This is a genomic window from Actinomadura macra NBRC 14102 (assembly GCF_001552215.1).
GTDB classification, from domain to species: Bacteria; Actinomycetota; Actinomycetes; order Streptosporangiales; family Streptosporangiaceae; genus Spirillospora; species Spirillospora macra.
The window spans coordinates 57,672-112,547 of the sequence record NZ_BCQT01000028.1 but is presented as its reverse complement, the minus strand read 5'-3'; the positions used below and the strand labels follow the sequence as shown (position 1 = coordinate 112,547).

56 protein-coding genes and 1 pseudogene (2 of these 57 running past the window's edge) are annotated in these 54,876 nt (G+C 72.1%); 41 read left to right on the top strand and 16 right to left on the bottom strand.

The features are described from left to right. Positions 1–1,292 carry the 5' portion of a M20/M25/M40 family metallo-hydrolase gene (locus AMA02S_RS37170; RefSeq protein WP_067468953.1) on the bottom strand. The gene continues 46 nt to the left of window position 1, outside the view, so only the first 1,292 of its 1,338 coding nucleotides appear in the window; its start codon is at positions 1,290–1,292; the stop codon falls past the left edge of the window. Positions 1,293–1,507: 215 nt separating this feature from the next. Here AMA02S_RS37170 and AMA02S_RS37165 point away from each other — a divergent pair, with 215 nt between their 5' ends. The 7 genes from AMA02S_RS37165 (at position 1,508) to AMA02S_RS37135 (ending at position 10,274) form a co-directional block, all read left to right on the top strand. Further along, the gene (locus tag AMA02S_RS37165) at positions 1,508–3,154 is read left to right on the top strand and encodes a peptide ABC transporter substrate-binding protein (protein ID WP_084265996.1); all 1,647 of its coding nucleotides are present in this window, start codon (positions 1,508–1,510) and stop codon (positions 3,152–3,154) included. 6 nt (positions 3,155–3,160) lie between these two features. Continuing rightward, positions 3,161–4,087, top strand: coding sequence for an ABC transporter permease (locus AMA02S_RS37160; RefSeq protein ID WP_067468846.1), 927 nt, complete (start codon positions 3,161–3,163; stop codon positions 4,085–4,087). Positions 4,088–4,148: 61 nt separating this feature from the next. Then, a complete protein-coding gene (locus tag AMA02S_RS37155; RefSeq protein ID WP_245668000.1) occupies positions 4,149–5,129 on the top strand; it encodes an ABC transporter permease in 981 nt (326 codons plus the stop codon). 8 nt (positions 5,130–5,137) lie between these two features. Further along, on the top strand, positions 5,138–6,172 hold the full coding sequence (locus AMA02S_RS37150) for an ABC transporter ATP-binding protein (RefSeq protein WP_067468944.1): 1,035 nt from the start codon (positions 5,138–5,140) through the stop codon (positions 6,170–6,172). Then, the gene (locus AMA02S_RS37145; RefSeq protein ID WP_067468844.1) at positions 6,156–7,178 is read left to right on the top strand and encodes an ABC transporter ATP-binding protein; all 1,023 of its coding nucleotides are present in this window, start codon (positions 6,156–6,158) and stop codon (positions 7,176–7,178) included. The genes AMA02S_RS37150 and AMA02S_RS37145 overlap by 17 nt, the downstream gene beginning before the upstream one ends. Positions 7,179–7,253: 75 nt before the next feature. Further along, entirely contained in the window at positions 7,254–8,114 is an 861-nt protein-coding gene (locus AMA02S_RS37140) for a spermidine synthase (protein ID WP_067468841.1), read from the top strand. A gap of 195 nt (positions 8,115–8,309) precedes the next feature. Beyond that, the gene (locus tag AMA02S_RS37135; protein WP_084265995.1) at positions 8,310–10,274 is read left to right on the top strand and encodes an ATP-binding SpoIIE family protein phosphatase; all 1,965 of its coding nucleotides are present in this window, start codon (positions 8,310–8,312) and stop codon (positions 10,272–10,274) included. 28 nt (positions 10,275–10,302) lie between these two features. Here the strand turns inward: AMA02S_RS37135 and AMA02S_RS37130 are convergent, their stop codons facing one another. Both AMA02S_RS37130 and AMA02S_RS37125 read right to left on the bottom strand, forming a co-directional pair. After that, positions 10,303–11,439 (bottom strand): VldE C-terminal domain-containing protein, encoded by a 1,137-nt coding sequence (locus tag AMA02S_RS37130; protein WP_245667999.1) that lies wholly within the window; start codon positions 11,437–11,439, stop codon positions 10,303–10,305. Next, the gene (locus AMA02S_RS37125; protein ID WP_067468835.1) at positions 11,430–12,269 is read right to left on the bottom strand and encodes a DUF4253 domain-containing protein; all 840 of its coding nucleotides are present in this window, start codon (positions 12,267–12,269) and stop codon (positions 11,430–11,432) included. Before AMA02S_RS37125 ends, AMA02S_RS37130 begins: the two co-directional genes overlap by 10 nt. A gap of 201 nt (positions 12,270–12,470) precedes the next feature. Between AMA02S_RS37125 and AMA02S_RS37120 the strand changes: the two genes are divergently transcribed. Next, positions 12,471–13,691, top strand: a complete 1,221-nt coding sequence (locus AMA02S_RS37120; protein WP_067468832.1) for a sensor histidine kinase — start codon at positions 12,471–12,473, stop codon at positions 13,689–13,691. After that, positions 13,679–14,317 (top strand): LuxR C-terminal-related transcriptional regulator, encoded by a 639-nt coding sequence (locus tag AMA02S_RS37115; RefSeq protein ID WP_067468829.1) that lies wholly within the window; start codon positions 13,679–13,681, stop codon positions 14,315–14,317. The genes AMA02S_RS37120 and AMA02S_RS37115 overlap by 13 nt, the downstream gene beginning before the upstream one ends. Here AMA02S_RS37115 and AMA02S_RS37110 read toward each other — a convergent pair. Next, positions 14,307–14,711: a TetR/AcrR family transcriptional regulator C-terminal domain-containing protein gene (locus AMA02S_RS37110; RefSeq protein ID WP_157431079.1), complete on the bottom strand. Its 405-nt coding sequence runs from the start codon at positions 14,709–14,711 to the stop codon at positions 14,307–14,309. The genes AMA02S_RS37115 and AMA02S_RS37110 overlap by 11 nt on opposite strands. 2 nt (positions 14,712–14,713) lie before the next feature. Here AMA02S_RS37110 and AMA02S_RS37105 point away from each other — a divergent pair. Beyond that, positions 14,714–15,382 (top strand): annotated as a pseudogene (locus tag AMA02S_RS37105) (ATP-binding cassette domain-containing protein); the annotation flags it as partial. 74 nt (positions 15,383–15,456) lie between these two features. After that, on the top strand, positions 15,457–16,338 hold the full coding sequence (locus AMA02S_RS37100) for an alpha/beta hydrolase (RefSeq protein ID WP_245667998.1): 882 nt from the start codon (positions 15,457–15,459) through the stop codon (positions 16,336–16,338). Here the strand turns inward: AMA02S_RS37100 and AMA02S_RS37095 are convergent, their stop codons facing one another. After that, positions 16,339–17,277 (bottom strand): LysR substrate-binding domain-containing protein, encoded by a 939-nt coding sequence (locus tag AMA02S_RS37095; RefSeq protein WP_067468820.1) that lies wholly within the window; start codon positions 17,275–17,277, stop codon positions 16,339–16,341. A 117-nt stretch (positions 17,278–17,394) separates the two neighbouring features. On the opposite strand from AMA02S_RS37095, the gene AMA02S_RS37090 reads away from it, so the two are divergent. From AMA02S_RS37090 to AMA02S_RS37055, 8 genes are all read left to right on the top strand, one after another. Continuing rightward, a complete protein-coding gene (locus AMA02S_RS37090; protein ID WP_067468817.1) occupies positions 17,395–18,831 on the top strand; it encodes a 2-hydroxymuconic semialdehyde dehydrogenase in 1,437 nt (478 codons plus the stop codon). Positions 18,832–18,841: 10 nt separating this feature from the next. Continuing rightward, on the top strand, positions 18,842–19,648 hold the full coding sequence (locus AMA02S_RS37085) for a 2-keto-4-pentenoate hydratase (RefSeq protein ID WP_067468814.1): 807 nt from the start codon (positions 18,842–18,844) through the stop codon (positions 19,646–19,648). Beyond that, entirely contained in the window at positions 19,648–20,391 is a 744-nt protein-coding gene (locus AMA02S_RS37080; RefSeq protein WP_067468812.1) for a 2-keto-4-pentenoate hydratase, read from the top strand. The genes AMA02S_RS37085 and AMA02S_RS37080 overlap by 1 nt, the downstream gene beginning before the upstream one ends. Beyond that, positions 20,391–20,849, top strand: coding sequence for a RidA family protein (locus AMA02S_RS37075; protein WP_067468810.1), 459 nt, complete (start codon positions 20,391–20,393; stop codon positions 20,847–20,849). Before AMA02S_RS37080 ends, AMA02S_RS37075 begins: the two co-directional genes overlap by 1 nt. Next, complete coding sequence (locus AMA02S_RS37070; RefSeq protein ID WP_067468808.1) at positions 20,846–21,418, top strand: 3-hydroxyanthranilate 3,4-dioxygenase; 573 nt, start codon at positions 20,846–20,848, stop codon at positions 21,416–21,418. The genes AMA02S_RS37075 and AMA02S_RS37070 overlap by 4 nt, the downstream gene beginning before the upstream one ends. 10 nt (positions 21,419–21,428) lie before the next feature. Next, positions 21,429–22,478, top strand: coding sequence for an amidohydrolase family protein (locus AMA02S_RS37065; RefSeq protein ID WP_067468806.1), 1,050 nt, complete (start codon positions 21,429–21,431; stop codon positions 22,476–22,478). Then, on the top strand, positions 22,475–23,758 hold the full coding sequence (gene kynU / locus AMA02S_RS37060; RefSeq protein WP_245667997.1) for a kynureninase: 1,284 nt from the start codon (positions 22,475–22,477) through the stop codon (positions 23,756–23,758). The genes AMA02S_RS37065 and kynU overlap by 4 nt, the downstream gene beginning before the upstream one ends. Positions 23,759–24,004: 246 nt before the next feature. Continuing rightward, complete coding sequence (locus tag AMA02S_RS37055; protein ID WP_067468803.1) at positions 24,005–24,208, top strand: cold-shock protein; 204 nt, start codon at positions 24,005–24,007, stop codon at positions 24,206–24,208. Here the strand turns inward: AMA02S_RS37055 and AMA02S_RS37050 are convergent. Both AMA02S_RS37050 and AMA02S_RS37045 read right to left on the bottom strand, forming a co-directional pair. Beyond that, entirely contained in the window at positions 24,205–24,540 is a 336-nt protein-coding gene (locus AMA02S_RS37050; RefSeq protein ID WP_067468800.1) for a luciferase domain-containing protein, read from the bottom strand. The genes AMA02S_RS37055 and AMA02S_RS37050 overlap by 4 nt on opposite strands. A 250-nt stretch (positions 24,541–24,790) precedes the next feature. Beyond that, positions 24,791–25,972 carry an MFS transporter gene (locus AMA02S_RS37045; RefSeq protein WP_067468797.1) on the bottom strand — a complete coding sequence of 394 codons (1,182 nt, stop codon included), beginning with the start codon at positions 25,970–25,972 and terminating at the stop codon, positions 24,791–24,793. Positions 25,973–26,046: 74 nt separating this feature from the next. Here AMA02S_RS37045 and AMA02S_RS37040 point away from each other — a divergent pair, with 74 nt between their 5' ends. Continuing rightward, positions 26,047–27,078: an ROK family transcriptional regulator gene (locus AMA02S_RS37040; RefSeq protein WP_218005248.1), complete on the top strand. Its 1,032-nt coding sequence runs from the start codon at positions 26,047–26,049 to the stop codon at positions 27,076–27,078. Between the two features lie 16 nt (positions 27,079–27,094). On the opposite strand, the gene AMA02S_RS37035 is transcribed toward AMA02S_RS37040, so the two are convergent. Next, positions 27,095–27,748 carry a TetR/AcrR family transcriptional regulator gene (locus AMA02S_RS37035; protein ID WP_245667995.1) on the bottom strand — a complete coding sequence of 218 codons (654 nt, stop codon included), beginning with the start codon at positions 27,746–27,748 and terminating at the stop codon, positions 27,095–27,097. Positions 27,749–27,756: 8 nt separating this feature from the next. Then, positions 27,757–28,980, bottom strand: coding sequence for an acyl-CoA dehydrogenase family protein (locus AMA02S_RS37030; RefSeq protein WP_067468791.1), 1,224 nt, complete (start codon positions 28,978–28,980; stop codon positions 27,757–27,759). 46 nt (positions 28,981–29,026) lie between these two features. Between AMA02S_RS37030 and AMA02S_RS37025 the strand changes: the two genes are divergently transcribed. Next, complete coding sequence (locus AMA02S_RS37025; protein ID WP_067468788.1) at positions 29,027–29,773, top strand: SDR family oxidoreductase; 747 nt, start codon at positions 29,027–29,029, stop codon at positions 29,771–29,773. A 26-nt stretch (positions 29,774–29,799) separates the two neighbouring features. Continuing rightward, the gene (locus AMA02S_RS37020; protein ID WP_067468785.1) at positions 29,800–30,756 is read left to right on the top strand and encodes a quinone oxidoreductase family protein; all 957 of its coding nucleotides are present in this window, start codon (positions 29,800–29,802) and stop codon (positions 30,754–30,756) included. 22 nt (positions 30,757–30,778) lie between these two features. On the opposite strand, the gene AMA02S_RS37015 is transcribed toward AMA02S_RS37020, so the two are convergent. Both AMA02S_RS37015 and AMA02S_RS37010 read right to left on the bottom strand, forming a co-directional pair. Next, entirely contained in the window at positions 30,779–31,453 is a 675-nt protein-coding gene (locus tag AMA02S_RS37015; protein WP_084265993.1) for a response regulator, read from the bottom strand. A gap of 25 nt (positions 31,454–31,478) precedes the next feature. Further along, complete coding sequence (locus AMA02S_RS37010; RefSeq protein WP_067468782.1) at positions 31,479–32,732, bottom strand: sensor histidine kinase; 1,254 nt, start codon at positions 32,730–32,732, stop codon at positions 31,479–31,481. A 136-nt stretch (positions 32,733–32,868) separates the two neighbouring features. On the opposite strand from AMA02S_RS37010, the gene AMA02S_RS45215 reads away from it, so the two are divergent. The 6 genes from AMA02S_RS45215 to AMA02S_RS36985 all read left to right on the top strand — a co-directional run bounded on the left by AMA02S_RS45215 (position 32,869) and on the right by AMA02S_RS36985 (position 38,590). Further along, positions 32,869–32,970 (top strand): putative leader peptide, encoded by a 102-nt coding sequence (locus AMA02S_RS45215; protein ID WP_369688429.1) that lies wholly within the window; start codon positions 32,869–32,871, stop codon positions 32,968–32,970. 40 nt (positions 32,971–33,010) lie between these two features. Beyond that, a complete protein-coding gene (locus AMA02S_RS37005) occupies positions 33,011–33,499 on the top strand; it encodes a cysteine dioxygenase (RefSeq protein ID WP_067468777.1) in 489 nt (162 codons plus the stop codon). 102 nt (positions 33,500–33,601) lie between these two features. After that, positions 33,602–34,234 carry a class I SAM-dependent methyltransferase gene (locus tag AMA02S_RS37000; protein WP_067468774.1) on the top strand — a complete coding sequence of 211 codons (633 nt, stop codon included), beginning with the start codon at positions 33,602–33,604 and terminating at the stop codon, positions 34,232–34,234. A gap of 87 nt (positions 34,235–34,321) precedes the next feature. Continuing rightward, positions 34,322–35,776: a sugar porter family MFS transporter gene (locus AMA02S_RS36995; RefSeq protein WP_067468771.1), complete on the top strand. Its 1,455-nt coding sequence runs from the start codon at positions 34,322–34,324 to the stop codon at positions 35,774–35,776. Between the two features lie 178 nt (positions 35,777–35,954). After that, on the top strand, positions 35,955–37,940 hold the full coding sequence (thrS, locus tag AMA02S_RS36990) for a threonine--tRNA ligase (protein ID WP_067468763.1): 1,986 nt from the start codon (positions 35,955–35,957) through the stop codon (positions 37,938–37,940). A 50-nt stretch (positions 37,941–37,990) separates the two neighbouring features. Further along, a complete protein-coding gene (locus AMA02S_RS36985; protein WP_067468760.1) occupies positions 37,991–38,590 on the top strand; it encodes a hypothetical protein in 600 nt (199 codons plus the stop codon). Here AMA02S_RS36985 and AMA02S_RS36980 read toward each other — a convergent pair. After that, entirely contained in the window at positions 38,569–39,336 is a 768-nt protein-coding gene (locus tag AMA02S_RS36980) for an Asp23/Gls24 family envelope stress response protein (RefSeq protein WP_067468757.1), read from the bottom strand. The genes AMA02S_RS36985 and AMA02S_RS36980 overlap by 22 nt on opposite strands. 174 nt (positions 39,337–39,510) lie before the next feature. On the opposite strand from AMA02S_RS36980, the gene AMA02S_RS36975 reads away from it, so the two are divergent. Together AMA02S_RS36975 and AMA02S_RS36970 are read left to right on the top strand one after the other, a co-directional pair. Further along, positions 39,511–40,101 carry an HIT family protein gene (locus tag AMA02S_RS36975; RefSeq protein ID WP_067468754.1) on the top strand — a complete coding sequence of 197 codons (591 nt, stop codon included), beginning with the start codon at positions 39,511–39,513 and terminating at the stop codon, positions 40,099–40,101. Positions 40,102–40,179: 78 nt separating this feature from the next. Beyond that, positions 40,180–40,581, top strand: a complete 402-nt coding sequence (locus tag AMA02S_RS36970) for a thiol-disulfide oxidoreductase DCC family protein (protein ID WP_067468751.1) — start codon at positions 40,180–40,182, stop codon at positions 40,579–40,581. A gap of 27 nt (positions 40,582–40,608) precedes the next feature. Here AMA02S_RS36970 and AMA02S_RS36965 read toward each other — a convergent pair whose 3' ends face one another. The 4 genes from AMA02S_RS36965 to AMA02S_RS36950 all read right to left on the bottom strand — a co-directional run bounded on the left by AMA02S_RS36965 (position 40,609) and on the right by AMA02S_RS36950 (position 45,225). Then, positions 40,609–41,565 carry an HTTM domain-containing protein gene (locus AMA02S_RS36965; protein ID WP_067468748.1) on the bottom strand — a complete coding sequence of 319 codons (957 nt, stop codon included), beginning with the start codon at positions 41,563–41,565 and terminating at the stop codon, positions 40,609–40,611. Beyond that, on the bottom strand, positions 41,562–42,017 hold the full coding sequence (locus AMA02S_RS36960; RefSeq protein ID WP_084265992.1) for a hypothetical protein: 456 nt from the start codon (positions 42,015–42,017) through the stop codon (positions 41,562–41,564). Before AMA02S_RS36960 ends, AMA02S_RS36965 begins: the two co-directional genes overlap by 4 nt. Positions 42,018–42,026: 9 nt before the next feature. Next, positions 42,027–42,890 (bottom strand): polysaccharide deacetylase family protein, encoded by an 864-nt coding sequence (locus AMA02S_RS36955; RefSeq protein ID WP_067468745.1) that lies wholly within the window; start codon positions 42,888–42,890, stop codon positions 42,027–42,029. A gap of 169 nt (positions 42,891–43,059) precedes the next feature. Then, a complete protein-coding gene (locus AMA02S_RS36950; RefSeq protein WP_067468743.1) occupies positions 43,060–45,225 on the bottom strand; it encodes an elongation factor G-like protein EF-G2 in 2,166 nt (721 codons plus the stop codon). 313 nt (positions 45,226–45,538) lie between these two features. On the opposite strand from AMA02S_RS36950, the gene pgsA reads away from it, so the two are divergent. The 11 genes from pgsA to ruvC all read left to right on the top strand — a co-directional run. Next, positions 45,539–46,183 carry a phosphatidylinositol phosphate synthase gene (gene pgsA / locus AMA02S_RS36945; protein WP_067468741.1) on the top strand — a complete coding sequence of 215 codons (645 nt, stop codon included), beginning with the start codon at positions 45,539–45,541 and terminating at the stop codon, positions 46,181–46,183. Beyond that, positions 46,180–47,124 (top strand): phosphatidylinositol mannoside acyltransferase, encoded by a 945-nt coding sequence (locus AMA02S_RS36940; protein ID WP_439951624.1) that lies wholly within the window; start codon positions 46,180–46,182, stop codon positions 47,122–47,124. Before pgsA ends, AMA02S_RS36940 begins: the two co-directional genes overlap by 4 nt. Beyond that, a complete protein-coding gene (locus tag AMA02S_RS36935) occupies positions 47,121–48,323 on the top strand; it encodes a glycosyltransferase family 4 protein (protein WP_067468738.1) in 1,203 nt (400 codons plus the stop codon). The genes AMA02S_RS36940 and AMA02S_RS36935 overlap by 4 nt, the downstream gene beginning before the upstream one ends. 10 nt (positions 48,324–48,333) lie before the next feature. Beyond that, positions 48,334–48,876: a LemA family protein gene (locus AMA02S_RS36930; protein ID WP_067468734.1), complete on the top strand. Its 543-nt coding sequence runs from the start codon at positions 48,334–48,336 to the stop codon at positions 48,874–48,876. A 46-nt stretch (positions 48,877–48,922) separates the two neighbouring features. After that, positions 48,923–49,957, top strand: coding sequence for a DUF3048 domain-containing protein (locus tag AMA02S_RS36925; RefSeq protein WP_067468731.1), 1,035 nt, complete (start codon positions 48,923–48,925; stop codon positions 49,955–49,957). A gap of 115 nt (positions 49,958–50,072) precedes the next feature. Beyond that, complete coding sequence (gene pdxS, locus AMA02S_RS36920) at positions 50,073–50,996, top strand: pyridoxal 5'-phosphate synthase lyase subunit PdxS (protein ID WP_067468728.1); 924 nt, start codon at positions 50,073–50,075, stop codon at positions 50,994–50,996. A gap of 232 nt (positions 50,997–51,228) precedes the next feature. Further along, a complete protein-coding gene (locus AMA02S_RS36915; RefSeq protein WP_067468725.1) occupies positions 51,229–51,843 on the top strand; it encodes a DUF6928 family protein in 615 nt (204 codons plus the stop codon). 94 nt (positions 51,844–51,937) lie between these two features. Beyond that, on the top strand, positions 51,938–52,555 hold the full coding sequence (gene pdxT, locus AMA02S_RS36910) for a pyridoxal 5'-phosphate synthase glutaminase subunit PdxT (RefSeq protein ID WP_067468722.1): 618 nt from the start codon (positions 51,938–51,940) through the stop codon (positions 52,553–52,555). Positions 52,556–52,558: 3 nt separating this feature from the next. Beyond that, entirely contained in the window at positions 52,559–53,314 is a 756-nt protein-coding gene (locus AMA02S_RS36905) for a YebC/PmpR family DNA-binding transcriptional regulator (protein WP_067468719.1), read from the top strand. 37 nt (positions 53,315–53,351) lie between these two features. Then, entirely contained in the window at positions 53,352–54,503 is a 1,152-nt protein-coding gene (locus AMA02S_RS36900) for a GNAT family N-acetyltransferase (protein ID WP_067468716.1), read from the top strand. 119 nt (positions 54,504–54,622) lie between these two features. Further along, positions 54,623–54,876, top strand: partial view of a crossover junction endodeoxyribonuclease RuvC gene (ruvC, locus tag AMA02S_RS36895; RefSeq protein WP_067468713.1) — the start only. 322 nt of this gene lie beyond the right edge of the window; 254 of the gene's 576 nt are visible here — the first part of the coding sequence; it begins with the start codon at positions 54,623–54,625; its stop codon lies off the right edge, out of view.

Here is a 54,876-nt window from a genome sequence, read left to right as displayed (position 1 = left end):
AGGCCCTCCAGGGGGACGCGCTCGTCCACGCCGTGGAACATGCCGAAGTAGTCCAGATCGGGACCGAGGAGGAGGGGGGCGAAGCCGAAGCTCGCGATGCCGAGCCGGTGGAAGGACTTCGCGTCGGTGCCGCCCGCCATCACGTAGGGGACGGGACGCGCCGCCGGGTCCTCGGCGCGCAGCGCGGCACCCAGGGCGGCGAAGGTCCCGCCCGCCGGGTCCGCCGCCGGGGCCTCCTCGTAGTTGAGGAACTCGCGGGTGACCCTCGGCCCGAGCAGCCGGTCGATCGTGGCCAGGAACTCCTCGCCGGTACCGGGCAGGTAGCGGCCGTCGACCTGCGCGGTGGCGACACCCGGCACCACGTTGATCTTGTACCCGGCGTCCAGGCGGGTCGGGTTCGCCGAGTTGCGGATCGTCCCGGAGAACAGCTGTCCGACGCCGCCGAGGCGGCGGGCCTCCGCGTCGAGGCGGTCGTGGTCGATGGTGGTGTCGAGCGCGTCCGCCAGGCCGTCCAACAGGGCATGGACGCCCGGTGTCAGCCGGACGGGCCACTCGTACGAGGCGATCCGCGACACGGCATGCGCGATCTCGGCGACCGCGTTGTCGGGCGCCGGCTTGGAGCCGTGCCCGGCCGTGCCGCGGGCCGTCAGCCGCATCCACGTGGTGCCGCGCTCGCCGGTCGCGATCGGGTACACCCGGCGCCCGCCCGCGTGCACGCTGAAGCCGCCCGACTCGCTGATCGCCTCGGTGCAGCCCGCGAAGAACTCCGGATGCTCGCGCGCCACGTACCGGGACCCGTGGTCGCCGGTGCACTCCTCGTCGGCGAGGAAGGCCAGCACCAGGTCGCCGCGCGTGCGGCGGCCCTCGCGCAGCCGCCGCCGGACGGTCGCCAGGGTCATCGCGAGGGTGCCTTTCATGTCGACCGCGCCGCGGCCCCACACGCACCCGTCCCGCACCTCGCCCGAGAACGGGGGAACACTCCACTCGGACGGATCGGCGGGCACCACGTCCAGGTGCCCGTGGACGAGGAACGCTGGATGCGCCGGATCGCTCCCCGGGATGCGGGCCAGCACGCTGGCCCGGCCCGGCGCGGACTCGACGATCGTGGCAGCGACACCGGCCTCGTCCAGCAGCGCGGCGACGTGTTCGGCCGCGGGTCGCTCCGGGTGGGCCACGCCCTCGCCTCGGTTGACGGTGTCAAAACGGATGAGGTCGGCACAGATCGCCGCCGCGTCCACCCCCGTCGCTTCGTCCTGTAGGTCTCGCGCGCCCTCGTCCGTTGTTTCGCGCACCCTCGGTTCCGCCACTCCCGTTGCCGCCTTTCGTAACAAGTCTTCATTTTCTTCCCTCGCTGACCTCTGTCAACGAGTGATCAAAAACGTATCGATCCGGTTTCGAATCGTTCAGCGGCGTACCCAAACCGTTCTTGCGGTACGACGCTGCCACCAGTCTGAAGTGCGGCGGGCGGGCCGCCCGGCCGCACACGCGAGAGGGCACGAGGAGGAGCATGACCAGCCTCAGGGGTGCGAGCCGGGGCGACCGCCGGCTGACAGGCGCCGGCCGCCGAACCACCGGGCTGACCACCGGGCTGACCACGGTGCTGCTCGCGGCCTCGCTCGGGCTGTCGGCCTGCGGTGGCGGCGACAAGGCGGGGGACGGCACGTTCACCGCCGGCCATCCCGAGCCCGATCACCTGGTGCCCGGCAACACCACCAGCAGCTACGCGTTCGACGTGCTCAGCGGCCTGTTCGACAACCTGGTGGGTCTCAGCAAGGACGGCAAGGCCGTCAACCTCGCGGCCGAGTCGGTCACCAGCGACGACCAGAAGGTCTGGATGATCAAGATCCGGCCGGGGCAGAAGTTCCACAACGGCGAGCCGGTCACCGCGGGCAGCTTCGCCGACGGCTGGAACAACGCGGCCTACGGTCCGAACGCCTACAGCGCCAACGACTACTTCTCGCACATCAAGGGGTACGCGGAGATGAACCCCGCGGACGGGAAGGCCAAGCCCGAGGTCGACCGGCTCTCGGGCGTCGAGGTCGTGGACGAGAGCACGCTCAGGGTCACGCTGACCGACCCGTTCAACCAGTTCCCGCTGCTGCTGACCTACCCCGCGTTCGCGCCGATGCCGAAGGCGGGCCTCCAGGACCTGACGTCCTTCGAGGAGCACCCGATCGGCAACGGCCCATACATGATGAGCGGCGACTGGGAGCGCAACAAGCAGATCAAGCTCGTCGCCTACCCCGGCTATACCGGCCCCCGCAAGCCCAAGAACAAGGGCATCACCTGGAAGAGCTACTCCAGCGCCGAGACCGCCTACACCGACCTGCGGGCCGGGCGGATCGACGTGCTCCAGACGATTCCGTCCGCCAAGGTGCCCGAGGCCAGGCGTCTGCTGGGCGACCGGTTCCTGTCGCGCGAGATGGGAACGATCGACTACCTGGGCTTCCCGCTGTTCGACAAGCGCTTCGCGAACCCCGACCTGCGCAAGGCGATCTCGATGTCCATCGACCGGCAGGGCATCAACAAGGCGGTCTACAACGGCGACTACCTGCCCGCCGACTCGCTCCTCCCGGCGATCATCACCGGGCACCGGCCGAACGCGTGCGGTGAGCTGTGCGGCTACGACCCGGTCAAGGCGAAGGCGCTGTACGCCAGGTCGGGCGGGTTCAAGGGGACGCTGGAGCTGTACTTTTCCAACGCGCAGCCGACCTACTACCAATGGATGCAGATCGTCGCCAACTCCCTGCGGCAGAACCTCGGCATCCAGGACATCCAGTTCCGCCAAGTGCCCGCGTCCGACTACTTCGGGATGCTGAACAAGCGCACCGAGAAAGGCCCTTACCGGCAGAACTGGGAGGCCGACTACCCGAGCGCCCAGAACTACCTGGAGAACATGTGGAGCTCGGGCAGCAACCGCATGGGCTGGAAGAGCGCGGAGTTCGACGGCCTCATCGCCAAGGCGAACCGCTCCTCTGACCCGCAGGAGGCGCTGCGGCTCTACAACCAGGCCGAGGACGTCGCCATCCGCGAGATGCCGATGATCCCGTTGTGGACGTGGGCGGGCCAGGGCGGCCGGTCCGACAAGGTCGACAACGTCACGATCACGGCCTACGCGACGGGGCTGCTCGCCAACGAAGTGACAGTGAAGTAACCGGCGATGTGGCGCTACGTCCTCCGGCGGCTTCTCCAGGCGATCCCCGTGTTCATCGGCACGACGCTGCTCATCTACGCGATGGTGTTCGCGCTGCCGGGCGATCCGATCCAGGCGCTCGCCGGGGACAAGCCCGTCCCCGAGAACGTGCTGCAGACGTTGCGGGAGCGGTACAACCTGAACGACCCGCTGCTGGTGCAGTACGGCAAGTACATGTGGGGGCTGCTCCAGGGGGACCTGGGAGAGAACTACACCGGCCAGAAGGTGTCGGAGATGCTCGGCGGGCGCTGGACGGTGACCGCGCAGCTCGCCGTCACCGCCTGGATGTTCGAGCTGTTCGTCGGCATCCTGCTCGGGGTCTGGGCGGGACTGCGGCGCGGGCGGCTGGCCGACACACTGGTCCTCGGCGGGACGACCCTGCTCATCGCGGTGCCGGTGTTCGTGCTGGGCTACACCGCGCAGATCTTGTTCGGGCTGCACTGGGAGGTCTTCCCCACCGCCGGGATGGACGAGGGCTGGCCGACGAGCTACCTACTGCCCGGAATGGTGCTCGGCTCACTCGGACTGTCCTACGTCGCGAGGCTCACCCGGACGAGCCTCGCGGAGAACCTGCGGGCCGACTACGTGCGCACCGCCAACGCCAAGGGGCTGTCGAGGCTGCGGGTGGTGGGCCGGCACGCGCTGCGCAACTCGCTGATACCCGTCGTGACGTACCTCGGCGTGGACTTCGGATCCCTGATGGGCGGCGCGATCGTGACCGAGGGGATCTTCAACCTGCCGGGCATCGGCCAGCAGGTGTTCCAGTCGATCCAGTTGAAGGAGGGGCCCGTCGTGGTCGGCGCGGTCACCGTGCTGGTGCTCATCTTTCTGCTGGTCAACCTGCTGGTGGATCTGCTGTACGGGCTGCTGGACCCCCGGATCAGGTACGCGTGAGCCACGGGATGGGCACGGTGGGGGAGTCGTCGGGTGACGCGAGCGCAGTGAGGCGTGGGCGATGAAGATCGAGGATATGGGCACGCCCGGCCCCGGCCCGGCCGGCGGCGGGATCGGCGACGCACCCGCGGCCGCCGGTGCGGGCGCCCCGGGCACGGCCGCCGCGGCCGTCGCGGTTGCGGGCAGCGGGATCGGCCGCGCGTCGCTGTGGGACGACGCATGGCGCGACCTGCGGCGCCGCTGGGTGTTCTGGGGATCGGCGGTGATCCTGGCACTGGTCGGGCTGATGGCCGCGGTGCCACGGCTGTTCACCGGCACGGGTGTCAACGAGGGGTGCGACGCCAACGACGCCAAGCTCGGCCCGTCCGGGGACCACTGGTTCGGCACCGACCTCGCCGGCTGCGACTACTACGCGCACATCGTGCACGGCGCCCGCCCGACGCTGCTGATCGGCACGGCGGTCACGCTCTTCGCGCTGGCCATCGCGCTGGTGTTCGGGATGCTGGCCGGCTACTACGGCGGACTCCTGGACGCGCTGATCGCCCGGCTCACCGATGTGTTCTTCGGGCTGCCGTTCGTGCTCGGTGCCACCGTCATCCTCGTCGCGTTCCCGAGCCACGGCGTCGGCGCGATGACGCTCGTGCTGGTGCTGCTCGGCTGGACGACCATGATCCGCATCATGCGCGGCCAGGTCATCTCCGTCAGGGACGCCGACTACGTGCAGGCCGCACGGCTGCTCGGCGCCTCCGACGCCCGGATCATGACCCGGCACATCCTGCCGAACACGCTCGCCCCGGTGATCGTGGTCGCCACCCTCAACGTCGGCCACGTGATCGCGGGAGAGGCGACGCTGGACTTTCTCGGTGTCGGCCTGCAGTACCCGAAGGTCTCCTGGGGCCTCCAGCTCAACCAGGCCAAGGACGCCTTCGTGGACCATCCCCACCTGCTGGTCTTCCCCGCCGTGTTCCTGTCGGCCACGGTGCTGAGCTTCCTGATGCTCGGCGACGCCGTCCGCGACGCCCTCGACCCGAAGCTGCGGTGACGACGACGATGACAACGGACCTGAAGGACACGGCGGCCGGCGAGCCGCTCCCTGCCCGACCGCTCCTCGCAGTGGACGATCTGCATGTGCGGTTCGACGTCCGGGGCCAGGACGTGCGGGCGGTGAACGGACTGTCCTACACCCTCGCCGAGGCCGAGACGGTCGCGATCCTCGGCGAGTCCGGGTCGGGTAAGAGCGTCGCGGCGCAGGCCGTCATGGGCATCCTGGACACCCCGCCCGCACGGGTCACCGGCGGGTCGGTACGGCTACGCGGCGAGGAACTGCTCGGCCTGCCCGAGCGGCGCCGCCGCCAGTACCGCGGCGACCACGTCGCGATGGTCTTCCAGGACGCGTTGAGCGCGCTCAATCCAGTGTTCACGGTCGGGGACCAGATCCGCGAGATGTACCAGGTGCACCGCGGGATGCGGCGAAGGGCGGCCACGGCCAAGGCGGTGGAGTTGATGGAGCGGGTGCACATCCCGTCCGCCGCGCGACGGCTCGGCGACTACCCGCACCAGTTCTCCGGCGGCATGCGCCAGCGCATCATGATCGCGATGGCGCTGGCGCTGGAGCCGGACGTGCTGATCGCCGACGAGCCCACCACCGCCCTCGACGTGACCGTCCAGGCCCAGATCATGCGGCTGCTCGCCGGGCTCCAGGAGGAGCTGCGCATGGGCATGGTGCTGATCACCCACGACCTCGGCGTCGTCGCCGGCGTCGCGGACCGGATCGTCGTCATGTACGCGGGCTCGGTCGCCGAACAGGCGCCCGCCCGCGAGCTGTACGCCCGGCCCGCGCACCCCTACACCCGGGGCCTGCTGGCCTCGGTGCCGCGCCTCGACCGGCGCGGCGCGCCGCTCGTCCCGATCAGGGGGACGCCCCCCGATCCCGCGGCGCTCCCGCCCGGCTGTCCTTTCCACCCTCGCTGCCCCCGAGCCGAGGCGGTCTGCGCGGTGGTGCGGCCGGCGCCGGTCGCCGTCGCGCCCGGACACGACGCCGCCTGCCACTTCGCCGAGGAGGTGCACCGTGCCGGAGACGGCTGAGGATCCGATCCTGCGGGTGGAGGGCCTGGTCAAGCACTACCCGGTGACCCGCGGCGTGGTGGTCAAGCGTACGGTCGGCCGGGTCCGGGCGGTGGACGGCGTGGACCTGGAGCTGCGGCGCGGCGAGACCCTCGGCGTCGTCGGCGAGTCCGGCTGCGGCAAGTCCACGCTGGCGAAGTTGCTGCTGGCGGCCGAACGGCCCACCGCCGGGACCGTCCGGTTCGAGGGCCGCGACATCTTCGCGCTGCCCAAGGCCGAGCTGCGCGCGCTTCGCCGCCGCGTTCAGATGGTGTTGCAGGACCCGTACTCGTCCCTGAACCCCCGGATGACCGTAGGCGACATCGTGGGTGAGCCGTTCGCGATCCATCCGGAGGTGGCACCCCGGACGGAGCGGCGTGCGCGCGTCCGCGAACTGCTCGAACTCGTCGGTCTCGACCCAGGGCATGTCAACCGGTACCCGCACCAGTTCTCCGGCGGGCAGCGCCAGCGCGTCGGGATCGCCCGGGCCCTCGCGCTGCGCCCCGACGTGATCGTCTGCGATGAGCCGGTGTCGGCGCTGGACGTCTCCGTCCAGGCCCAGGTGATGAACCTGCTCGCCGAGCTCCAGCGGGAACTCGGCCTGGCCTACGTGTTCATCGCGCACGACCTCGCCGCGGTGCGCCATATCTCCGACCGCGTCGCCGTCATGTATCTCGGCAAGGTCGTGGAGACCGGCGACCAGACGCGGATCTACGACCATCCGACCCACCCGTACACGCAGGCCCTGCTGTCCGCCGTCCCGGTGCCCGATCCGGACGCGCCCGGCCTGTCGGGGCAGATCCGGCTGGTGGGGGAGCCGCCGTCGCCGCTGGACCCGCCGTCCGGCTGCCGGTTCCGTACCCGCTGCTGGAAGGCACAGGACGTGTGCGCAGGAGAGGAGCCGCCCCTGCGGCCGCGGGACGGCTCCGCCCACCCGAGCGCCTGTCACTTCGCCGCCGAGGAGGAGGCCCTCACCGAGCTGGGCTGAGCGCGGCCGGTACCGCTCAGCCGTGGCGGGGCACGCGCCGGCCCTGATGCGGAGGGGGGTCCGTAGGGTGGGGGGATGGCGCGCAAGGGCAGGCGGGACCCCCAGCCGGACCGGTACCGGATCGCCGGAGGGGAGGCCGAGCTCCTGCGGGACGCCGACCGGGACGGCGGGTGGATGCTGCTCGTCGGCGGGGTCCCCCAGTCGTACGTGGACCTCACCGACCCCACCTACCTCGATTTCGAGTACATGCGGCTGATGGGCGATGTCGTGGACGAGCTCGGCCTGGTCGGCGAGGCGTTCGACGCCGTGCACGTCGGCGGCGCCGGATGCACGCTGCCGCGCTACATCGCCGCGACCCGTCCGGGCTCCCGGCAAGTGGTGCTGGAGCCGGACGGAGACCTGGTGCAACTCGTGCGAGAGCAGTTGCCGGTCAAGAACGTCCCCGGCCTGAAGATCCGCATCACCGACGGCCGCACCGGCGTCGCCGCGGTCGCAGACGAGGCGGACGACCTGGTCGTGATGGACGCGTTCGCCGAGGCGTCCATGCCGGTCGAGCTGGCCACCCGTGAGTTCGTCCAGGACGTCGCGCGAGTGCTGCGCCCCCGCGGCACCTACCTGGTCAACGTCGCCGACGGGTTCCGCCTTCCGTTCGCGCGGCGGGTCGCGGCGACCGTGCGGTCGGTGTTCCCGCACACGCTGCTGATGGGCGACCCGGGCGTGCTGCGCGGCCGCCGGTTCGGCAACCTCATCGTCGCGGCGTCGCGCGAGCCACTGCCGGCCTCCGAGCTGACCCGGCGCGCGGCGGGCGGCCTCACGCGGGCCCGGCTGGTGGACGGCCACGACCTGACCGCGTTCTGCGCCGGCGCGGCGCCGTTGCACGACGGTGAGGAGATCACCGCACCCGTGCCGCCGCCGCAGGTGTTCGGGAAACCCTGACAGTATGATCTGGAATGATTTCCCCGTGCCGAGGGTGAGGAATTCCGCTTACCTGGCCCGATATCGGCCGGCCCCCTACAGCCCCCACGGGATCGGGGTTGCGGATGGGTTTCCCCCGCCGTATCGACCTCATGGAGACGCTCCATGTCCCATAATCGAGCGATGGAGTCGTCCACCCGAATTCTTATTCTCGGCATGGATTCGTCGGGGAGAATACTCCAGTTCGACCGTAACGCCGCCGCCGTTCTGTCTCCGAAACCGGACGGGCTGCACGGCGCCCACCTCGACGAGGTGATCGCCGGTGCGCGCAAGCCGCTGCTGGAGGCGCTGACGGCCGGGCGGGAGCGCACCGCCATGCTCGCCGTGGAGACCCCGGCGGGCGCGACGCTGGACGCCGTCGTCACCGTGCACCCGATGAGCGGCGGCTCGCCCGGTCTCGCGGCGCTCGCCGTCGTGCGCGTCCCGGTGCCGCTCGCCGACCGGTTCGTCGACCCGGCGGTGATCCGCCGCGCTCTCCTGGACGACGCGCTGCCCCGCATCGGCTCCACGCTCGATCTGGATCTGCTCGCGCGCGGCCTGATGGACGTGCTCATCCCGCACTTCTGCAACTCCGGAGCGCTGCTGTTGCTGGAGAGCCTGGTGGACGCCGACGAGCCGCCCGTCGGACCCGAGGGGGCGCTGCTCCTGCGCCGGATGGCCCTCGGCTTCGACGACGGTGATCCCGCCTGGGACGCGACGTTCCCCACCGGTGAGGCGCTCGTCTATCCGGCCGGCACCCCGTACGCGCGGTGCATGGAGACGGGGGAGCCGGTGCTGGTGGGCCTCGGCGGCGACGGCGCGGCCCGGATCGCCGCCGCCTGGCGCCGCCCGCCGGTCGCCGACCTGCTCAAGGGCGCCTCGATGCTGCTGCTGCCGATCACCTCCGCCGCGGCCGTGCTCGGCTTCTTCGTGTGCACCCGCAGCGTCGCGCACCGCCCGTTCGACGCCTACGACGTCGAGATCGGAATGGAGTTCGCCAGCCGCGCGTCCATCTTCGTCGAGAGCGCCCGGCAGTACTCGCGGGAGCGGGCGACCGCGCTCACCCTCCAGCGCAGCCTGCTGCCGACCGGGCTGTCGGCGCCGTCGCCGGTCGAGGTGCACCACCGTTACCTGCCGGGCAGCCGGCTCATCGAGGTCGGCGGCGACTGGTACGAGTCGATCGCCCTGCCCGGCGCGCGGGTCGCCCTCGTCGTCGGGGACGTGGCCGGGCACGGCGTCAAGGCCGCGGTCACCATGGGGCGGCTCCGCACCGCCATCCACACCCTCGCCGGACTGGAGTTGCCGCCCGCGGAGGCGCTGGAGCGGCTGGACTCGCTGATGCGGACGCTCGGCGAGCGCGAGCCGCACTTCGCCACCTGCGCGTACGTGGTCTACGACGCGGTCAGCGGCCGCTGCGAGGTCGCCAGCGCCGGGCACCTGCCACCGCTGATCGCGCCGCCCGGGGCCGACTCGGACTACCTGGACGTGCCGCCCGCGCCGCCGCTCGGGGTCGGCGACGGGCCCATCGTCAGCCGCGAGTTCACCGTCGAGGACGGGACACTGCTGTTCCTGTACACCGACGGGCTGGTGGAGAACCGGGCCCGCGACATCGACGACGGTCTCGCCCGCCTCCAGCAGACGTTCGGGCTCAACGCCGCCGCCCGTCCGCTGGAGGAGCTGTGCCAGGCCGCCCTGGACGGCGTCTATGACGACCAGCACCGCGACGACATCGCGATGCTGGTGGCGCGGCTGCGGCGCATCCCGTCCGACCACCATGCGTCCTGGGACCTGCCCGCCGAGCCGGCGGCCGTGCGGCGGGCGCGCGGGCTCGTGCGCGACCGGCTCGGCCGCTGGGGTCTGGGGGAGATGGCCGACACCACGGTCCTGCTGGTCTCCGAGCTGGTCACCAACGCGATCCGGCACGCGGGCGGCCGTATCACGCTCCGGCTCGTCCGAGAGGGCGGGCTGGTGTGCGAGGTGTTCGACCGCTCCGACGGCCGCCCCCGGATCCGCCACCAGGAGGAGCACGACATGCTGGAGACGGGCCGCGGCCTGCACGTGGTCGGCAGGCTCGCGGAGCGGTGGGGCGTCCGCCGCACCAGCGGCGGCAAGGTCGTCTGGTGCCAGCTGGCCACGCCCTGAGCGGGCGCCGGCGCGGCATCGGCGGACCTCAGCGCAGCACCGAGATGTGCACGTGGTCGTAGTGGTTGGCGGTGATGCCGCCGCGGTCGGCCATCGGGCGCCAACCGCCGCCGCGCACGTTCCAGATGTGCTGCTTCCAGATGACGTAGGAGATCCCGAGCCGCCGCGCGTTGGTGATCGTGTACTGGGCGACCTGGTCGCCGTGCCGCTGCGCGCCCGCACTCGGCATAAGGCCCCCGGTGCCCTCCATGAAGTCGCAGGCCCGGCCCTCGCCGTGGTCCTGCGCATCGGCGTCCGAGCGGTGGCAGCCGATCGCCGGAAACGGCCCGAACATTCCGTTGATCTCCAGCAGGACGGTCCGCATCGTCGGCGTCATCGTGTTCCCGGTGATCGGCGAGCGGATGCCCTGTGCGCCGTCCGGGCGGCCCGTCACCTGGGGACCGCCCCCGGTCTCAAGCGGGGGTGACCGCCTGTTCAGCTGCGCCACCTTCGTGCCGCGCGGCAGGATCCGCCTGAGCTGCCCGGTCAGCCGTCCGACGTCGGTCCTCGGGGCACTGAGGACGAGCCCGTTGCCGTCCGGCAGGCCGAGCGTGCGGGCCTGCGCGCGCGAGACCACCGCGTCGACGTCGCCGATGCCCATCGAGGCATAGGCGCCGACCCGCAACCGTCCCGGATGCGCGCTGGAGCCCGCCTGCACGACCCCTCCGAGGGGCAGCGCCCCGTCCTCGCCGAGGTCGAAGGAGACGGCGAGCCCGCCGGTGGCGATCGTCTGCCACAGTCCGTCCGACTCGGCGGTCCGCGGCGGCGCGAACGCCCGGAACGTGGACGGGTCGACGCCGAGCAGCCCGACCCGCCGCCCGCCGACCCGGGCGAGGGCCGCGTCGACGACCGTCGCCCCCGCGACGCCCTTCAGCCGCCGGGCGCGCTCGACGGCCGAAGACGGCAGCGGCGCGGTACCGGCGATCAGCAGGTGCGGGGTGTAGCGGCGGGTCAGCGGCGCGACGGCGGGCGGCGCGGGCGCCGCACCGTCCGGCACCGACACGAGGTTCCGGGCGCGCTCCGCCGGACGCCGCGCGAAGATCACGGCGACGTCGGTGCCGAGGGTGACGGTGAGGGCCGCCGCGACGATCGCGGGCAGGGCCCGCCCCGGCCTGGTCAGTCCCACCAGAACGACCACCAGGTCTTGCCGCGGATCTCCTCGGCGTAACCGGCGAGGGTACCTGGTCCCTGAAAGAGGATGTCGGGGCAGAACGCCCAGTGCTCGGCCGCGACGTGGACGGCGTGCCGGGTCGTCACCGGCGGCGCGGAGACGCTGAGCTCCAGGGTGTTGAAGCCGAGCCCGACCACGCGCGCACCGAAGCGCTCCTCCCAGCTGCGGACGACGGCCGCGAGCGGCGCCGTCCACTCGTTGTGGTTGAGGGCGCCCTGCCAGCCGACGGCGGCGAGCGCGTCCGCGCCGCGCTCCACGGCGGCGAGCCCGAGCGAGGGTCTACGCGCGCCGAGCGTGCGGGCGTGGCGGTCGGCCATCGCGTCCGGGTCGTCCACCGGGTGGCCAGGTGCGGCGGGCCCGGGGCAGTGCCGACCGAAGGGGGCCAGGTCGCGGTGGTCCTCGGCCGCGGCCTGCTCCGCCCAGTCGGCCCACACCTCGTACATGAACGCGTGGGGGGCGTAGTTGCCGACCTCGGCCACCGGCTCGGGGGCGATCTGCCCGGCCGCCCACGGCTGGTCGGTCTCGTCCATCAGCAGCGGCCACAGCCCGGACCGGGGGTGCTCGGCGCGCAGCCGTCCCCACAGCTCGCCGTGGACCGGCTCATCGCTCAGCCAGAACGCAGGGCGCAGCAGCAGCTGGCGCTGGGGGTAACCGGGGTCGGGCCACACCACGTCCCCCTCGGGCAGCGGCACCGACAGCGTCCGCCCGGCGGGGTCGTCCCCGTCGCCGGCGAACAGCTGCGGCAGATTGTCCGGCAGGTGCCGCCGGACCTCTAGGTCATCCATTTCACGCCGTTCCGGTACAGAGCATGCCAACGGGATCTTGGCACTCCGAGATGGTAACGGCGCCCGGCGTTCCCTGGGGGCGAGCCGCCGCCTTCGGTCACGCACCGTTGCAAAGCGGGTGTAGTCCGCTCCACCGACGTCCTGGGGGCGGGCCCCGGTGCGCGGCGCCACGGCTTCCCCTACCGTGTGGTTCGAGGAGACATGACCAGGGCATTGAGACGCAGCGCAGAGGCGACCCGCTACCTTCTGACCGGGTTGCTCACCGCCGTGCCCGCCCTGCTGGGGATCGGCCCCGTGCTGGTATTCCTGGCGCTGCTGGTGATCACGCTGCCGTGGCTGCCGTACGCGGTGAAGCCGCTGCGCGCGCTCGCGAACCTTGAGCGGCGTCGCGCGGCCCGTCTGCTGGGGCATGAGATCCCCGTGCCGTACCGGGAGCTGGGGGACGCGAAGTCGGACGAGGCGCGCCGGCTGATGTGGTCCCCGGCGCTGTGGCGGGACGTGGCGTGGATCGGGGTGCACGGGGTCCTGGGGCTGGTGGCGGGGGTCTTCGCGGTCGGGCTGTGGCCGGCGATCCCGTTCTCGTTCTCGCAGCCGCTGTGGTGGTGGGCTGCGCCGGAGGGGTCCCAGTCGGCGTTCGTGACCCTGGACAGCTGGCCCAAGGCGCTGACCCTGCCTTTCCTTCAGGTTGCCCTGGACGTGTTCCTCCTGCTGTGGCTGGTGCCGCGGCTCGCGCGCTGGCAGGCGAGGCTGGCCGAGGTGCTGCTGGGCCCCACCCGCCGCTCCAGCCTGACCGAGCGGGTCGAGCAGCTGACCGAGACCCGGGCAGAGGCCCTGGAGGCGCACGGCGCCGAGCTGCGCCGCATCGAGCGGGATCTGCACGACGGGACGCAGGCGCAGCTCGTCGCGGCGGCGCTGCGGCTCGGACTCGCCGACCGTCGCTTCGACGCCGAACCGGACGCCGCACGGACCCTGTTCCTGGAGGCCAGGGAGGGTGTGGAGGAGGCCCTCACCCAGCTGCGCACGGTGATCCGCGGGATCTACCCGCCGATCCTGTCCGACCGGGGCCTCGCCGGGGCGCTCCGCGCGCTGGCGGCGGGGCGGCCGATCCCGGTCGAGATGGACCTCACGGACGCCCGGGCGCCCGCCGCCGTCGAGGCCGCCGCCTACTTCGTCGTCGCCGAGGCCCTCACCAACGTCGCCAAGCACAGCGGTGCGGCCCGCGCGTGGGTCACCGTCCGCCGAGACGGGGCCCTGCTGAGCATCGTGGTGCGAGATGATGGGAAGGGCGGGGCCGACGCCGGCCGCGGCAGCGGGCTCGCGGGCATCCGCCGCCGGGTGGCGGCGCTCGACGGCGTCACCCGCATCGACAGCCCCGACGGGGGAGGCACGACGCTTGAGGTGGCCCTGCCGTGCGGATCGTGATCGCCGAGGACAACGTTCTGCTGCGCGAGGGTCTGGTCCTGCTGCTGTCCTCGGACGGGCATGAGGTCGTGGCCGTGGCCGACACCGGGCCGGCCGTGCTGCCCGCGCTGCTGGAGCACCGTCCCGACGCCGCCGTGCTCGACGTCCGGCTCCCGCCCGGCTTCCGCGACGAGGGGCTGCGCGCCGCCGTCGAGGCCCGCAAGCGGCTGCCGGGGCTGCCGCTGCTCGTGCTGTCGCAGTACGTCGAGGAGACCTACGCCGCCGAACTGCTCGCCGGGGGCGCCGAAGGCGTCGGCTACCTGCTCAAGGACCGGGTGAGCCGGGTCGATGAGTTCCTGGACGCCCTCACGCGCGTCGCCGCCGGCGGCACCGCGCTGGACCCCGAGGTCGTCTCCCAGCTGATGACCGCCCGCCGCGACCCCCTCCAGGCGCTCACACCCCGCGAGCGGGAGGTGCTCGCGCTCATGGCGCAGGGCCTGGACAACGCCACCATCGCCACCACACTGGTGATCACCGAACGCTCGGTCAGCAAGCACATCGGCGCGGTGTTCGCCAAGCTCGGCCTGCCGCCCAGCGACAGCGGGCACCGCCGCGTCCTCGCCGTCCTGGCCTACCTCAACTCCTGACCGTCTCCCCGGATCGCGGCAGCGTTCCGGCGATCCCGTCCAGCAGGTGCCCGAGGCCCTGGACGAACGCCGCATCCCAGTCGAGCCCGTCGAGATGGCCGTGCTCGGCGAGGCTCGGATACCGGTCCCGGTTGCGCTCCAGGTAGCCCGCCGCGGGCTCCTGCGCGGTCGCCTCGCCGCCGCGTGCGCCGACCTCCATCAGCGCCGATCCGATGACGTAGTTGGCCAGCGCGTACGCGGTGGCGGCGAGTCGCGGGCCGCTCAGGCCCAGCGTGGCGAGGGACGCGAACAGGAATTCGGTGCGGGCGAGGACGTTCGGGCCGAGGAGGGGCCGCCCGCCGAGGACGGACGCCGACCACGGATGGCGGAGCATCGCGGCGCGCCAGCCCGACACCAGTGCGGTTGCGCCTGCGCGGTGGCAGGACGGGCAAGCGTGCTCTGACCTGCGACTCGCTGGAGCTGACCGGCCTTACGCGCCCCTTCGGCACCGAGGTCTGGTTCGGGGAGCGCGTCGGGGTGCTGGGTTCGAACGGCTCGGGCGAGTCGACGTTTCTGCGCCTGCTGGCCGGTGACGACGTCCTGCACGGCGGAGCCTTCCACCTGGGGGCGAGGGTCGTCCCGGGCCACTTCGTCCAGACCCATGCACGCCCGGACCTGCACGGCCGTTCCCCCGTCGAGATCGTGATGTCGGAGTACGCGCTGTCCCGCAACGACGCCATGGCCGCCCTCGCGCGCTACGAACTGGCTCCCGCCGGATCCCGCCCGTTCGAGACGCTCTCGGGCGGTCAGCAGGCCCGGCTCCAGATCCTCCTGTTGGAGCTCTCGGGCGCGACGCTCCTGCTGCTCGACGAGCCCACCGACAACCTCGACCTGGCGAGCGCCGAGGCGCTGCAGGAGGTTCTGGCGTCCTACTCTGGGACGGTCCTGGCCGTCACCCACGATCGCTGGTTCGCCGCCGACCTCGACCGCTATCTGGTCTTCGGCGCGGACGGCCGCGTCCACCAGGCGGACGAGCCGCTATGGGACGAGGCTCCGCGGAAGCGCGGGGGCATAGCCCGGCTGTGATAGCGGCCGGCCGGATCGGTATTTGATCGTGGCGCCCGGTGGCGGGAGGCTGGTCACCGACCGGAAGGATGCGCGTGGAGACCGTCGATCTTGATGACTGGCCGGGCAGGGAGTGGGGCGACGAGCAGTTGGACGTCGCCTACAACGTGCGCCGCAAGGCCGGGCCCGAGCTGTTCGACCGGCACATGCAGCGGTACCGCGCGGAGTCCGCGCGGGCCGTCGACGGGCTGCCCGGACGTCCCGGGATCGTCTACGACGAGGCGAGCGGGGAACGCCTGGACGTGTGGGGCGTGGAGGGGACCGCTCTCCGGCCCGCGTTCGTCTACCTTCACGGCGGCTACTGGGTCGCGCTGTCGCGGCACGAGTCGTCCTTCATGGCCCGGGCCCTGCACGAGCGGGGTGTGGCCACCGTCGTGCCCGACTACACCCTCGCGCCCGGGGCCACGCTGGAGGAGATCGTCCGGCAGGTCCGGGCGTCGATCGCGTGGGTCCACCGCCACGGCCGCGAGCACGGCCTCGACCCGGACCGCATCGTCGTCGGCGGCAGCTCGGCGGGCGGCCACCTGACGGGGATGACGATGGTCGGCGGATGGCAGGGGCCGCTCGGCCTGCCCGAGGACGTGGTTAAGGCGGCCATGCCGTTCAGCGGGCTGTTCGATATCCGTCCGCTGACCCGCGTGTACGTCAACCAGTGGGTGGGACTGGACGTCGGCCGTGCGGCCGCGCTGAGCCCGGCGCTGCTTCCCGCGCGGCGCCGGTGCCCCGCCGTGATCGCTGTCGCCGAGCACGACGGCGCCGGGTTCCTGGAACAGTCGCGGCGATTCCAGCCGCACTGGAACGCGGGCGACCTGATGGTGGTGCCGGACCGCGACCATTTCGATGTCGTCCTCGATCTCGCCGATCCGGGGTCGGCCGCCTTCCGGGCGCTGCTCGCGCTGATCGGCCGGTCCCGCTGATCAGCCCGCCACCAGATCGCTGATCTCGGCCGCCTCGCCGCGCAGGTGGTCGAGCATCAACCGGGCGGACGGGGTCGGCGACCGGTGCGCCGGCAGGGTGACGCCCACCTGGCGGCGGACGGTCTCCAGCGGAACCGGAAGGGGCGCGATGCCGGTGTCGGTCCGCGCCACCAGCTCGGGCAGTGCGGCGATCATGTCAGTGTCGCGGACCAGGGTGCGGACGGTCAGGACCGAGGTGCACTCCACCAGGTTCCCCGGCGGCACGAGACCCTCGGCGCGGAAGAGCTGCTCCAACTCCGTGCGCAACGCCGTCTGCTCCAGGGGCAGCACCCACGGGTAGTCGAGCAGGTCGGCCAGGCTCAAGCCCGGCCGCGTCCGCGCCGGGTGGTCGTGGCGGGCGACGAGGCGGACGGGCTCGCCGTAGAGGGTGATCTGGCGCAGGCCCCGCAGGTCGCCGATCGGGTTGAGGCGCCCGAGGATCAGGTCGATCTCCCCGTCCAGCAGTCGCGGGACCTGCGCGTCGAACGTGGCCTCCTGGACGATCACGGTGATGCCGGGGCGGTCCTTCTTCAGCGCGGCGATGGCGCGGGGGAGCAGCACGTTGGATCCCGCGAGGAGCGTGCCGATCGTGACCGTGCCGACCTCGCCGTCGGCGAGCCCGGAGATCCGTTCGCCCGCACGGCGCAGCTCGGCGAGGACGGCGCGGGCGTGTTCGAGGAACGCGTCCCCGAACAACGTCGGCGTCACGCCGCGGGGGCCGCGGGTGAACAGCTCCACGCCGAGGAGCGCCTCCACCTCGCGCAGGCTGCGCGTCACCGCGGGCTGGGCCAGATGGAGATGCTCGGCCGCCCGCAGGACGCTGCCCTGGTCGGCGATGGCCGCGACCAGGACGAGGTGTCGCAGCTTCAGCCGCCCGTTGAGCAGGTCGATCGCGCGCATGCCCCCTTCCTATCACAGTCTGGTGATAGCAACAGGGGGATTTGGTATTTGCCAGGCATAGCTGGGGTGGCGCAGGATCGCAGGTGTCCGGGCAGATCACGGGGTGGAGGAAACGGGATGAAGGCTGAGCACTACGTCGGCGGGGTCTTCCGTTCGGACGGTCCGGCCTTCCCTCTCGTCGCGCCGGCCGACGGCACCGAGATGGGCGCCGTCCCCGAGGCCACCCGCGAGGTCGTCGACGACGCCGTGACGGCCGCCCAGGCCGCGCTCGTCGGCCCCTGGGGCGCGACGGGCGTCGAGGAGCGCGCAGCCACCCTGCGCCGGATCGCCGACGGCATCCAGGCGCGGTTCGAGGAGTTCGTCGACGCGGAGGTCGCCGACACCGGCAAGCCCCGCGAGCTGGCCTCCACCGTCGACATTCCCCGCGCCATCGGCAACTTCCGCGCCTATGCCGAGCTGCTGTACGGGCGGCCCGAACGGGCCTACACGACGCAGATCCCGGGCTGGAGCGCCGGGGCCGGGCAGGCGCTCAACTACACCGTCCGCCGCCCCCTCGGGGTGGTCGCGGTCATCTCGCCCTGGAACCTCCCGCTGCTGCTGCTGACCTGGAAGGTCGCCCCGGCCCTCGCGGCCGGGAACGCCGTCGTGGCCAAGCCGTCGGAGGAGACGCCCTTGACCGCGACGCTGCTCGCCCAGGTGATCGACCAGGCCGGGCTGCCGTCCGGCGCGTTCAACCTCGTGCACGGGCACGGCGCGGGCGCGGCGGGCGAGTTCCTGACCGGGCACCCGGGCGTGGACGCCATCGCCTTCACCGGCGAGTCGGCCACCGGCGCGGCCATCATGCGTAATGCCGCCGACCACGTCACCCCCGTCTCGTTCGAGCTCGGCGGCAAGAACCCCGCGCTGGTCTTCGCCGACGCCGACCTCGACGCGGCCGTCGACGGCACCGTCCGCTCCTCGTTCACCCACTCCGGGCAGATCTGCCTGTGCACCGAACGCGTCTACGTCGAACGGCCGGTCTTCGAGGAGTTCGTCGCCAGGCTCGCCGAGCGTGCGCGGGCGCTGGACGGCTACGGCCCGATGATCTCGGCCGAGCACCGTGACAAGGTCCTGTCCTACTACCGGCTCGCTCGCGAGGAGGGCGCCGAGGTCGTGGCCGGAGGCGGCGTCCCCTCCTTCGGGGACGCGCGGGACGGCGGCTTCTACGTCGAGCCCACCGTGCTCACCGGGCTGCCCGAGACGGCCCGGACCGTCCGCGAGGAGATCTTCGGGCCCGTCTGCCACGTGGCCCCCTTCGACACCGAGGACGAGGCACTCCGGCTCGCCAACGACAGCCCCTACGGCCTGGCGTCCACCGTCTGGACCCGCGACCTGTCCCGGGCGCACCGGGTCGCGCCGCGCGTGCAGACCGGGATCGTCTGGGTGAACTGCTGGAACCTGCGCGATCTGCGGACACCGTTCGGCGGCGTCAAGGCGTCCGGCATCGGGCGCGAGGGGGGAGAGTACTCCCTGGACTTCTTCTCCGAACCCGTCAACGTGTGCATCCAGATCTGAGAGCGGACCCGTGACCGATCCTTCCAGCAGCGACCCCACCGGCATCGACGCCGCCGCCGAACGCCTTCTCGGCGCCCACGCCTCGGGCGTGCCGTGCGCGCCCGTCCGTGACCTGATCACCTCCGCGGACGACGCCTACGCCGTCCAGGACCGGCTGACCGAGCGCTGGCTGCGCGACGGCCGCCGCCTCACCGGCCGCAAGATCGGCCTGACGTCGCCGGCCGTGCAGGACCAGCTCGGTGTCACCAGCCCCGACTTCGGGATGCTGTTCGCCGACATGGCCGTCCCGGACGGGGCGGAGATCCCGCCGGGCGCCGTCCTGCAGCCGCGCGCGGAGGCCGAGGTCGCGCTCGTCCTGGACGGTGATCTGCCGCACGAGCGGCACACCGTCGCCGACCTGATCCGCGCGACCGCGTTCGCGCTGCCCGCCATCGAGGTCGTCGGCAGCCGCGTCCGCGACTGGGACATCACCCTTGCCGACACGGTCGCCGACAACGCCTCCTCGGGCATGTACGTCCTCGGCACCAGGCCCGTCCGGCTCGCGGACGTGGACCTGCGGCTGTGCGGGATGGTCTTGGAGCGCCGCGGCGAGCAACTGTCCACCGGTAACGGCGCCGCGTGCCTCGGCCATCCGCTGAACGCGGCGCTGTGGCTCGCCGACACGCTCGCCCGGCTCGGCCGCCCGCTGCGGGCGGGTGACACCGTGCTCACGGGCGCGCTCGGCCCGGTGGTGCCCGCGGCCCCCGGCGACGTGTTCGAGGCGCGCATCGACGGCCTCGGCGACGTCCGCGTCGCGTTCGGCAAGGAGGAGTCCTGATGGTGGACGTGCGGGACCTGGCGACGAGGCTGGACGAGGCCGCCCGGGACGTGCGGGCGATCCCCCCGCTCACCGACGCGTCCCCCTTCGACGTGTCCACCGCCTATGCGGTGCAGCGCGCGGTCATCGAGCGACGGCGCCGCCGGGGGGAGCGGCTCGCGGGCGTCAAGATGGGCTTCACCAGCCGCGCCAAGATGATCCAGATGGGTGTGGACGACGTCATCTGGGGCCTGCTCACCGACGCGATGCTCGCCGAGTCGTCGGTCGACCTCTCGGCCCTCATCCACCCGCGGATCGAGCCGGAGATCGCCTACCTCATCGGGCGGGAGGTCCGTTCGGTCGCCGAGGTGGAGTCGGCCGTGACGGGCGTCGCGGTCGGGTTCGAGGTGCTCGACTCCCGCTACCGGGACTTCAGGTTCACGCTGCCGGACGTGATCGCCGACAACGCCTCCGCCGCGCGGTTCGGCTTCGGCGCCTGGCACGCGCCCCGCGACCTGTCCAATGTCGGGTTGCTGATGGAGATCGACGGCCGTCCCGCGCAGACCGGGTCGTCCGCCGCGATCCTCGGCGATCCGGCCCGGTCACTGCGCGCGGCGGCACGGCTGGCGCTCGGCGCCGGGATGCGGCTCGAACCCGGCTGGATCGTGCTGGCGGGCGCCGCGACCGCCGCCGTCCCGCTGCCCAAGGACGCGCATGTGCGTGTCATCGGCGCGGGGCTCGGCGCCGTGGAGGTGACCACCTGATGGGACGGGATCTGACGAACGAGGCGATCACCGTCACCGGGAAGGCCCGGCCGCGCGGCCGGTTCCCGCACGTCAGGCGTGCCGGGGACCTGGTGTTCGTGTCCGGGACGAGCTCGCGCCGCCCCGACGGGACGTTCGCCGGAGCCGACGCCGACGCGATGGGCGTCACCGACCTCGACATCCGCGCGCAGACCCGCGCCGTCATCGAGAACATCGGGGACCTGCTCGAAGCCGCCGGGGGAGGGCTGGCCGACCTCGTCAACGTCACCACCTACCTGGTGAACATGAACGACTTCGGCGGGTACAACGAGGTCTACGGCGAGTACTTCGATGCGACCGGGCCCGCCCGGACCACCGTCGCCGTCCACCAACTCCCGCACCCGCACCTGCTCATCGAGATCGCGTGCGTGGCCCACATCCCCGGCGCCCGCACCACCGGAAAGGAGGCCGGGGCATGACCCTGCCGCAGCTGTCGTTCGGGCGGCCGTTCAACTTCGACGCGTGGATCGAGGAGCATCGCGACCTTCTCAAACCGCCGGTCGGCAACGTTCAGGTGTACGACGACGCGGGGCTGATCGTCATGGTGGTCGGGGGGCCGAACCAGCGCACCGACTTCCACGACGACCCGAAGGAGGAGTTCTTCTACCAGCTCAAGGGCAACATGGTCCTGCGCGTCATGGAGGAGGAGGGCCGTCCGCCGGTCGACCTCCAGATCAACGAGGGCGATGTGTTCCTGCTGCCGCCGCACGTCCGGCACTCACCGCAGCGGCCCGAGATCGGATCGATCGGTCTCGTGGTGGAGATCCCGCGCCCGGAGGGCCAGCGGGAGGCGTTCGAGTGGTACTGCCCCGAGTGCCACCACCTCGTGCACCGCGTGGACCTCCAGGTCCGCTCGATCGTCGATGACCTGCCGCCGGTCTTCCAGAGCTTCTACGACGGCGACCGCAAGTGCCCGGACTGCGGCGCCGTCCACCCGGGCAAGCAGTGGCCGACGTCCATGGTCCCCGCGACGGCACCCCGTGCCTGACCTCGGATCCATGCCCGCAGCCGGCCCCGGGCCCGTCGTCGACGTTCACTCCCACGTCTTTCCCCGGTTCACGCGCGCCGAAGGCCGCGTCCTCGCCGGCGCGGGAGAGCCGTGGCTGCGCGTCGGCGCGGGCGGCGCCGGGATGATGATGAGCGGGGACGAGGAATACCGGCCCGTCGAGGAAGGGCTGTGGGACCCGGCGCGGCGGCTGGCCGACATGGACGCCGCCGGCGTCGGTGTGCAGGCCGTCTCGTCGACCCCGCTGATGTTCGGGTACGCAGCCGAGCCGGTCCGCGCCGCCGACTGGTGCGACCTGGTGAACGAGCGCATCCTGGCCTTCTGCGCGGACGTGCCGGACCGGCTGCTCCCGCTCTGCCAGGTCCCCCTCCAGGACCCGGCCCTCGCCTGCGAGGTCGCGACGAGGGCCGCGGCGGCCGGGCACCGCGGCGTCCACATCGGCAACCACGTCGGCGACCGCAACCTCGACGACCCGGGGATCACCGGCTTCCTCGCGCACTGCGCCGACCTCGGCCTGCCCGTCCTGGCCCACCCGTGGGACATGCTCGGCGCCGACCGGATGCGCGGGCACATGCTGCCGTGGCTGTCCGGGATGCCCGCCGAGACGCAGCTCAGCATCCTCGGGCTGATGCTGTCCGGCGCTTTCGAGCGCCTCCCCGAATCGCTGCGGCTGTGCTTCTGCCACGGCGGCGGCAGCTTCGCGTTCCTGCTCGGACGGGCCGACAACGCCTGGCGCAACCGTGACATCGTCCGCGCCGACTCGCCGCGTCCGCCATCGCAGTACACCGACCGGTTCTTCGTGGACTCCGCCGTGTTCGACCCGCGCGCGCTCCGGCTGCTCGTCGATGTGATGGGCAGCGATCGCGTGATGCTGGGCACCGACTACCCGTTCCCCCTGGGGGAGAAGGAGCCCGGCGAGACCATCCGGGCCTGCCCGGGGCTGGACGACGCCGAACGCGCCCAGATGCTCGGTGGCAACGCGCAGGCGTTCTTCGCAGCCGTCCCCGCCGGACTGGTCGCCTCCGAAGGAAGTATGCAGTGAGCTCCGAAAACACGGTGACCTTCGCGGACGAGGCGCGGCGCCTCGACGAGACCGACCCGCTGCCGACGCTGCGCGGGGAGTTCCTCGTCCCACCGGCGCCGGGTGGGCCGCACCCCGAAGCGGCCTACTTCGCGGGCAACTCGCTCGGCCTCCAGCCGGCCACGGTCGCGGGGCTCCTGCGCGAGGAACTTGACGACTGGGCGCGGCTGGCGGTCGAGGGCCACACCCGGGCGCGCCGTCCCTGGGTGGCCTACCACGAGCTGCTGCGCGAGCCCGCCGCCCGCCTTGTCGGCGCCCTGCCGCACGAGGTCGTCGCGATGAACTCGCTGACGGTCAACCTGCACCTGATGATGGCGACCTTCTACCGGCCCGCCGGGAGCCGCACCCGCATCGTCATCGAGGACTCGGCCTTCCCGTCCGACTCCTACGCGGTCGCCAGCCAGGCCGTCCACCACGGGCTGGACCCGGCGCGGACCGTCGTGCGGCTGCGACCCCGGCCGGGCGAGGAGCACCTGCGCACGGAGGACATCCTCAGCTTCCTCGAACGTGAGGGGGCGACGGTGGCGCTGCTCATGCTCGGCGGCGTCAACTACCTGACCGGCCAGCTCATGGACATGCCCGCGATCACCAAGGCGGGCCGCGCCGCCGGCGCCGCCGTCGGCTGGGACCTCGCGCACGCCGCCGGGAACGTCCCGCTGCGCCTGCACGACTGGGACGTGGACTTCGCCGCCTGGTGCACCTACAAGTACCTCAACAGCGGGCCCGGGGCCGTCGCCGGGTGCTTCATCCACGAGCGGCACGTCCGGGACGCCTCGCTGCCGCGGCTGGCGGGTTGGTGGGGCACCGACCCCTCCGTCCGGTTCCGGATGGAGCCCGACATCGCGCCGCCCGCCTCGGCCGACGCCTGGCAGCTGTCCAACCCGCCGATCATGGCGCTCGCTCCCGTGCTGGCCTCCCTGGAGATCTTCGACCGAGTCGGGATGGAGGCGCTGCGCGCCAGGAGCGAGCGTCTCACCGGCTACCTCGCGTCCCGGCTGGCCGCCGTCCGGGGCGCGGAGCCGCTCACCCCGGCCGATCCGGCGGCGCGTGGCTGCCAGCTGTCGCTGCGGGTCAGCGACGCGGGCGGCCTGGTCGCGCGGCTCGCCGAGCGGCACGGCGTGATCGCCGACGCCCGCGAGCCCGACGTCGTCCGGCTCGCGCCCGTCCCGCTGTACTGCACGTTCCACGACTGCCACCGCGCCGCCGAGGCTATCGCGGACCTTGCCTCCGTTTCGGCGTGAGGGACGCGGCGAGAACCGGTGTGTCGGTGTCCGGACGCCCCCCGTATGAGGTAAGTTCGATGCGTTGCAGTCAGGCAGGCAGTTGGCCAGCAGTCTCGAACGTTTGCTCAAGAAACGCCCGCAGAAGTTCTAGACATCGGGCGTTCTCCGTTTCCCCCGGGTGATCCGGCGGACGCGAGATGAGTCCGCTATGCAGCCCGGCCGTCGCCCGGCGGCCGGTGAAGCGTCACCCAGAGGAGAAGGAAAGTGGCAGAAGGCACCGTGAAGTGGTTCAACGCCGAGAAGGGCTTCGGGTTCATCGCGCCTGACGGCGGGGGCCCGGACGTGTTCGTGCACTACTCGGCGATCACCACCAGCGGCTACCGCAGCCTGGACGAGAACCAGCGCGTTGGATTCGAGATCACCCAGGGACAGAAGGGCCCGCAGGCCGAGGGCGTCTACCCGCTCTAAGGCCCCGGGCTCATCCGGACCTGAGCCCCGGTCACCGCATCGTGGTGATCGGGGCTTTCGGCTCTCCCGGCTGTTCCCCGCCGCGGCATCGCGGCGCCGCACGGCGTGAGCCGCCTTCCGCCGCCGGTGGGCGGGCGGGTGTGCGCCTTGATCGCGACGCTGGCCAGCGACACCACCATCGCCATGTCCGAGTCCGTGTCGAGCCGGACGCAGATCCAGTCGCCGCCCGGCCGGATCAGCACCCGCCCCGAGTCGGTGAGCGCGCCGCCGAGCCGCTCCACGACCGGCCGGGTCAGGCACAGCTCCGCCTCGTCGCCGGTGTGCAGATGCATGAACTGGCCGTGTCCCGCGCACAGCGCGACGCCCGTCCCGCAGTCGGCCCGTCCTACCGAGACTCCGTGCCAAGTCCTGAGCCGCGCGACGATGCGCCCGGCATTGGCATCCGTGCCACTCCCGCCAGTAGCCACACGGCAATCGTTACGCCCGGGCGGCATCCGGGGGAACCTGCCGTGCCGAGATCGTTACGGCTCAGAATCCACGCGGGGCCTGATGTCCGTTGTGGCTCGTCCGTATCGACCGTTTTTACCGGTCGGTGTGGACGACCTCGGTGTGGACGGCGTCGGAGGCCGCTACAGCGGATCCCGCCCTCGGGCGCAGGGCGCCCGCCGCGAGGGCCATCAGCGACACCACCCCGGTGATCATGGCGAACGCGGCGGGGTAGGACACGGCGCCGGCGGCCCAGCCGGTGATGGCCGGCGCCGTCAGGCCCGACAGATAGGTGATCGTCGCCACACCCGCCACGCCTTCGCCGGCACTCGGCCCGGCGTTGCTCGCCGCCGCGAAGACCAACGGCACGATCGTCGCGGTGCCCACACCGATCAGCGCGAACCCGGCGATGCCGGGCGCCGGCGTGCGGGCGGCCACGACCAGCACGCCGCCCGCGACGGCGAGCACCCCGCCCGCTCGTACGATCACCACCGGCCCGAACCGGCGGATGAGCCGGTCGCCGGCGAGGCGCGTCGCCGCCATGCAGGACATGAAGATCGTGAAGGTGGCGGCGGCGAGGCCGGGGCCCGCGCCCGCGACCTGGGTGAGGTAGACCGCGGCCCAGTCGGCACTGGCGCCCTCGGCGAAGGTCGCGCAGAACCCGACCGCGCCGATGGCGAGGATGGGCCGGCCCGGGAGGGCGAAACGGCGCGGGGCGGGCGCGCCGGGGGCGGTCCTGTCCGGGAGCAGGCCGCGCCCAGCGACGATCCCCGTCGCGAGGAGCACCACCGCGAGCGTGCCGAGATGCAGCCGGGCGTCGATCCCGGCGTGCGCGGCGAGGATGCCCACACCGCCCGCGGCGAGGCTGCCGACGCACCACAGGCCGTGCAGGCCGGAGATGATCGGTCGCCGCAGGCGCCGCTCCAGCGTCAGCGCGTGCGCGTTCATCACGACGTCGCACATGCCGGAGGTGACGCCGTAGAATAGCATCGCCGCGAACAGCCAGGCGGGCGCCGGTGCCAGCGCGGGCAGCGCGAGCACCGCACACCATGCCGCGAGCAGGATGCGGGTCGCGGTGCGCCCGCCGAGCCGGTGTGCCAGCCGGCCGGCCATCGGCATCCCGATGAAGGCGCCGACCGACGGGCACAGCAAGGCCATCCCGAGGATGGTGGGGCCAAGGCCCAGATGGTCCTGGATCCACGGGACGCGGGTCGCCAGGGTTCCGGCCACGGCCCCGTGAACGGCGAAGGCGATGCTGATGGCGCTGCGGTTGCTCATGATCCCGCAAACTAACAGGAAGGCTTCCTGATGAAAAGAGATAACAAGCAGGAACCCTGACTAATATGTCCGGTGTGAAGACCGCCACTCCGACGATGGCCCGCGCCATCAACGACCGGCTCGCCCTCGACCTGCTGCTCGACCGCGGCCCGCTGACCGCCCCGCAGCTGCGAACGCTCACCGGGCTGTCGCGGCCGACGGTCTCCGACCTGATCGAGCGGCTCCGCGCCGACGGGCTCATCGAGGTGACAGGCGAGGCCGGCGCCGACCGGCGCGGCCCGAACGCACGGCTCTACGGGCTCGTGACCGCTCGCGCCCACGTGGCGGGCGTGGACCTGCGCCGCGACGCCGTGCACGTGTCCATCGCCGACATCGCCGGGAATGCGGAGGGCTCGGTCACGGTCCCGATGCCGCCCGATCCGGAACCCGACCTCGCCGCGCTCGTCGCCGGGGCGGTCCGGGCCGCGGCGGGCCCGCTCGTCCCGCACACGGTCGTGCTCGGCGCCCCCGGAATGGTCCACCCCCGCACCGGGCTGGCCTCCTGTGGTGGGCTCAGGGGCGCGCGACCCGACCTACAGACGGCGATCGCGGACCGCCTCGGCGTGCCGGTCGTCCTGGAGAACGAGGTCAACCTGGCGGCCCTCGCCGAGCACCGCGACGGCGCCGCCGCCGGCCACGACGACTTCGCGCTGCTGTGGCTGGACGACGGGATCGGTGCGGCGGTCGTCCTGGACGGGCGGCTGCGACGCGGCGCGTCCGGCGGCGCGGGCGAGGTCGGGCTGCTCAGGTTCGCCGGCACCGACTTCTGTCACCTGATGGAGGCCGGAGTCGCCGCGGGACGCCGGGTCGAGGACCTCGCCGGCCCGATCGTCGAGGGCGTGTTCGCGCTCGTCGCCGTCCTGGACCCGGGCCTCGTCGTCCTCGGCGGCACGCTCGGACGCCAGGGCGGGGAGCGGCTCGCCGACCTGGTCGCCGAGCGGCTCGGCGGGCTCTCGCCCGCCGACACCGAGGTGCGGCCCAGCCTGGTCGAGGGCGACGCCATCCTGCGCGGCGCGGTCCTGAGCGCCCTCGACCTCGTCCGCGACGACGTGTTCGGGCGGGTCTGATCCGAGCGGGCCGGGCTCACGCTCGTGGGAGGCGTTCGCCTGTGCGCAGGCGGTCCAAGCCGAGCCAGATGAACTCCACGGCCATCTGCTCGGCGCGGTCGCGTTCGGTGTCGGGATGCTCCAGCCACCACGAGACCATCGACAGCATCGACCCGTACATCAGCGGGACGAGGAGCCGCGCCCGGCGCTCGTTCACCTCCAGCGCCGCCGCCGACAGGCCCGGGTCGGCGCGCCGGCGCCGCAGCAGCAGGCCGGCGAACGCGGCGCCGAGCCGGTCGCGCAGCTCACGCAGCTCCAGGCCGACCTCGGGTTTGTCGAGATGCCGGATCACCAGGGCCCATGCGTCCGGCTCCGCGGTGGCGTAGTCGAACAGCACCCGGATCATCGCCCGGACGCCCTCCACCGAGCCCTGCTCAGCCAGGACGGCGAGGTTCAGCCGTACGGTGAGCTCGGCGACGATCGACTCGGTCACCTCGGCGAACAGCACCTCCTTGGAGTCGAAGTGCTGGTAGAGCAGTGCCTTGGACACCTGCGCGGCCTCCGCGACATGGTCCATCTGTGTCAGGTGGTATCCGCGCCGGCCGAACTCGGCGAGCGCCGCCGCGAGCAGGTGCTCGCGGCGCTGCGCGTGCGGCATCCGCCGCCGGGCGCCGGGCTCCGCGTCCCCCATCGGGCCGGTCATGCGCCGGGGTACCGGCCGAGCTCGGCGCGGGCGACGGAGCGGACGTGCACCTCGTCCGGTCCGTCGGCGAGCCGCAGCGTGCGCAGCCCCGCCCACATCTCGGCGAGCGGGGTGTCGTCGCTGACGCCGGCGCCGCCGTGCAGCTGGATGGCCCTGTCGACGACGTCCAGCGCGATCCGGGGCGCGATCACCTTGATCGCCGCGACCTCGGACCGGGCGGCCTGGACTCCGTGCTCGTCGATCAGCCACGCGGTCTTCAGGGTGAGCAGCCGGGCCTGCTCGATCGCCATCCGCGACTCGGCGATCTGCGCCCGCACCACGCCCTGCTTGGCCAGCGGCCCGCCGAACGCCGTGCGCGACAGCGCCCGCCTGCACATGAGCTCCAGCGCCCGCTCGGCCATCCCGACCGCGCGCATGCAATGGTGGATGCGCCCGGGCCCGAGCCGCGCCTGCGCGATGGCGAAGCCGCCGCCCTCCGTGCCGACGAGGTTGTCCATCGGGACGCGGACGTCGGTGAAGGTGATCTCGCAGTGGCCGTGCTGGTCCTGATACCCGAAAACGGGCAACGGCCGGACGATCTCGACCCCCGGCGCGTCCAGCGGCACCAGCACCATCGACTGCTGCCGGTACGGGTGGCCCTCGGGGTCGGTCTTGCCCATCACGATCATGATCTTGCAGCGCGGGTCCGCGGTCCCGGTGATCCACCACTTGCGCCCGTTGAGAACGTAGTGGTCGCCGTCGCGCTCGATCCGGGTGGAGATGTTGGTGGCGTCCGAGCTGGCCACGTCCGGTTCGGTCATCGCGAACGCGCTGCGGATCTCGCCGTCCAGCAGCGGCCGGAGCCAGCGCGCCTTCTGCTCGGGTGTGCCGAAGAGGTGGAGCACTTCCATGTTCCCGGTGTCGGGCGCCGCGCAGTTGGTGGCCTCGGGCGCGAGGAGGGGGGAGCGGCCGGTCACCTCGGCGAGGGAGGCGTAGTCGGTGACGCTCAGCCCGTGTGCGGGATCCTCGATGCCGGGTAGGAACAGGTTCCAGAGCCCGCGCCTGCGCGCCTCCACCTTGAGCTCCTCGACGACCGGCGGGACGTGGTGTTCGCGGCCCTCGGCCCGCAGGTCGCGCCGCTGGTCCGCGTAGACCCGCTCGGCGGGATAGACATGGGAGTCCATGAAGTCCTGGAGGCGGCCGAGATGGTCCCGGGCCCGCTCGCTCAAAGCGAAGTCCATTCCGTTAGGGTAACTGACGGGTCAGTTACTTTGAGAGGAGGTCCCCATGGCGGCCTTCGAGGGCGCGGGGAAGGTCGCGCTGATCACGGGCGGGGCCCGCGGGATCGGGGCGGCGACGGCGCGACGGCTGGCCGGCGCCGGCGCGCGGGTCGTCCTCGCCGACATCGACGCCGGGGCCGGCGAGGCCCTCGCGGCGGCGCTCGGCGGCTCCTTCGTCCGCTGTGACGTGCGCGAACCCGCCGACAGTGAGGCCGCGGTCGCCGCTGCCGTCGAGCGGTTCGGCGGGCTCGATCTGGCCTTCCTCAACGCCGGCGTCGCCCATGGCGGCGGTCTCGGCGACGACTTCGACCTCGCCGCCTATCGCGACGCGATGGGCGTCAACCTCGACGGCGTCTGCTTCGGCGTGCACGCCGTGCTGCCCGCGCTGCGCGCCCGCGGCGGCGGCGACATCATCGTCACCGCCAGTATGGCCGCGCTCACTCCCACCCCCTTCGCCCCGGTCTACGGCGCGAACAAGGCGGCCGTGGTCGGGCTCGTCCGCGCCCTCGGCCCCGCCCACGCGGCGGAGGGCATCCGGGTGAACGCGCTGTGCCCCTCCTTCGCCGACACCGACATCCTCGTCCCCCTGAAGGCGCAACTGGAGGAGACCGGCTTCCCGATCCTGGACGTGGGCGACGTCGTCGAGGCGTTCATGGCGATCCTGGACGCCGCCGGCACCGGGGACGCCTGGTACGCCGTGCCCGGCCGCCCACCCGAGCCGTTCCGGTTTCGCGGCGTCCCCGGGCCCCGCTGAACAGCCGTCCATCCGACAGGAGAGTCATGCGCGCGATCCAGATCACCGAGTTCGGCGGTCCCGAGGTGCTGGCCGTCACCGAACTGCCCGACCCGGTCGCCGGGCCCGGGCACCTGCTCATCGACGTGGCCCGGGCCGGGATCAACTACGCCGACACCCACCAGGCCGAGAACAGCTATCTGGCGGAGGCGGTGCTCCCGCTCGTCCCCGGCGGAGAGGTCGTCGGTACCGCTCCCGACGGCCGCCGGGTGGTCGCCCTCGTCGGCTCGGGCGGCTACGCCGAGCGGGTCGTCGCGCCCATCCCGCTCGTCTGGGGCGTGCCGGACGCCATCGACGACGTCACCGCGCTCGGCATGATCGTCCAGGGGGCGTCCGCGTGGCTCCTGCTGCGGCGCAGCGTCCACCTGGCGCCAGGCGAGTCGGTCGTCGTGCACGCCGCCGCGGGCGGCGTCGGGACCCTCGCCGTCCAGCTCGCCCGGGCCTGGGGCGCGGGACGGATCATCGCCACCGCCTCCTCCGAGGACAAACGCGCCCTCGCCCTGGAACTCGGAGCGGACGTCGCCGTCGATTCGGGTGAGCCCGACCTGAAGGACGCGCTGATCGAGGCCAACGGCGGGCGGCGCGTCGACGTCGTCCTGGAGATGACGGGCGGCACGGTCACTGACCAGAGCCTGCGAGCGCTGGCGCCGTTCGGCCGCCTGGCCTTCTACGGCATGGCGTCGCGGCAGGAGCCGGAGCCCGTGCGGCCCGCCGCGCTGATGGCGCACTCCACCACGATCGCGGGCATGTGGCTCGCGCACGTCTTCCAGCTTCCCGGCGACGTGATGCGCGCCGCGTTGGACGAGCTGTTCGGCCTCGCCGCCGAGGGCCGGTTGCGGGTGGTGGGAGGAGGTGAGTACGGGTTGACCGAGGCCAGGCAGGCCCACGAGGACCTGCGCGCGCGCCGTACCACGGGCAAGCTCGTCCTCGACCCGTCCCGCTAGCCCGCGTGCCGGTGTGGACGTACTACCCGACGAGGCCGTTCTCGTAGGCGTAGACGACGGCCTGGGTGCGGTCGCGTAGCGTGAGCTTGGTCAGCACGTGCCCGACATGCGTCTTGACCGTCTGCTCAGCCAGCACCAGCTCACCGGCGATCTCGGCGTTGGACAGCCCACGCGCGATCAGCCGCAGCACGTCCAGCTCCCGCGGGGTCAACCCGGCGGTCGCCTTCGGGCTCGGCCGCTGGTGCCGGCGCCGCCGCGCGAAGTCACCGATCAGCCGCCGGGTGATGGAGGGCGCCAGCAACGCATCGCCCGCCGCCACGACCCGCACGCCGTTCACCAGATCGGCCGCCGAGGCGTCCTTCAGCAGGAACCCGCTGGCGCCGGAGCCCAGCGCCTCGTAGACGTACTCGTCCAGGTCGAACGTCGTGAGGACGAGCACCTTGGGTCGCGTCCCGGCGGGGTCGGCGTCGGCGGCGGGCTCGCCGATCAGCTCGGCGGTGGCGGCCAGCCCGTCCATCTCCGGCATCCGGATGTCCATCACGATCACGTCCGGGTCGAGCTCGCGGGCCATCGTCACCGCCTCCCGGCCGTTGCCCGCCTGCCCGATCACCTCGATCTCGGGGTCGGAGGACAGCAGCGCCGCGAGCCCGTCGCGGATCATCACCTGGTCGTCGGCGATCAGCACCCGAATCGTCACGACAGCACCCTACGGGCACCGGGGATCAGCTCGCGTCACCGTAGGGCAGCTCAGCGACCACCGCCCAACCTCCCGCATCGCGCGCGCCCGCCGACAAGGTGCCGCCGAGCATCGTCACGCGCTCGCGCATCCCGACGAGCCCGTGGCCGCCGCCGTGCGACTCCTCCGGCGTGCTGCGGGCCCCGTCGTCGGTCACCGACACCGTCAGCGTGGCCGCCCCGTACTTGATCTCGACGTGCACGCGCGAACCCGGCGCGTACCGGGCGGCGTTGCTCAGCGACTCCTGGACGATGCGGAACGCCGACAGGTCCACTCCGGCGTCCAGCGGTTGCGGCATCCCGACGATCACGGTGGCGACCGACAGGCCGTACCGGCGGGCGGTCGCGGCCAGGTCGTCCAGCCGGTCGAGGCCGGGCTGCGGGGCGCGTTCGGCGCCCTCGTCGTCGGAGCGCAGCAGCCCGACGACACGGCGGGTCTCGGTGAGCGCCTCGCGGGCGGCGTCGCGGACCACCCCGAACGTCTGGCGCGCCGCGTCCGGCAAATCCGGGATCTTGTACGGGGCGGCCTCGGCCTGCATCGCGATCACCGACATGTGGTGCGCCACCACGTCGTGCAGTTCGCGTGCGATCCGGGCGCGCTCCTCCAGCACCGCCTGCCGGGCCAGGTCCTCGCGGTGCTGTTCCTCGCGCCTGCGCAGTTCCTCGATGGCCGAGTGACGGCCACCGACCGCGTCGCCGAAGGTGAGGGCGACCACGACGATGCCGGCGAGGATCATCCCGAACCAGCCCGGCATCCCGAACAGGACGGCGGGCACCAGCGTCCCGACGATGGTGACCGCGCCCACGCCGAGGGTGGTCTGGCGGTCGCAGCCGACACCCGCGAAGAACAGGATGACGATCAGCGCCAGGATCGCGGTGACCGGCCACGGCATGAATCCGACGCCGTGCCGGACCACGACCGTCAGCAGCAGGCCCACCGCCGCGACCCGCCAGGCCGCGAGCGGCCACCGGGACGCGAAGACCAGCGGGGCCGCCTGCAACACGCCGAGCGGCCAGGCCAGCCCGGTGTCGACGTGGTACGCCTGGGTCGCGATGGCGATGGATCCGGCGGTGAAGCCGATGGTCATGGCGAGCAGGAACAGCAGGATGGGGACCCGCAGCAGCATCCGCCCCGGCAGCAGGGTGACGGCGGGGTCGTCGTGGCCCGGCACGAGGGCGGCGCGGATGCCCTTGACCAGCCTGGCCCGCCCGCTGGACTCGGAGCGCGATGGTTCGTTCATTTGAGTGTGAGCCTAGGACGCGCGGCACCGGAACGGACTGCCTCCGGGGAGTGAGATCCGATCCGCTCCCTGGGTATCAGCCCTGACCGGCGCCTTCGAGGCCATCCGACCAATCCCGATTGACTTTGTAGGGAATATGAGTCAGGCTCGGAGTGTGACGTTCACCAGTCTCCATGAGCGCCTGCATGTCGACCTGCGCCGTCAGGCCAGCGCGCTGTGTCGCCGGCCGTCCCGCTGAGCCCGCCAGGACGCCGACCACATCGCAAGGAGCCGATCGCATGACCGTCACCACCGAATCGAGCACGCCCGCGAAACCGCCGGGCGGCGCGCCGTTCGCGCCGCCACGGCTGGCCGAGCGCGCCCGCGACCTCGCCCGTGACGCGGGGCAGTGGCTGCACCGCGTCCGGCTCGACCCCGAGGAGCGCTGGTACGAGCGGCTCCACCAGGACGCCGACCACGAGGTCTGGGTGATCAGCTGGCTGCCCGGCCAGTCCACCGGGTTCCATGACCACGGGGACTCGTCCGGAGCCTTCGCGGTCGTCCTCGGGACGCTGCGCGAACACCGCGTCCGCACCGCGCGTGACGTCGGTGCGGGCGAGGCCCGCTCCTTCGGCCCCGACTACGTGCACGACGTGCGCAACACCTCCGACGCACCGGCGGTGAGCGTCCACGTGTACTCTCCGCCGCTGTCGTCCATGCGACGCTACGACCTGGACGCCACAGGCGGGCTCGTCCAACTGGCGGACGAGTCCGCCGAGGACTGGTGAGCTGATCCGGGGCCCGTTCCGCGCCCGTCGCCTGAGGGCCGCGGGCTGCCGGAGCCGTCGGGCGATCTTGCAGCGATCGGCGGGGAGACGGACACTGCGGGGATGACCGATCTCAGGCATCCGATCTTCGCTCGGCTCTATCCGCGCCTGGACGCCGCCTCCGCCAAAGCGGGTGGCGACGCCTACCGCGCCGAGCTGCTCGACGGGACGTCCGGCCGGGTGCTGGAGGTCGGCGCCGGGTACGGGGCGAACTTCCCGCACTATCCCGCCACGGTGACCGAGGTGGTCGCGCTCGAACCCGAGCCGCGGCTGCGCGCGATGGCCACACACGCGGCCGGCCGCGTGTCCGTTCCGGTGTCGGTGCGTCCTGGGCTCGCCGAGTCCCTCGACCTCGACGACGCGTCGTTCGACGTCGCCGTGGCGTCGCTGGTGCTGTGCTCGGTGAGCGATCCGGTCCGCGCGCTTTCGGAGATGCGGCGCGTCCTGCGGCCCGGTGGCGAGTTGCGCTACTACGAGCATGTCCGCGGGCGGACGGCCCGCAAGATCCGGTTCCAGCGTTGCGCCGACCTCGCCTGGCCCCTCATCGCCGGGGGCTGCCACGTGTCCCGTCGCACGGACGAGTGGATCGCCGGCAGCGGCTTCACCGTCCGCGCCGAACGCCGGTTCGAGTTCCCGCCCGGCCGGCTGCCCAATCCCGCCTCCCCCCACGTGATCGGCGTCGCCGTCCGGGACTGACCGCGCCCGGGCCTCCTAGGGAAAGGGTTCGGGCCCTCCGGGTGGCTTGCTCGCAAATGCTCCTCCCACCTGCGAGTATCTGCCAGCATGACTACAGCGAGTAGCGGACGCCGTCACTCTCCGGAGCGTCCCCAGCCGTCGCGCCCGGCCGCCACCGCCGTCATGCTGGCGAGCGGGGCGGCGTTCGGTGGATTCCTGTTCGGCTACGACACCTCGGTGATCAACGGGACGGTGGGCGCGCTCAAGGATGAGTTCCACCTCGGCTCGTTCGTGCTGGGCCTCGTGGTGTCGGCCGCGCTGCCGGGCTGCGCGGTCGGAGCCTGGTTCGCCGGTCCTCTGAGCGACCGTATCGGCCGTGTGCGGGTCATGCAGATCGCCTCGGCGCTGTTCGTGGTGAGCTCGCTCGGCTCGGCGCTGGCCTTCAGCGCGGCCGACCTCACCTTCTTCCGGCTGGCCGCCGGCGTCGCGATCGGCGCGGCCTCCGTCATCGCCCCCGCCTACATCGCCGAGATCGCGCCCGCCGAACTACGCGGCCGGCTCGGCTCGCTCCAGCAGATGGCGATCGTGCTCGGCATCTTCGCCGCCCTGGTGGTCGACTACCTCATCGCCCGCGCGTCCAACGGCGGTGCGACTGGAACGTTCCCCTGGGGTGGCGACGCATGGCGGTGGATGTTCGCGAGCACCATCGTGCCCGCCCTCACCTACGGCGTGATCGCCAAGGCGCTCCCCGAGTCGCCGCGCTACCTGGTCAAAAAGCACGAAGTGGCCCGGGCGCGGCAGGTGCTCGAGAGGGTCATGGGAGGCGACGTCGAGGTGAAACTCGGCGAGATCGTCCGGTCTATCGCGGGGGACCGCCCCATCCGGCCGAGGGACCTGCGCGGCCCCCGGTTCGGGCTGCTGCCGATCGTGTGGATCGGCATCCTGCTGTCGGTGTTCCAGCAGTTCGTGGGCATCAACGTGATCTTCTACTACTCGTTCTCCCTGTGGCAGGCCGCGGGGCTGAGCGAGAGCGACGCCATGCTCACATCCGTGATCAACTCGGTGGTGAACGTGGTGTCCACGCTGGTGGCCATCGCGCTGGTCGACCGGATCGGGCGCCGCCCGTTGCTGCTCGCCGGCGCCGCCGGGATGGCGCTCACCCTCGCGACGCTCACCGTCTGCTTCGCCACCGCCCCTGTCGTGGACGGCGATCCGCACCTTGGTAACGTCGCCGGACCGGTCGCGCTGGTGGCCGCAAACCTCTACGTGTTCGCGTTCGCCGCGACGTGGGGCCCGGTCGTCTGGGTGATGCTCGGGGAGATGTTCAACAACGTCATCCGGGGCTCGGCACTGGCGGTCGCGGCGGCGGCGCAGTGGATCGCCAACTGGGTGATCACCACGACCTTCCCCGCTGTCTCGGGGCTTTCCCTCGGCCTCGCCTACGGCGTCTACGCCCTGTTCTCCTCGCTCGCGCTCCTGTTCGTCTTCCGGGCCGTCCCGGAGACCAAGGGGCGGGAGCTGGAGGACATGGACGACATCGCGGCGCCCGGCACCCCCTCGTAAGGGACTGCGCGTGCGCGCGGACGTCGGCTAGAGTGGCACCATGCGAGCCGTACCGGAGACGACGACGCCGGGCACACCCCGGCGCGATGGCCGCATGTCCTGACATTGCACGCGGTTGAGGCCCCGGGAGCGATCCCGGGGCCTCACGGCTTTCCGACCACCAGCACAAGGAGTTCCCGTGTCCACCGTGTCCGATCTGCGCATCACCCTCGGAGGAAGCGAGCGAGTGGTGCCCGCCGGCACGACCGCGGGGCAGGCGCTGGACGCCGACGGCCGCTCCGTGATCGCCGCCCGGGTCAACGGCGAGCTGCGCGACCTCGCCGGACCGCTGCGCGACGGCGACGCCGTGGAGCCGGTGGAGATCGGCTCGGACGACGGCCGGGCCATCATGCGGCACTCCGCGGCGCACGTGATGGCGCAGGCCGTCCAGGAACTGTTCCCGGAGGCCCGGCTCGGCATCGGCCCTCCGGTGGAGAACGGCTTCTACTACGACTTCGACGTCGCCGAGCCGTTCACCCCCGAGGACCTCAAGCGCATCGAGAAGCGGATGCGGGAGATCGTCAAGCAGGGGCAGCGGTTCTCCCGGCGCCCCGTCTCCGACGCGGAGGCCCGCGCCGAACTGGCCGCCGAGCCGTACAAACTCGAACTCATCGGCCTCAAGGGCGCGGGGCCCGTCCAGGACGCGGCGGACGGCGCGGACGTCGAGGTCGGCGGCGGCGAGCTGACCATCTACGACAACCTCGACGCCAAGTCCGGCGAACTGCGCTGGAAGGACCTGTGCCGGGGCCCGCACCTGCCGACCACCCGGGTCATCCCGGCGTTCAAGCTGATGCGGACCGGCGGCGCCTACTGGCGCGGCAGTGAGAAGAACCCGCAGCTCCAGCGGGTCTACGGCACCGCCTGGGAGTCCCGCGAGAAGCAGGACGAATACCTCAGGCTCCTGGAGGAGGCCGAGAAGCGCGACCACCGCAGGATCGGCGCCGAGCTCGACCTGTTCTCCTTCCCCACCGAGATCGGGAGCGGCCTCGCGGTCTTCCATCCCAAGGGCGGCGTCGTCCGCCGCGTCATGGAGGACTACTCGCGCCGCCGGCACGAGGCGGGGGGCTATGAGTTCGTCAACACCCCCCACATCACCAAGGGAGACCTGTTCGAGGTCTCCGGCCACCTCGGCTGGTACAAGGACGACATGTTCCCGCCCATGGAGGTGGACGGCGGCGACTACTACCTCAAGCCGATGAACTGCCCGATGCACAACCTGATCTTCCGGGCGCGCGGGCGGTCCTACCGGGAGCTGCCGCTGCGGCTGTTCGAGTTCGGCTCGGTGTACCGGTTCGAGAAGTCGGGCGTCGTCCACGGCCTCACCCGCGTCCGCGGGATGACCCAGGACGACGCGCACATCTACTGCACCAAGGAGCAGATGGGCGCCGAGCTCAAGAACCTGCTCACCTTCGTCCTGGACCTCCTGCGCGACTATGGGCTGGACGAGTTCTACCTGGAGCTGTCCACCCGCGACGACTCGCCCAAGTTCATCGGTGAGGCCGCCGACTGGGAGGAGGCGACCGAGGCGCTCCGCAAGGCCGCCGACGAGTCGGGGCTCGACCTCGTGGCCGACCCGGGCGGCGCCGCGTTCTACGGACCGAAGATCTCCGTCCAGGCCAAGGACGCCATCGGCCGGACCTGGCAGCTGTCCACCATCCAGGTCGACTTCAACCAGCCCAAGCGATTCGGCCTGGAGTACCAGGCGGCGGACGGTACCCGCCGGCAGCCCGTCATGATCCACCGGGCGCTGTTCGGGTCGATCGAGCGGTTCTTCGGGGTGCTGCTGGAGCACTACGCGGGCGCGATGCCGCCGTGGCTGTCGCCGGTGCAGGCCGTCGGCATCCCGATCGGCGACGCGCACGTCCCGCACCTGGAGAAGGTCGCCGAGCGGCTGCGCGAGCGCGGGATCCGGATCGAGGTGGACGCCTCGTCCGACCGGATGCAGAAGAAGATCCGCAACGCGCAGAAGCAGAAGGTCCCCTACATGCTGCTCGCGGGCGATGACGACGTCGCCAAGGACGCGGTGTCGTTCCGCTATCGCAACGGTGAGCAGAAGAACGCCGTCCCGATCGGTGAGGCGGTCGAGGAGATCGTGAAGGCCGTCGAGGCGCGCGTCCAGATATGACCGGCTGGTAACCTCGGCGGTCACCTGCCACGACCGGGGAGACGGTGCCGATGAAGTCCGCGAGGCGGGGACGCGGTGCCCCGCCGGTCCTCGTCCGGGTCGCCGGGTACGGCGCCGCCCTGCTGCTCGTGGCGGCGGCCGTCGTGGTCCTCCTCCTGCCGCTGATCCGTGCGGGCGGTGACGGCGCGGACGCCACCGGGGTGCAGGGCGCCTCGGGTTCCGGCGCGACGTCCGCCACCGGGCGGGCGGTCGCGCCGGGCGTGCCGTCCGGTGCCTCCGACCCCGTCGCGCCGACCACCTCCGTGCCCCGGCAGAGCGGAGCCCCGCCCGGCACGGACGGTGGGCCCCGCCTGCCGGGCCAGAACGGCTCCGGCACCGGGCTCACGTGGTGCCCCCAGGGGACGGCCTTCTACCGTGAGGCCGCCGGCGCCGTGGACGTCGTGATCACCGTTTCCGCCAGCGGTGCGGTGCGCGCCGAGCTCACGCTCCGCGGCTACGCGCCGCAGTCCCAGCAGGCGGCCGTCCGAGGCGGGGCCCCGCACACCTTCCACTTCGGGGGCGTCCCGGCGCGGCTCGTCCAGCGGGTCAAGGTCACCACGGTCTCGGTCGGGGTGGCCATGCAGACCTGCTACGCCCGCGCCGCCGTCTGAGCCGGGGGCTGGTACGCGCTCGTACCAGGAGGGGGAGCGGCCTCGGCGGTCACGCGGACGTCCTCGACCGCGACGTTGACCGCCGCGACCCGCATCCCGAGCATCAGCCCTGCGACCCGTCCGACGTTGGCCTGCACGACACGCGCCACCTCCATGATCACACTGCCGTATCCCACCGCGATGCCGAGGTCGAGCGTCACCTCGTCCCCGTGCAGCCGGACGCGGACGCCCCCCGCGCCGCGCCGCTCGTCGGCCCCCGGAGGCCCGGCGAGGCCGACCACCCCGTGCACTTCCAACGCGGCCAGCGCGGCGATCTTCTCGATCACCTCGTCCTCGATCGTGATGCGGCCGTCCGTCGGCGCCCCGCCCTCGCCGTCGGAGGGCGCCTCCGGCCCTGGTCCCTCGGCGTGCGGGCCGCCGCCGTGGAGCGGCATGGCGGGTGACACGGGCGTGTGCGCGGACGGGGCGGCGGGCGGACCGTGGAGGGAGGCCGTGTGCGGGGACGTCGTGTGCGGGGACGTCAGGTAGGGGGACGTGGCGTACGAGGAGGCGCTGTGCGTGGACGTGTCGTGGGAGGGCGTCGAGGGGGGCGCGGGTGCCGGGGAGGCCGGGGGAGGGGCGGAGAGCGGTGCGGCCGGCGGCAGCGGCCCGGACAGCCCGGGCGGGCCAGGGAAGAACGGCAGCGGCCCGGCCTCGGTCTGTGGCTCCCCACCGGTTCCGGCGTGGCCCTTGTCGAGGTCCGTCATGATCGCTCCCTGCGGTCGGTGAGGTGAACCATGGTGTCGGAGCGAGCCGTGAGACGTCACGGAAGTGGGGATTTGCGGGCGCGTCCCCGTCCTCGCGGGGGATCCCGGCTACAGGACAGCGGGTGTCCCTCTCTATGCTGCTGGTCAGGCCGTGAACAAAAGGAGACCGCTGCCTTGAGCGCAGAGCCGGAGAAGCCCGTCGGGACCGAACGCAACCCCCGCTTCGAGGAGGAGAGGGGCGGCGCGGGTGCGCCCGACAACTTCCAGCGGCTGTGGACCCCTCATCGGATGGCCTACATCAAGGGTGAGAACAAGCCGACCGGGATGGGCGCGGACGAGGGTTGCCCGTTCTGCGAGATCCCGAGGATGACCGACGCGGAGGGCCTCGTCGTGGCGCGCGGCACGTCGGTGTTCGCGGTTCTGAACCTCTACCCCTACAACTCCGGCCACCTCATGGTCGTCCCTTACCGGCACGTCGCCGACTACGCCGACCTGGACGAGCCGGAATACCGTGAGCTGGCCATGTTCACACAGCGAGCTCTCTCGGCGCTCCGCAAGGCCAGTGGCGCGCAGGGGTTCAACGTCGGCATGAACCTCGGGCTGGTGGCGGGCGCGGGCATCGCCGCGCACCTGCACCAGCATGTGGTGCCGCGCTGGGGCGGCGACACCAACTTCATGCCTGTCGTCGGGCACACCAAAGTCCTCCCGCAGCTGCTCCGCGACACCCGCCAACTGCTCGCGGACGCGTGGCCCCAGGACGTATGACACAGGACGTATGACAGGACCTATGACGCAGGAACGCATTAAGCAGCGACGTGTGAGGGACGGCGGGGAGGGGACGTCATGACCACGCGAGAGCGGCCCGTGCTGGTGTACGACGGGGACTGCGGGTTCTGCACGTCCTCGGTGCGGTTCCTTGAGCGCCGGGTGCCCGTGGACGCCACGGTCGTCGCCTTCCAGTTCGCCGACCTCGGAGCGCTCGGCACGACGGCGGGGCGGGCCGAGCACGAGGTGCTGTGGATCGACCGGCTCGGGCGGGTCAGCGGCGGTGCGGAGGCGATCGGGCGGCTGCTGACCGCGGCGGGCGGCCCGTGGCGGGCGCTCGGCGTGGTCATGCGGGTTCCGCCGGTGAGCTGGGCCGCACACGTCGTCTACCGGCTCGTCGCGAACAACCGGCACCGCATGCCGGGCGGTACCGCCGCCTGCATGCTCCCGGCGGCGCAACGGCCCGGCGCGGCCGACTGATCGACTCGGTGGCGGGGCGTCGGCCGGTCAGCTCGGCAGCGGCTGTCGGGCGTCCGCCGGCCGTGTGGCCGGTGCCTCGGTGCTCCCGCGCAGGCGCTCGGGCAGCAGCCCGGTGAGCCGCTCCAGCGGCAGGAACGCCGCCAACCAGATCGCGTGCGGCAGGAAGTGGATCGTCATCAGCGCGTACGTGACGGCGTGGAAGCCCGCGAAGAACAGCACCAGCAGATAGAGCGGTCGTCCGCGCAGGAACAGCAGTGCGGGCGAGGTCGCCTCCGCCAGGAACATGAACCACTGGCTGATCCTCAGCAGCAGCGGGTACTCGATGAAGCTGCGGCCGAACGGCGTTCCGCGGCGGCTCAGCGCCCACTGGACGGTCGCGCCGTTCTGCCACGCCGGGAATCCGCCGATACGTACCTTGGCCCACGCCGACAGGAAGTAGGCGGCGACCACCGAGACCTGGATGCAGCGGACCGACCAGGCCGACGCCTCGCAGCCGCGCCGGTCCCCGATTCCGGCGCGCCCGACGCTCGGCAGCACGAACAGCGCGATGACGAGCGCCAGGTGGTCGTGGTCGACCTTGCCGTACGACATGCTGATGGTGACCCACCACAGGTAGCCGCAGGCGGTGACGTAGCCGGTCAGCCGCGGCAGGACCCGGCCGGTGGCCGCGACGAGACCGGCGGCGATGGTGACCACCAGCAGGGTGTACATGGCGCCGGGGGTGGGCGCGGGCAGGTGCAGCCAGCGCGCCAGCCGAACCGGCTGGTACAGGTCGGCGGGCAGCCGCGCGTGCGCCATCGAACTGCTGGTCAGCAGCAGCATGTCGAACGGCAGGAACACGTATCCGATGATCCGCAGCCAGGCGATCCTGGCCCGCGGCATCGGCCCGTACCACCAGCGGCCCCAGTACGTGCGCCGCGGCTCGGCGTCCCGCTCCGGGGCTGGGGCGGGACCGGGCGCCTCCGGCGTCGCGGCGGCGGTCACCGCACGTCCCAGACGACGCGGTTCGTCCTGGTGGTCGACACCACCTTGCCGTGCTTCAACGTCTGGACCTGTTTCACGATGTAGATCCTGGTCAGCCGGGGCTCTCGGGGGTGCAGCCGGCGCTGCCCGTCGGCGATGCCCTGCAACAGGGACGGGTCGCGGACGAGCCGGGTCATCTGGCCCTCGATCTCGGCGCGCTTCATGCCGGACCCCACGGCGTCCATGGACAGCTTCACGTGCGTGCCCGCCGCGGTGTCGGCCTCCAGCCAGTGGGAGTGGATCTCGCCGCCGTCGTTGTCGACCGAGAACGCGAACTGCGTCATGGGCCCGAACGGGAAGTCGTCGTCGGCTCCGTACGCACTGCTCCAGAGCAGCGCTGCGATGCCGGCCATCGCCGTGGCGGAGCGCCACAGCCTGGCGCGTGCGCCAAGGCGGAGGGCCGGAATGTGCATCACACCACCCTAGAGCCGCCTCCGCGGCGTCGGCGCGATGACCGGCCGCGTCGACCCGGCGCCCCCACGGGTCCCCGCCTGCCGGAGCTGCGACACCGTGACGAACTCGAACCCCCGGGCCCGCAGCCCCTGGATCATGGCGGGCAACTGCTGGACGGCGACCTTGCGGCTCGGCGCGCCGACGTCGTGGGCGAGCAGGATCGTGCCGGGCCTGGCGTTGGTGACGACCGTGTCCACCAGTTCGGACGGCTCCTCCCCGAAGCGGCGGTCCTGCACCAGCAGCGACCACAGCGCGATGTCGTAGCCGTGCTCGGCGGCGACGTGCAGCGTGGTGCCGCCGAGCCGGCCCCACGGCGGGCGCAGCAGCCGCGGCTCCCGGCCGGTGACCTCCTTGATCGCCTCGTGGGTGCGGTGGATGGAGCGGTAGGCGCTGCGGTGACTCATCCTCGACAGGTCGTCGTGCTGCCAGGTGTGGTTGCCGATCTCGTGGCGGTCGAGGCGGCCCCTGACCAGGTCGGCGTTGCGGACGAGCCGGCTGCCGACGACGAAGAACGTCGCGGGGACCTTCTCGGCGTCCAGCGCGTCGAGGGCCTGCGGAGTCCAGCGCTCCATCGGGCCGTCGTCGAAGGTGAGCGCGATGAGGCGGCGCGCGGTGTCGACGGCCCAGATGACGTCGACCTGGCGCCCGGGCGGCTGCCAGGAGTCCACGGAGGCAGCCGACGCGGGCGTCGGCGGGTCCTGCTCGCGCCATGCCTCCTCGGCGACGAACCCGGCGCCGGCCGCGAGCAGGCCGCCGGCGGCGAGGCCGAGCCTCTTGACCACTCGGCGGCGCCCGGGCCCCTCGGGCCGCTGATCTTCCCCCGCGTCTTCCATAGCCCAGCCAGAATTTCACGGCGAGGTCCGAAGATGATCGCCCCGGGGGTCGAATCGGCGCTCACTCTCTGGGATGAGGCCGGGGTGTCGAAAGGATGAATTCCGCCGTGGAGCACCAGGCCGGAAGGGTCCGGCCGGACCTGGCCGTTCCGGCCTGGTGTCCGCGGGGCTAGTCGTCCCTGGACTCGGCGGCGACCTTGTCGGCCAGGTGGGAGGGGAGCGGTTCGTAGCGGAGGAAGGAGCGGTTGAAGGTGCCCGTGCCCTGGGACATCGAGCGCAGGTCGATCGCGTAACGGATGATCTCCAGTTGCGGGACCTCCGCCTTGATCATGGTGCGGCCGCCGGGGACGGCCTCGGAGCCGAGGACGCGCCCGCGCCGGGAGGTGAGGTCGGACATGACCGCGCCCACGTACTCGTCGGCGATGAGGACGGCCATCTCGTCGACCGGTTCCAGCAGCAGGATCGGCACCGCGCCCGCCGCGTCCTTGAGCGCCAGGGCGCCGGCGGCCTGGAAGGCCATGTCGGAGGAGTCCACCGAGTGGGCCTTGCCGTCGTGCAGGGTGACCTTGATGTCGACGAGCGGGTAGCCGGCCGACACGCCACGGCTCATCTGCTGCCGGAGCCCCTTCTCGACCGAGGGGATGAACTGCCGCGGCACGACTCCACCGACGATCTTGTCGACGAACTCGAACCCCGTGCCGGACGGCAGCGGCTCCACATCGATGTGGCAGATGCCGTACTGGCCGTGTCCGCCGCTCTGCTTGACGTGCCGGCCGAGGCCCTTGGCGGTTCCACCGAACGTCTCCCGCAGCGGCACCCGCAACCCGATCCGCTCGACCTCGACGCCGTAGCGGGTGTGGAGGCGGTCGATCAGCACGTCCGCGTGGGCCTCGCCCATGCACCACAGGACGAGCTGGCGGGTCTCGGCGTTGTTCTCCAGCCGCAGCGTGGGGTCCTCGGCGACGAGCCGCCCGAGGGCCTGGCTGAGCTTGTCCTCGTCCGCCTTGGACTTGGCCCGGATGGCGACGGGCAGCAGCGGGTCCGGCATCGACCAGGGGGCCATCACCACCGGCGCGGACGGGTCGGACAGCGTGTCGCCGGTCTCGGCGCGCGCCAGCTTGGCGACCGCGCAGATGTCGCCCGCCGTGCAGGACGCGACGGTCCGCTGCGTCTTGCCGAGCGGGGAGGTGAGGGCGCCGACGCGCTCGTCGACGTCGTGGTCCTCGTGGCCGCGGTCCTCCATGCCGTGCCCGGAGACGTGGACGACGGTGTCGGGGCGCAGCGTCCCGGAGAACACCCGGACCAGGGAGATCCGTCCGACGTACGGGTCGGAGGTCGTCTTGATCACCTCGGCGACCAGCGGCCCCTCCGCGTCGCAGGCGATCTCCTTCGGCGGGCCGCCCTTCACCGGCGTCACGGACGGGATCCCGTGCTCCAGCGGGGACGGGAAACCCTGGGCGATGACCTCCAGGAGTTCCTGCATCCCGATCACCGGGCCGGGGTGGTCCCCGTGCGGGACGGACGTGGCCAGCACCGGGTAGAAGCTGCCGCGCGCCACCGCGGTCTCCAGATCCTCGACGAGCGCCTTGATGTCGATCTCCTCACCGGTCAGGTACCGGTCCATGAGGCTCTCGTCCTCGCTCTCCTGGATGATCCCCTCGATCAGCGAGGCGCGCTGTTCGGAGATCTGGTCCAGGTACTCCGGGTCCGGCATGCACTCGGTGCGCTGCCCGGTGGAGTAGTCGAGGCAGCGCTGCGTCAGCAGCCCGATCAGGCCCTTCAGCCCATCGCCGTCGCTCGCCGGGAAGTAGAGCGGCAGCACGCCCTCGCCGAAGACGTCCTGGCAGGTCAGTACCACGTCGTCGAAGTCGCCGCGCTGCTGGTCGATCTTGGTGATGACGACCGCGCGCGGCATCTGGACGGCCGCGCACTCCTCCCACAGCATCCGGGTCAGCCCGTCGATGCCGTCCACCGCCGAGATCACGAACAGTGCCGCGTCGGCGCCGCGCAGCCCCGCGCGCAGGTCGCCCACGAAGTCGGCGTATCCCGGCGTGTCGATCAGATTGACCTTGATGTCCCCGTACTGGAACGGCGCGAGCGCGAGATTGACCGAGCGCTGCTGGCGCGTCTCGACCTCGTCGAAGTCGCTGACGGTCGTGCCGTCCTCCACCTTTCCCGCCCGCTGCACCGTGCCCGTCGCGGCGAGCAGTGCCTCCGCGAGCGTGGTCTTGCCCGCCCCCGAATGGCCGACCAGCGCGACGTTGCGCACCTTGTCGCACCCGCCGGCCTCCGGTGCCCTGCCGGGGGCTCCCGGGTGGCCTCCCTTGTCCGCCATGGCTACCTCCTCGGACGGGCCTCGCCGCGGAGGCCCGCGTGTGGCTGGGGCCGCGCCCCGCGGGCCGGCCCTGACGTCCGAGTGCGGCGTCCGACCTCCTCCAACGTGCGTGACCGGCGTCACACCCGTGTCAACACCCTTTCCCGTGACGGGCCGGATCACAAGGGGTGAACGACAAACATCCGTCATCTCTGCGGCCTGCGCGCGGGCCGGAACCCGGCTTGACCGTCCGCGGGCGGCGCGCGCACTACGATTGAGCGCGCTGCGGCAGCCCGCGGGGGGCCTCTACCCGACACCACGAGAACGGACGGCGATGCTCAACAGAATCAGGCCCGCGCTGGGGCGCGTACTGACCCCCATCGGCCAGGTGGTCGCGCGGACCGGGGTCTCGCCGAACGCCATCACCGTGATCGGGACGGTCGGCGTCGCCGTCGGCGCTCTCGTGCTGTACCCGCGAGGCGAGTTCTTCTGGGGAACGATGGTGATCACCGCGTTCGTCCTGTTCGACATGCTGGACGGCGCCGTCGCCCGTGTCACCGGCAAGATCTCCAAGTTCGGCGCCTTCCTGGACTCCACGATGGACCGGGTCGCCGACGCCGCGATCTTCTCTGGGCTGATGATCGGGCTCTACCGGGACGGGCAGGAGCCGCTCGCCGCGGTCGCCCTGTACTGCCTGGTGTCCGGGGTCGTGGTCTCCTACGCCAAGGCCCGTGCCGAGGGTCTCGGCTACACCTGCAACGTGGGGATCGCCGAGCGGGCCGAACGGCTGATCGTCGCGCTGGTCGCCGCCGGGTTCGACGGTCTCGGCGTCCCGTACATCCTGGCCCTGGCCCTGTGGGTGCTGGCGGCACTCAGCACGGTCACGGTCGGGCAGCGGTTCGCCACCGTCTACGTCCAGGCGAAGGCCGATCCCGACCCCAAGCCCGCCTCCGAACCCGCGGCGGAGCCGCGCCCATGACCGCGCGGCGCGGCTCCGGGCCTGCGCCGCCCCGCGGCCCCATGTCGCTCCGCGACAAGGCGATGGACGCCGCGTACGCGCTGGGGTGGACGGTCGTCCGCAAGATGCCCGAGCGGGCGGCGCGGGTGGCCTTCACCGCACTGGCCGACCGCACCTGGCACCGGCACGGCGCCGGGGTCCGGCAGCTGGAGAAGAACATGTGCCGTGTCCTCGGCAAGCGGGAGGTGGACGACGAGGTCCGTGTCCTCAGCAAGAGGGTGCTGCGGTCCTACTTCCGCTACTGGCTGGAGGTCTTCCGGCTCCCCGAGTACGACCGGGCGCGGATCGTCGGCGGGATGCGCATCACCGGCGAGAAGAAGATCTTCAACAATCTCGACGCCGGGCGGGGGGTCATCCTGGCCCTGCCCCACATGGGCAACTACGAGCACGCCGGCGCCTGGCTCGTGCACCACGGCCACCCGTTCACCACCGTCGCCGAACGCCTCAAGCCGGAGTCGCTGTTCGACCGGTTCGTCGCCTTCCGCGAGGGCCTCGGCATGGAGGTCCTGGCCCACCGGGGCGCGTCCGCGTTCGGGCTGATGGCGCGGCGGCTGCGCGCCGGACGCCCGGTGTGCCTGGTCGTCGACCGTGATCTGACCGCGCACGGCGTGGACGTCGAGTTCTTCGGCGCCACGGCCCGCATGCCCGCGGTGGCGGCGGCCCTGGCGATCCAGACGGGGGCCGCGCTCATTCCCGTGACACTGTGGTACGAAGACGAGTACTGGGCGGCACGCGTGCACGAGGAGATCCCCGTCCCTGACGAGGGCGTCAGACAGGAGAGGATCCAGGTCATGACCCAGGAACTGGCGCGCGCCTTCCAGGAGGGCATCGCAGCGCACCCGGAGGACTGGCACATGCTGCAGAAGGTCTGGGTGGAGGATCTGGCGGAGGGGCGCCGATGAGGGTCGGCATCGTCTGCCCTTACACCTGGAACGTCCCGGGCGGCGTCCAGCAGCATATCCGCGACCTGGCCGAGGCTTTGATCGCGCTGGGCCACCACGTGTCGGTCATCACGCCCGCCGACGACGACGCCGAACTCCCTCCCTACGTGGTCTCGGCCGGGCGGGCTGTGCCCGTGCCTTACAACGGCTCCGTCGCCCGGCTGGCGTTCGGGTTCCTGTCGGCGGGGCGGGTCCGCCGCTGGATCAACGAGGGCCGCTTCGACGTCCTGCACGTCCACGAGCCCGCTGCGCCCTCGCTCGGCCTGCTGGCCTGCTGGGCGGCGGACGGGCCCATCGTGGGCACGTTCCACGCGTCCTACGAAAGATCGCGCGTGGTGTCGGTCACCGCGCCGATCCTGCAGAGCGCCCTGGAGAAGATCACCGGGCGCATCGCGGTGTCGGAGGCGGCCCGCACCACGCTCGTCGAGCACCTGGGCGGTGACGCCGTGCTGATCCCCAACGGCGTCGCGACCGAGCGGTACGCGATGGCCGACCCGCTGCCCGGCTGGCCCGGCCGCGGCGACGGGCATGGTGGTACGCGGGGCGCCGGCGATGGCGGGGCCCTGGGCTTCCTCGGCCGCATGGACGAGCCCCGCAAGGGCCTGCCGGTCCTGCTGCGCGCCTTCGAGATCCTCGGTCGCCGCCGCCCCGGCCTGCGGCTGCTGATCGCCGGCCCCGGCGACGCCGACGAGGTGGCGGCGAGGATCTCGCCGGAACTGCGCGACCGCGTCGTCGTCCTCGGCATGGTCAGCGAGGAGGACAAGATCCGCGCCTACCACTCGGTGGACGTGTTCGTCGCCCCCAACACCGGCGGCGAAAGCTTCGGCATCGTGCTCGCCGAGGCGATGTCGGCGGGCGCCCCCATCCTCGCCAGTGACATCGAGGCGTTCGACCGGGTGCTGCTCGGCGGCCGCGCGGGGGTGCTGTTCCCGGCGGGCGACCACGAGGCACTCGCCGCTGCCGCCGGGGATCTCCTCGACGATCCCGCTCGGCGCAAGCAGCTGTCCGCCGAGGCTCGCGCCGCCGTCCGCGCCTACGACTGGTCGTCGGTGGCCAGGGATGTGCTGAGGGTGTACGAGACGGTGTCCCAGCAGGCCACCGGGTACGAAGGCGCCGGGCAGGGGAGCGCCGGGGTCGTCGAGTCCGGCCTCGGCGCCTAGGGGGCCAACGGTGTCCTACGACTGGATCATCGACGTCCTCTTCTGGATCTCGGTCGTCTTCCTGGTCGCGGTGTACGTCTCGTGGCGCGCCACCCGCCTGGACCGGCTCCACGTCCGGGTCGAGACGGCCCGCGCCGCGCTGGACGCCGCGCTGGTCCGCCGCGCCGCCGCCGCCCTGGAACTGGCGGCGTCCCGGCTACTGGACCCTGCGACCAGCCTGGTGCTGGCCACCGCCGCGCACGAGGCCCGCACCGCAGACGCCGACAACCGGGAGTTCGCCGAGAGCGACCTGTCCCGGGCGCTGCGTGCGGTCGTCGACCAGCCCGAGTTCACCAGCACGCTCAGCGCCAAGGGGGAGGGCGCTGGGAAGGCCGTACTGGAGGAACTGTCCTCGGCCGCCGCGAAGGTGGCCTATGCCCGCCGGTTCTACAACGACGCCGTCTCCCAGGCCCGCATCGCCCGCCGCAAGGTGCTCATCCGGGTGCTGCCGCTCGCCGGGCGCGCGCCGCTGCCCGACTTCTTCGAAATCGACGACTCCCCACCGGGCATTTGAGACTGTTCGCTACCCTCGGGCAGATTGCTCAAGGGAGGCCAATATCGTGCGAACGGCGCGGGAGACAGCCCTCCGGGGTCGGACGGCCGCGGGTCTCGCGGCCCTCACCGTCCTTGCCGGCGGCCTCGCCGCCTGCTCCGACGACTCGAACGGGCCGGAGGGCGCCGCCCCGCCGAACGCCGGGGGGACCGGGTCCGCCACCCCGGTGCCGACGACCCACCCGTTCACCGGCGGCAGGACGGGTGTGCGGAACCCGGTCCTCGCCGTCAAGATCGAGAACACCCAGCCGGCGCTGCCGCAGTCCGGGGTGTCGGCCGCCGACATCGTCTACGTGGAGCAGGTCGAGGGCGGCGAGACCCGGCTGATGGCGGTCTACTCGTCCCAGCTGCCGAGGCGTGTCGGGCCCGTCCGCAGCGCCCGCATCTCCGATCTGCACATCCTGCCGCAGTTCGGACGCCCCGCCTTCGCCTTCTCCGGCGTCCAGAGCAAGATGAAGAAGTACATCCGCAGAGCGCCGGTGTACGACATCTCCCAGGACAACGGCGGGTCCGCCTACTTCCGCGCCGGACCCAAACCCATCCCGTACAACCTCTACGCCGACCCGAGGAACCTGCTCAAGCAGGCGCCCAAGGCCGCCCCGCCCCGTGACATCGGCTTCCGGTTCGGCCCGGCACCCGAAGGCGGCAGGCCCACCCGGTCCTTCACCGCCCGGTGGCCGGCCGCCACCATGGGCTTCGTCTGGTCGGCCGAGCAGCGGCGGTGGCTCGCCACCTGGGGCGGGCAGCCCGACCTCGCGGCCGAGGGCGGGCGGCTCGGCGGCCGGACGATCGTCGTCCAGTACGCCAAGACGACCCGTTCCAGGTTCCACGACTTCCTCGGCAGCTACACCCCGCTGATCCACACCACCGGGACCGGCCGCGCGCTCGTCCTGCGGGACGGGAAGTCCTACCAGGCGACATGGTCGCGGCCGACAGAGGCGCAGGGCACCACCTACACCACCCCGGACGGCCGTCCGATCAACTTCGCCCCTGGACAGGTCTGGGTCGTCCTGCTGAACGACGGCAAGCCCCGCATTCCCTAGCGTCACTGGTCACTCCGTAAGTCGGGGCCCCCTCACGCTGACACTCTGTCGGGTCGAGTACTCGCCCGAGCAGGCAATATCATGGAAGAGACTTGTCGTCCGCCCATGTGAGGAAATGCCCGTGTCCACTTCCAGTCCCGCCCCCGAGAACGCCGCGCCCGAGACCGGGACCGCACGCGTCAAGCGCGGCATGGCGGAGATGCTCAAGGGCGGCGTGATCATGGACGTCGTCACGCCCGACCAGGCGAAGATCGCCGAAGACGCCGGCGCGGTGGCCGTCATGGCCTTGGAGCGGGTGCCCGCCGACATCCGCGCCGAGGGCGGCATCTCCCGGATGAGCGACCCCGACATGATCGACGGGATCATCTCCGCGGTGTCCATCCCGGTGATGGCCAAGGCCCGTATCGGCCACTTCGTCGAGGCGCGGGTGCTCCAGGCCCTCGGTGTCGACTACGTCGACGAGTCCGAGGTGCTCACCCCCGCCGACTACGACAACCACATCGACAAGTGGGCGTTCACCGTCCCGTTCGTGTGCGGCGCCACCAACCTCGGCGAGGCGCTGCGCCGCATCACCGAGGGCGCGGCCATGATCCGGTCGAAGGGCGAGGCGGGCACCGGCGACGTGTCGAACGCCACCACCCACATGCGCCAGATCCGGCAGGAGATCCGCCGGCTCCAGTCCCTGCCAGAGGACGAGCTGTACGTGGCAGCCAAGGAGCTCCAGGCGCCATACGAGCTGGTCAAGGAGGTCGCGGCGGCAGGCAAGCTGCCCGTCGTGCTGTTCACCGCCGGTGGCATCGCCACTCCCGCCGACGCCGCGATGATGATGCAGCTCGGCGCCGAGGGCGTGTTCGTCGGCTCCGGGATCTTCAAGTCCGGCAACCCGGCCCAGCGCGCCGAGGCGATCGTCAAGGCCACCACCTTCCACGACGACCCCGACGTGATCGCGAAGGTCTCCCGCGGCCTCGGCGAGGCCATGGTCGGCATCAGCGCCGCCTCCCTCGGCGAGGACCAGAAGTTCGCCGGCCGCGGCTGGTGATCCCTTCCGGCTGCGCGCCGGTGCCGTGAGTGATCGCCCGGCGGGGCCGTCGGGCGATTACTTCGGGTCCCCCCTCTACAGAGGCGGAGGCTAGAGATACTCTGGCGACGCGGCCGGTAAAAGTAGTTCCGGGAGGGTCTGGGGACGTTCTTCCGGGATGACAGGCAGTTCCGCGGGGTTCTGGGAGGTGCCCCCGGGATTTGGGCGGCGCCCGGCCGTGGGAGGGGAGAGCATGGCTTGGTCGGTCGCGCTGGCATGCGCGAGCGCGGGTGAACCCACCGAGGTGTTCCGGCCGGGACTGGTGGCCGATCCGGACGCCGCCGCGGCCATCGCCCGCGGTCTCTATCCGGCCGACAGCCTCACCGAGACCGGGGACACCGTCCTGGACTTCGCGCTGTGGCCCTATGAGGACGAGCTGTTCGTCGGGGCGTTCCAGCGGGCGCTGCTGCTGTGCGACCGGCGGCTGTTCTGCCTCGATGACGACGCCCGCCGGATCGCCGACACGGCCGCGGCGGCCCTGCCGGACTCGCACTGCGGGGTGCTCGTCCTGCACAACGTCATCCGTGGCTGTTGGTTCCGCTGGTACGAGTCCGGCGAGCTGCGCCGCGACGTCTTCGTGACGGCCGAGGACGGCGTCATCGTCGACCAGGGGGAGCGGCTCCCCGCCGAGGGGCCGTTCTGGCGGGCCATCGACGAGGGCGCCGCCGACGTGCCGCTGCCCTTCGACCCGGAGGAGTTCGGGCTGGCGCTCGCCGAGGAGCACATGTTCGGCCGCGGCATCGCCCACCGCGGCACCGACGGGTTCCTGCCACTGGAGCTCCCGCTACGCCGTTTCAAGCACGCCTGACTCTGCCCCGAAAGGGAAGATCCACGGCGTCTTGGATCGTTGTAAGTGGTATCCGCCGTTGTGACGCCCCTGCACGCCCCCGGAGGGTTCCTACGTGACTGCTGTGCCGACGATCGGCGTACTCGCCCTCCAGGGCGACGTGCGTGAGCATGCCCGAGCCCTGGAGGGCGCCGGGGCGCGGACACTGGACGTCCGCCGTCCCGAGGAGCTGGAACGCGTGGACGGGCTCGTCCTGCCCGGCGGCGAGTCCACCACCATGTGGCGCCTGGCCCGCTCCTTCGAGATGCTGGAGCCGTTGCGCAAGCGGATCGAGTCCGGGATGCCCGTCTACGGCTCCTGCGCCGGTATGATCATGCTCGCGGACCGGATCCGCGACGGCGTGGCAGGCCAGGAGACCGTCGGTGGCATCGACATGACGGTACGGCGCAACGCGTTCGGCCGCCAGGTGGACTCCTTCGAGGCGGATGTTCCACTGACCGGAATGGGTGATGCGCCGTATCACGCCGTATTTATCCGCGCCCCCTGGGTCGAGTCGGTCGGCGACGCCGTCGAGGTCCTCGGGCGCGCCGAGGGCGGGCCGAACGCCGGTAGGATCGTCGCCGTCCGTCAAGGCCGCCTCATGGCGACCGCCTTCCACCCGGAACTGACGGGCGACTTCCGCGTGCACCACTATTTCGCCGATCTGGTGCGCCGGGCGACCGAGGAGGATTGACAGATGTCCGGCCATTCCAAATGGGCGACGACCAAGCACAAGAAGGCGGCCCTCGACGCCAAGCGGGGCAAGCTCTTCGCCAAGCTGATCAAGAACATCGAGGTGGCGGCCCGTACCGGCGGCGGCGACCCCGACGCCAACCCCACCCTGTACGACGCCATTTACAAGGCGAAGAAGAACTCCGTCCCCAACGACAACATCGAGCGCGCGCGCAAGCGCGGCGCCGGTGAGGAGGCGGGCGGCGCCGACTGGCAGAACATCACCTACGAGGGCTACGCCCCGGGCGGTGTCGCCGTGCTCATCGAGTGCCTGACCGACAACCGCAACCGCGCCGCCTCCGAGGTCCGGGTGGCCCTCACCCGCAACGGCGGTTCCCTCGCCGACCCCGGTTCGGTCTCCTACATGTTCAATCGCAAGGGCGTCGTCATCGTCCCGCAGGCGGGCACCAGCGAGGACGACCTCATGATGGCGGTACTGGACGCGGGCGCCGAGGAGGTCAACGAGCTCGACGAGGACAACTTCGAGGTCGTCAGCGAGGCCGGCGACCTGGTCGCCGTCCGCAGTGCGCTCCAGGAGGCCGGAATCGACTACGAGTCGGCCGAGAGCAAGTTCCTGCCGAGCGTCACCGTCCCCCTGGACGAGGACAACGCCAAGAAGGTCTTCCGCCTCCTGGACGCTCTGGAGGACTCCGACGACGTCCAGGAGGTCTACGCCAACTTCGACGTCTCGGACGAGATCATGGAGAAGATCGACGCCTGAGCGCGCCCGGTGAGCCGGATGCCGTACGGTCCGGATCATGAAGATCCGCGTACTCGAACCCGGCGAACTGGACGCCACCCGCGACGTCCGATCCCGCTCTTTCGGCCCCTTCTCGGACGAGGAGTGGGAGGCCTCCCTCCGCTACACGCGGCCCTCGCTGGAGGCCGGACGGCAGTTCGCCGGCTTCGACGGTGGTCGTGTCGTCGCCACGGGCCGTCTGCACGACCTGACGCAGTGGTGGCACGGCCGGCCGGTGTCCATGGCGGGCGTCGGCGGGATCACGGTCGCGCCGGAGGAGCGGGGACGAGGGCTCGGCCGGGCGCTGATGACCGACCTGCTGGAGCGTTGCGCGGAATTCGGGCACTCGCTGTCCATGCTGTATCCGGCAACGACATGGCTGTACCGGTCCCTCGGCTGGGAGCACGCGGGCGGCCAGCACAAGATCGACATTCCGACCGAGGCGCTGCGGTCCGTCGGGGCCGAGCGCGTCCCCGTCCGCCGGGCCGGTCCGGACGACGCCGCCGAGGTGGCGGCCGTCATCGGCCGCGTCCACCGGGCGGCGCGCGACTGCGGCCCGATCGGCTGGGCGGAGGCGTACTGGCGCGTATTCCTCGCCGCCGAACAAGAGTTCTCCTACCTGGCTGATGATGGGTTCCTCTCCTTCCGCTGGACGGACAGCAAGACGGCCCTGGAGGTCACCCGGCTCGTGGCGTCCTCGGAACGCACCCTGCGCGCGCTGTGGGCCATCGTCGGTTCCGGCTCCTCGATCGCCGCCACGGTCCACGCGTGCGTTGCGCCGATGGACGCGGCGCTCTGGCTACTGCGCGAGCGCGATGTCGACATCGTCCGCCGCAACCAGTGGATGCTCCGCGTGGTGGACGCGCCCGCCGCGATCGAGGCCCGCGGCTACCCCGCAGGGGTGACGGCGGAGGCGCCGCTGCTGATCGACGATCCGCAGCGTCCCGCGAACTCTGGCCACTGGCGGCTGGTGGTCAGGGACGGCGAGGGCCGGCTGGAACGCTCCGCCGAGCACCCGCACGCCGTCCGGCTGGGCGCGGGCGGGCTGGCGGGCCTCTACGCGGGCGTCCCGGTCGCGTCCCTGCGGTGCTCTGGCCTGCTCGGCGGTGGTAACGCGGACGCGCTGTCCGCCGCCTTCGCCGCCACACCGTTCTCGCTCGACTACTTCTGAGGAGTCGGCTTCGCAGGGACGCGGCGCATTACTTTTCGGGACACACCCCGCCGCACGTGAACGGTGCGATGCTGGCTTGGTAGCGTGTCGGACCGAACAGATGATCGAAGGAGCGGCCCGTGCGGGTGATGGGGGTGGACCCCGGGCTCACCCGGTGCGGGGTGGGGATCGTCGAGGGCGCTCCGGGCCGGCGCCTGAGCCTGGTGCACGTGTCGGTCGTGCGGACCGCCCCCGATGAGGACCACGCCCTGCGTCTGCTCGGCGTCGAGCGCGGCATCGAGGCGCTCATGGACGAGCTGGTCCCGGACGCCGTCGCCGTCGAGCGCGTGTTCTCCCAGCACAACGTCCGTACCGTGATGGGCACGGCCCAGGC

Bases quoted from the DNA above. Each gene is read 5' to 3' on its own strand.
- AMA02S_RS37165 (WP_084265996.1), top strand. From the start codon at position 1,508: ATGACCAGCCTCAGGGGTGCGAGCCGGGGCGACCGCCGGCTGACAGGC.
- AMA02S_RS37160 (WP_067468846.1), top strand. From the start codon at position 3,161: ATGTGGCGCTACGTCCTCCGGCGGCTTCTCCAGGCGATCCCCGTGTTC.
- AMA02S_RS37155 (WP_245668000.1), top strand. From the start codon at position 4,149: ATGAAGATCGAGGATATGGGCACGCCCGGCCCCGGCCCGGCCGGCGGC.
- AMA02S_RS37150 (WP_067468944.1), top strand. From the start codon at position 5,138: ATGACAACGGACCTGAAGGACACGGCGGCCGGCGAGCCGCTCCCTGCC.
- AMA02S_RS37140 (WP_067468841.1), top strand. From the start codon at position 7,254: ATGGCGCGCAAGGGCAGGCGGGACCCCCAGCCGGACCGGTACCGGATC.
- AMA02S_RS37135 (WP_084265995.1), top strand. From the start codon at position 8,310: ATGGATTCGTCGGGGAGAATACTCCAGTTCGACCGTAACGCCGCCGCC.
- AMA02S_RS37125 (WP_067468835.1), bottom strand. From the start codon at position 12,269: ATGGATGACCTAGAGGTCCGGCGGCACCTGCCGGACAATCTGCCGCAG.
- AMA02S_RS37120 (WP_067468832.1), top strand. From the start codon at position 12,471: ATGACCAGGGCATTGAGACGCAGCGCAGAGGCGACCCGCTACCTTCTG.
- AMA02S_RS37095 (WP_067468820.1), bottom strand. From the start codon at position 17,277: ATGCGCGCGATCGACCTGCTCAACGGGCGGCTGAAGCTGCGACACCTC.
- AMA02S_RS37090 (WP_067468817.1), top strand. From the start codon at position 17,395: ATGAAGGCTGAGCACTACGTCGGCGGGGTCTTCCGTTCGGACGGTCCG.
- AMA02S_RS37080 (WP_067468812.1), top strand. From the start codon at position 19,648: ATGGTGGACGTGCGGGACCTGGCGACGAGGCTGGACGAGGCCGCCCGG.
- AMA02S_RS37075 (WP_067468810.1), top strand. From the start codon at position 20,391: ATGGGACGGGATCTGACGAACGAGGCGATCACCGTCACCGGGAAGGCC.
- AMA02S_RS37070 (WP_067468808.1), top strand. From the start codon at position 20,846: ATGACCCTGCCGCAGCTGTCGTTCGGGCGGCCGTTCAACTTCGACGCG.
- AMA02S_RS37065 (WP_067468806.1), top strand. From the start codon at position 21,429: ATGCCCGCAGCCGGCCCCGGGCCCGTCGTCGACGTTCACTCCCACGTC.
- AMA02S_RS37050 (WP_067468800.1), bottom strand. From the start codon at position 24,540: ATGCATCTGCACACCGGCGACGAGGCGGAGCTGTGCCTGACCCGGCCG.
- AMA02S_RS37045 (WP_067468797.1), bottom strand. From the start codon at position 25,972: ATGAGCAACCGCAGCGCCATCAGCATCGCCTTCGCCGTTCACGGGGCC.
- AMA02S_RS37035 (WP_245667995.1), bottom strand. From the start codon at position 27,748: ATGGGGGACGCGGAGCCCGGCGCCCGGCGGCGGATGCCGCACGCGCAG.
- AMA02S_RS37030 (WP_067468791.1), bottom strand. From the start codon at position 28,980: ATGGACTTCGCTTTGAGCGAGCGGGCCCGGGACCATCTCGGCCGCCTC.
- AMA02S_RS37025 (WP_067468788.1), top strand. From the start codon at position 29,027: ATGGCGGCCTTCGAGGGCGCGGGGAAGGTCGCGCTGATCACGGGCGGG.
- AMA02S_RS37020 (WP_067468785.1), top strand. From the start codon at position 29,800: ATGCGCGCGATCCAGATCACCGAGTTCGGCGGTCCCGAGGTGCTGGCC.
- AMA02S_RS37010 (WP_067468782.1), bottom strand. From the start codon at position 32,732: ATGAACGAACCATCGCGCTCCGAGTCCAGCGGGCGGGCCAGGCTGGTC.
- AMA02S_RS45215 (WP_369688429.1), top strand. From the start codon at position 32,869: ATGAGTCAGGCTCGGAGTGTGACGTTCACCAGTCTCCATGAGCGCCTG.
- AMA02S_RS37005 (WP_067468777.1), top strand. From the start codon at position 33,011: ATGACCGTCACCACCGAATCGAGCACGCCCGCGAAACCGCCGGGCGGC.
- AMA02S_RS37000 (WP_067468774.1), top strand. From the start codon at position 33,602: ATGACCGATCTCAGGCATCCGATCTTCGCTCGGCTCTATCCGCGCCTG.
- AMA02S_RS36995 (WP_067468771.1), top strand. From the start codon at position 34,322: ATGACTACAGCGAGTAGCGGACGCCGTCACTCTCCGGAGCGTCCCCAG.
- AMA02S_RS36985 (WP_067468760.1), top strand. From the start codon at position 37,991: ATGAAGTCCGCGAGGCGGGGACGCGGTGCCCCGCCGGTCCTCGTCCGG.
- AMA02S_RS36980 (WP_067468757.1), bottom strand. From the start codon at position 39,336: ATGACGGACCTCGACAAGGGCCACGCCGGAACCGGTGGGGAGCCACAG.
- AMA02S_RS36970 (WP_067468751.1), top strand. From the start codon at position 40,180: ATGACCACGCGAGAGCGGCCCGTGCTGGTGTACGACGGGGACTGCGGG.
- AMA02S_RS36960 (WP_084265992.1), bottom strand. From the start codon at position 42,017: ATGCACATTCCGGCCCTCCGCCTTGGCGCACGCGCCAGGCTGTGGCGC.
- AMA02S_RS36955 (WP_067468745.1), bottom strand. From the start codon at position 42,890: ATGGAAGACGCGGGGGAAGATCAGCGGCCCGAGGGGCCCGGGCGCCGC.
- AMA02S_RS36950 (WP_067468743.1), bottom strand. From the start codon at position 45,225: ATGGCGGACAAGGGAGGCCACCCGGGAGCCCCCGGCAGGGCACCGGAG.
- pgsA (WP_067468741.1), top strand. From the start codon at position 45,539: ATGCTCAACAGAATCAGGCCCGCGCTGGGGCGCGTACTGACCCCCATC.
- AMA02S_RS36940 (WP_439951624.1), top strand. From the start codon at position 46,180: ATGACCGCGCGGCGCGGCTCCGGGCCTGCGCCGCCCCGCGGCCCCATG.
- AMA02S_RS36935 (WP_067468738.1), top strand. From the start codon at position 47,121: ATGAGGGTCGGCATCGTCTGCCCTTACACCTGGAACGTCCCGGGCGGC.
- pdxS (WP_067468728.1), top strand. From the start codon at position 50,073: ATGCCCGTGTCCACTTCCAGTCCCGCCCCCGAGAACGCCGCGCCCGAG.
- AMA02S_RS36915 (WP_067468725.1), top strand. From the start codon at position 51,229: ATGGCTTGGTCGGTCGCGCTGGCATGCGCGAGCGCGGGTGAACCCACC.
- AMA02S_RS36905 (WP_067468719.1), top strand. From the start codon at position 52,559: ATGTCCGGCCATTCCAAATGGGCGACGACCAAGCACAAGAAGGCGGCC.
- AMA02S_RS36900 (WP_067468716.1), top strand. From the start codon at position 53,352: ATGAAGATCCGCGTACTCGAACCCGGCGAACTGGACGCCACCCGCGAC.